This window comes from Streptomyces sp. H27-H1, from assembly GCF_026627445.1.
Classification (GTDB): Bacteria; Actinomycetota; Actinomycetes; order Streptomycetales; family Streptomycetaceae; genus Streptomyces.
Map to the genome: position 1 here is coordinate 1 of NZ_JAPNLJ010000043.1, position 56994 is coordinate 56994.

At 72.1% G+C, this 56994-nt stretch carries 49 protein-coding genes, 1 tRNA gene, 1 rRNA gene and 1 pseudogene; 31 read left to right on the forward strand and 21 right to left on the reverse strand.

Translation table 11 applies throughout. The features are described from left to right. Positions 1-7: 7 nt before the first annotated feature. A 5S ribosomal RNA gene (rrf, locus tag OTB20_RS32930) occupies positions 8-125 on the forward strand. A gap of 5 nt (positions 126-130) precedes the next feature. After that, positions 131-203: transfer RNA gene (locus tag OTB20_RS32935), tRNA-Thr, on the forward strand. A 221-nt stretch (positions 204-424) separates the two neighbouring features. Here the strand turns inward: OTB20_RS32935 and OTB20_RS32940 are convergent. Then, the gene (locus tag OTB20_RS32940) at positions 425-2959 is read right to left on the reverse strand and encodes a SpoIIE family protein phosphatase (RefSeq protein ID WP_267823226.1); all 2535 of its coding nucleotides are present in this window, start codon (positions 2957-2959) and stop codon (positions 425-427) included. A 240-nt stretch (positions 2960-3199) separates the two neighbouring features. Here OTB20_RS32940 and OTB20_RS32945 point away from each other — a divergent pair, with 240 nt between their 5' ends. The 8 genes from OTB20_RS32945 (at position 3200) to OTB20_RS32980 (ending at position 17100) form a co-directional block, all read left to right on the forward strand. Continuing rightward, positions 3200-8710, forward strand: a complete 5511-nt coding sequence (locus OTB20_RS32945) for a HAMP domain-containing protein (protein ID WP_267823228.1) — start codon at positions 3200-3202, stop codon at positions 8708-8710. Positions 8711-8939: 229 nt separating this feature from the next. Then, complete coding sequence (locus tag OTB20_RS32950) at positions 8940-9626, forward strand: response regulator (RefSeq protein WP_267823230.1); 687 nt, start codon at positions 8940-8942, stop codon at positions 9624-9626. Positions 9627-9827: 201 nt separating this feature from the next. Continuing rightward, a complete protein-coding gene (locus tag OTB20_RS32955; RefSeq protein ID WP_267823232.1) occupies positions 9828-12647 on the forward strand; it encodes a DNA translocase FtsK in 2820 nt (939 codons plus the stop codon). A 203-nt stretch (positions 12648-12850) separates the two neighbouring features. Further along, positions 12851-13747, forward strand: coding sequence for a helix-turn-helix domain-containing protein (locus tag OTB20_RS32960; protein ID WP_267823233.1), 897 nt, complete (start codon positions 12851-12853; stop codon positions 13745-13747). Positions 13748-13861: 114 nt separating this feature from the next. Then, on the forward strand, positions 13862-15355 hold the full coding sequence (gene rimO / locus OTB20_RS32965) for a 30S ribosomal protein S12 methylthiotransferase RimO (protein ID WP_267759113.1): 1494 nt from the start codon (positions 13862-13864) through the stop codon (positions 15353-15355). Beyond that, entirely contained in the window at positions 15352-16008 is a 657-nt protein-coding gene (gene pgsA, locus OTB20_RS32970) for a CDP-diacylglycerol--glycerol-3-phosphate 3-phosphatidyltransferase (RefSeq protein ID WP_267823235.1), read from the forward strand. The genes rimO and pgsA overlap by 4 nt, the downstream gene beginning before the upstream one ends. 47 nt (positions 16009-16055) lie before the next feature. Continuing rightward, entirely contained in the window at positions 16056-16610 is a 555-nt protein-coding gene (locus OTB20_RS32975) for a CinA family protein (protein WP_267823237.1), read from the forward strand. 109 nt (positions 16611-16719) lie between these two features. Next, complete coding sequence (locus OTB20_RS32980) at positions 16720-17100, forward strand: helix-turn-helix domain-containing protein (RefSeq protein WP_112451800.1); 381 nt, start codon at positions 16720-16722, stop codon at positions 17098-17100. Between the two features lie 547 nt (positions 17101-17647). Here OTB20_RS32980 and OTB20_RS32990 read toward each other — a convergent pair. The 3 genes from OTB20_RS32990 to OTB20_RS33000 all read right to left on the reverse strand — a co-directional run bounded on the left by OTB20_RS32990 (position 17648) and on the right by OTB20_RS33000 (position 24860). Beyond that, on the reverse strand, positions 17648-18415 hold the full coding sequence (locus OTB20_RS32990; RefSeq protein WP_267823238.1) for an SDR family NAD(P)-dependent oxidoreductase: 768 nt from the start codon (positions 18413-18415) through the stop codon (positions 17648-17650). Between the two features lie 36 nt (positions 18416-18451). Beyond that, positions 18452-19318 (reverse strand): DNA-formamidopyrimidine glycosylase family protein, encoded by an 867-nt coding sequence (locus tag OTB20_RS32995; RefSeq protein ID WP_267823241.1) that lies wholly within the window; start codon positions 19316-19318, stop codon positions 18452-18454. A 946-nt stretch (positions 19319-20264) separates the two neighbouring features. Then, a complete protein-coding gene (locus OTB20_RS33000; RefSeq protein ID WP_267823242.1) occupies positions 20265-24860 on the reverse strand; it encodes an ATP-dependent helicase in 4596 nt (1531 codons plus the stop codon). Between the two features lie 80 nt (positions 24861-24940). On the opposite strand from OTB20_RS33000, the gene OTB20_RS33005 reads away from it, so the two are divergent. Next, entirely contained in the window at positions 24941-25789 is an 849-nt protein-coding gene (locus OTB20_RS33005; protein ID WP_267823244.1) for an AraC family transcriptional regulator, read from the forward strand. Positions 25790-25944: 155 nt separating this feature from the next. Continuing rightward, positions 25945-26448 (forward strand): hypothetical protein, encoded by a 504-nt coding sequence (locus tag OTB20_RS33010; RefSeq protein WP_267823246.1) that lies wholly within the window; start codon positions 25945-25947, stop codon positions 26446-26448. Between the two features lie 45 nt (positions 26449-26493). On the opposite strand, the gene OTB20_RS33015 is transcribed toward OTB20_RS33010, so the two are convergent. After that, a complete protein-coding gene (locus OTB20_RS33015) occupies positions 26494-27300 on the reverse strand; it encodes a nucleotidyltransferase domain-containing protein (RefSeq protein WP_267823248.1) in 807 nt (268 codons plus the stop codon). A 66-nt stretch (positions 27301-27366) separates the two neighbouring features. On the opposite strand from OTB20_RS33015, the gene OTB20_RS33020 reads away from it, so the two are divergent. Both OTB20_RS33020 and OTB20_RS33025 read left to right on the forward strand, forming a co-directional pair. Continuing rightward, on the forward strand, positions 27367-28116 hold the full coding sequence (locus tag OTB20_RS33020; RefSeq protein WP_324290445.1) for an AzlC family ABC transporter permease: 750 nt from the start codon (positions 27367-27369) through the stop codon (positions 28114-28116). After that, positions 28113-28421: an AzlD domain-containing protein gene (locus tag OTB20_RS33025; RefSeq protein ID WP_267823250.1), complete on the forward strand. Its 309-nt coding sequence runs from the start codon at positions 28113-28115 to the stop codon at positions 28419-28421. Before OTB20_RS33020 ends, OTB20_RS33025 begins: the two co-directional genes overlap by 4 nt. Here the strand turns inward: OTB20_RS33025 and OTB20_RS33030 are convergent. Next, the gene (locus tag OTB20_RS33030; protein WP_267823252.1) at positions 28390-29364 is read right to left on the reverse strand and encodes a hypothetical protein; all 975 of its coding nucleotides are present in this window, start codon (positions 29362-29364) and stop codon (positions 28390-28392) included. The genes OTB20_RS33025 and OTB20_RS33030 overlap by 32 nt on opposite strands. An 81-nt stretch (positions 29365-29445) precedes the next feature. Here OTB20_RS33030 and OTB20_RS33035 point away from each other — a divergent pair, with 81 nt between their 5' ends. Both OTB20_RS33035 and OTB20_RS33040 read left to right on the forward strand, forming a co-directional pair. Continuing rightward, complete coding sequence (locus OTB20_RS33035) at positions 29446-29640, forward strand: DUF3046 domain-containing protein (RefSeq protein WP_267823254.1); 195 nt, start codon at positions 29446-29448, stop codon at positions 29638-29640. Positions 29641-29955: 315 nt separating this feature from the next. After that, the gene (locus tag OTB20_RS33040; protein ID WP_267823256.1) at positions 29956-31050 is read left to right on the forward strand and encodes an AI-2E family transporter; all 1095 of its coding nucleotides are present in this window, start codon (positions 29956-29958) and stop codon (positions 31048-31050) included. Here OTB20_RS33040 and OTB20_RS33045 read toward each other — a convergent pair. Continuing rightward, positions 30998-31759 (reverse strand): Clp protease N-terminal domain-containing protein, encoded by a 762-nt coding sequence (locus tag OTB20_RS33045; protein WP_267823258.1) that lies wholly within the window; start codon positions 31757-31759, stop codon positions 30998-31000. The two genes, OTB20_RS33040 and OTB20_RS33045, sit on opposite strands and share 53 nt — an antisense overlap. A 47-nt stretch (positions 31760-31806) precedes the next feature. After that, entirely contained in the window at positions 31807-32355 is a 549-nt protein-coding gene (locus OTB20_RS33050; protein ID WP_267823260.1) for a 2'-5' RNA ligase family protein, read from the reverse strand. Between the two features lie 77 nt (positions 32356-32432). Between OTB20_RS33050 and OTB20_RS33055 the strand changes: the two genes are divergently transcribed. From OTB20_RS33055 to recX, 4 genes are all read left to right on the forward strand, one after another. Beyond that, positions 32433-32759: a GYD domain-containing protein gene (locus tag OTB20_RS33055; RefSeq protein ID WP_267823262.1), complete on the forward strand. Its 327-nt coding sequence runs from the start codon at positions 32433-32435 to the stop codon at positions 32757-32759. 78 nt (positions 32760-32837) lie between these two features. Further along, positions 32838-33110: a hypothetical protein gene (locus tag OTB20_RS33060; RefSeq protein WP_267823264.1), complete on the forward strand. Its 273-nt coding sequence runs from the start codon at positions 32838-32840 to the stop codon at positions 33108-33110. 173 nt (positions 33111-33283) lie between these two features. After that, positions 33284-34402 carry a recombinase RecA gene (gene recA / locus OTB20_RS33065; RefSeq protein WP_267823266.1) on the forward strand — a complete coding sequence of 373 codons (1119 nt, stop codon included), beginning with the start codon at positions 33284-33286 and terminating at the stop codon, positions 34400-34402. A gap of 3 nt (positions 34403-34405) precedes the next feature. Then, positions 34406-35026 (forward strand): recombination regulator RecX, encoded by a 621-nt coding sequence (recX, locus tag OTB20_RS33070; RefSeq protein WP_267823268.1) that lies wholly within the window; start codon positions 34406-34408, stop codon positions 35024-35026. 73 nt (positions 35027-35099) lie between these two features. On the opposite strand, the gene OTB20_RS33075 is transcribed toward recX, so the two are convergent. From OTB20_RS33075 to OTB20_RS33105, 8 genes are all read right to left on the reverse strand, one after another. After that, the gene (locus OTB20_RS33075; RefSeq protein WP_267823303.1) at positions 35100-35495 is read right to left on the reverse strand and encodes a rhodanese-like domain-containing protein; all 396 of its coding nucleotides are present in this window, start codon (positions 35493-35495) and stop codon (positions 35100-35102) included. Then, the gene (locus OTB20_RS33080; protein ID WP_267823270.1) at positions 35486-36034 is read right to left on the reverse strand and encodes a cysteine dioxygenase; all 549 of its coding nucleotides are present in this window, start codon (positions 36032-36034) and stop codon (positions 35486-35488) included. The genes OTB20_RS33075 and OTB20_RS33080 overlap by 10 nt, the downstream gene beginning before the upstream one ends. 75 nt (positions 36035-36109) lie before the next feature. Then, positions 36110-36196 (reverse strand): putative leader peptide, encoded by an 87-nt coding sequence (locus OTB20_RS42925; RefSeq protein ID WP_311318651.1) that lies wholly within the window; start codon positions 36194-36196, stop codon positions 36110-36112. A gap of 32 nt (positions 36197-36228) precedes the next feature. Continuing rightward, positions 36229-37806, reverse strand: a complete 1578-nt coding sequence (locus OTB20_RS33085; protein WP_267823272.1) for an FAD-dependent monooxygenase — start codon at positions 37804-37806, stop codon at positions 36229-36231. 228 nt (positions 37807-38034) lie between these two features. After that, positions 38035-38919, reverse strand: coding sequence for an amino acid ABC transporter permease (locus OTB20_RS33090; RefSeq protein WP_267823273.1), 885 nt, complete (start codon positions 38917-38919; stop codon positions 38035-38037). Further along, positions 38916-39590 (reverse strand): amino acid ABC transporter permease, encoded by a 675-nt coding sequence (locus OTB20_RS33095; protein WP_267761666.1) that lies wholly within the window; start codon positions 39588-39590, stop codon positions 38916-38918. The genes OTB20_RS33090 and OTB20_RS33095 overlap by 4 nt, the downstream gene beginning before the upstream one ends. Positions 39591-39682: 92 nt before the next feature. Beyond that, entirely contained in the window at positions 39683-40537 is an 855-nt protein-coding gene (locus OTB20_RS33100; protein ID WP_267761668.1) for a glutamate ABC transporter substrate-binding protein, read from the reverse strand. A 116-nt stretch (positions 40538-40653) separates the two neighbouring features. Then, positions 40654-41439, reverse strand: a complete 786-nt coding sequence (locus OTB20_RS33105) for an amino acid ABC transporter ATP-binding protein (protein WP_324290446.1) — start codon at positions 41437-41439, stop codon at positions 40654-40656. 266 nt (positions 41440-41705) lie between these two features. Here OTB20_RS33105 and OTB20_RS33110 point away from each other — a divergent pair, with 266 nt between their 5' ends. Both OTB20_RS33110 and OTB20_RS33115 read left to right on the forward strand, forming a co-directional pair. After that, the gene (locus OTB20_RS33110; RefSeq protein WP_267823275.1) at positions 41706-42473 is read left to right on the forward strand and encodes a response regulator transcription factor; all 768 of its coding nucleotides are present in this window, start codon (positions 41706-41708) and stop codon (positions 42471-42473) included. 12 nt (positions 42474-42485) lie between these two features. Continuing rightward, the gene (locus tag OTB20_RS33115) at positions 42486-43904 is read left to right on the forward strand and encodes a sensor histidine kinase (RefSeq protein ID WP_267823277.1); all 1419 of its coding nucleotides are present in this window, start codon (positions 42486-42488) and stop codon (positions 43902-43904) included. Between the two features lie 16 nt (positions 43905-43920). Here OTB20_RS33115 and OTB20_RS42590 read toward each other — a convergent pair. Together OTB20_RS42590 and OTB20_RS33120 are read right to left on the reverse strand one after the other, a co-directional pair. After that, positions 43921-44235, reverse strand: a pseudogene (locus OTB20_RS42590) (glycosyl hydrolase-related protein); the annotation flags it as partial. Positions 44236-44326: 91 nt separating this feature from the next. Then, entirely contained in the window at positions 44327-44557 is a 231-nt protein-coding gene (locus tag OTB20_RS33120; protein WP_324290447.1) for an endo-beta-N-acetylglucosaminidase, read from the reverse strand. Positions 44558-44673: 116 nt separating this feature from the next. On the opposite strand from OTB20_RS33120, the gene OTB20_RS33125 reads away from it, so the two are divergent. Next, positions 44674-45288, forward strand: a complete 615-nt coding sequence (locus OTB20_RS33125; RefSeq protein WP_324290448.1) for a LacI family DNA-binding transcriptional regulator — start codon at positions 44674-44676, stop codon at positions 45286-45288. A 110-nt stretch (positions 45289-45398) separates the two neighbouring features. Next, on the forward strand, positions 45399-46316 hold the full coding sequence (locus OTB20_RS33130; protein WP_267823305.1) for an ROK family protein: 918 nt from the start codon (positions 45399-45401) through the stop codon (positions 46314-46316). 6 nt (positions 46317-46322) lie between these two features. On the opposite strand, the gene OTB20_RS33135 is transcribed toward OTB20_RS33130, so the two are convergent. Beyond that, entirely contained in the window at positions 46323-47318 is a 996-nt protein-coding gene (locus OTB20_RS33135) for a TAXI family TRAP transporter solute-binding subunit (protein ID WP_267823281.1), read from the reverse strand. 113 nt (positions 47319-47431) lie between these two features. Here OTB20_RS33135 and miaB point away from each other — a divergent pair, with 113 nt between their 5' ends. After that, the gene (gene miaB / locus OTB20_RS33140) at positions 47432-48940 is read left to right on the forward strand and encodes a tRNA (N6-isopentenyl adenosine(37)-C2)-methylthiotransferase MiaB (RefSeq protein WP_267823283.1); all 1509 of its coding nucleotides are present in this window, start codon (positions 47432-47434) and stop codon (positions 48938-48940) included. A gap of 33 nt (positions 48941-48973) precedes the next feature. Beyond that, positions 48974-49678: a hypothetical protein gene (locus OTB20_RS33145; protein WP_267823285.1), complete on the forward strand. Its 705-nt coding sequence runs from the start codon at positions 48974-48976 to the stop codon at positions 49676-49678. Positions 49679-49778: 100 nt separating this feature from the next. Here OTB20_RS33145 and OTB20_RS33150 read toward each other — a convergent pair whose 3' ends face one another. Together OTB20_RS33150 and OTB20_RS33155 are read right to left on the reverse strand one after the other, a co-directional pair. Continuing rightward, complete coding sequence (locus tag OTB20_RS33150) at positions 49779-50024, reverse strand: antitoxin (protein ID WP_267823287.1); 246 nt, start codon at positions 50022-50024, stop codon at positions 49779-49781. A 24-nt stretch (positions 50025-50048) separates the two neighbouring features. Beyond that, entirely contained in the window at positions 50049-50264 is a 216-nt protein-coding gene (locus OTB20_RS33155) for a gliding motility protein (RefSeq protein WP_267823289.1), read from the reverse strand. 219 nt (positions 50265-50483) lie between these two features. On the opposite strand from OTB20_RS33155, the gene miaA reads away from it, so the two are divergent. From miaA to OTB20_RS33180, 5 genes are all read left to right on the forward strand, one after another. Next, positions 50484-51422, forward strand: coding sequence for a tRNA (adenosine(37)-N6)-dimethylallyltransferase MiaA (gene miaA, locus OTB20_RS33160; protein WP_267823291.1), 939 nt, complete (start codon positions 50484-50486; stop codon positions 51420-51422). Positions 51423-51548: 126 nt separating this feature from the next. Beyond that, positions 51549-52115: a hypothetical protein gene (locus tag OTB20_RS33165; protein WP_420716537.1), complete on the forward strand. Its 567-nt coding sequence runs from the start codon at positions 51549-51551 to the stop codon at positions 52113-52115. A gap of 46 nt (positions 52116-52161) precedes the next feature. Beyond that, positions 52162-53037, forward strand: a complete 876-nt coding sequence (gene dapF, locus OTB20_RS33170; protein ID WP_267823294.1) for a diaminopimelate epimerase — start codon at positions 52162-52164, stop codon at positions 53035-53037. A gap of 140 nt (positions 53038-53177) precedes the next feature. Beyond that, positions 53178-55259, forward strand: a complete 2082-nt coding sequence (locus OTB20_RS33175; protein ID WP_267823295.1) for a RelA/SpoT family protein — start codon at positions 53178-53180, stop codon at positions 55257-55259. A 76-nt stretch (positions 55260-55335) separates the two neighbouring features. Then, complete coding sequence (locus OTB20_RS33180; protein ID WP_267823296.1) at positions 55336-56784, forward strand: M1 family metallopeptidase; 1449 nt, start codon at positions 55336-55338, stop codon at positions 56782-56784. The last annotated feature ends 210 nt before the right edge of the window (positions 56785-56994 follow it).

Consider the following 56994-nt stretch of genomic DNA (forward strand, 5'->3'; position numbering starts at 1 on the left):
ATAGTGTTTCGGTGGTCATAGCGTTAGGGAAACGCCCGGTTTACATTCCGAACCCGGAAGCTAAGCCTTTCAGCGCCGATGGTACTGCAGGGGGGACCCTGTGGGAGAGTAGGACGCCGCCGAACAACCCGCCCTTTTAGCTCAGTCGGTAGAGCGTCTCCATGGTAAGGAGAAGGTCAACGGTTCGATTCCGTTAAAGGGCTTTAAAATAAGAAGGCCCCCGCCAATGGCGGGGGCCTTTTTTGTTTTCGTGATTGTCTCCGGGTCGATCTTGACGTCATCGCGGCCGTTCCTTGGCTGCCCGAGTTCGTGGAACTGTCCGTCCGGGAGGTGCTCGGGATCGGACTGACGCCTCGGGACGATGTCTGACGGTCGATGACGAAGGCCCCGCCTCTGGCGGGGCCTTTTGTGTTTTCGCCCTGTCTCAGGAAGCCGGCTGGTCGCCGTCGCGCTGCTGGGGGATGCGGAAGGCGAGGATGGCCATGTCGTCGGAGGCCGGTTCGGCGGCGAAGCGTTCCACCGCGCGCAGGACGCGGGAGGCGACGGCGCCGGCGGTGAGGCCCGTACAGGTGGTGAGGACCTCGGCGAGGCCGTCGTCGCCGAGCATGCGGGTGCCCTCGCGGCGTTCGGTCACGCCGTCCGTGACGCAGAGGAGGACGTCACCAGGGTCCAGGGTGAGGGTCTGCTCGTAGAGGTCGAGGTCCTCGAGGACGCCGAGGAGCGGCTGCGGGTCGGCGGCCGAGGTGACCTCGCCGTTCGGGCGCAGGCGCAGCGGCAGCGGGTGACCGGCGCAGACGACCTTCATGTGGGCGCCGCCGTCGGGCTGGGGGTAGAGCTCGCCGTAGAGCAGGGTGAGGAAGCGGCTGCGGTCGCCCTCGTCGAGGATGGCCGCGTTGAGGCGTTCCAGTACGGCCGGGCCGCCGAGCCCCTCGCGGGCCAGGAGGCGCAGGGCGTGGCGGGCCAGGCCGGTGACGGCGGCCGCCTCCGGGCCCGTACCGCAGACGTCGCCGATGGCGAACCCGTAGACGCCGGGGCGGATCGGGAAGACGTCGTAGAAGTCTCCGCCCACCTCGTTGCCCTCGCCGGCGGCGCGGTAGATGACCTCGACCTCGATGCCCGGGATGGTGGGGGAGCTGGGCGGCAGCAGGCTGCGCTGGAGGGAGCGGCTGATGGCGGTGCGCTCGGAGTACAGGCGGGCGTTGTCCAGAGCGAGGGCGGCGCGGCGTGAGAGGTCCTCGGCGAGTTCGAGGATCTCCTGCCGGAAGTGTTCCTCGGAGGGTTTGCCGAGGGTCAGCATGCCGATGACGCGGTTGCGGGCGAGGAGGGGGAGTACCACCGTCTCGCCGCCGACCGCGATCGTGGTTTCCGGCCACGGGCGGGCGCCTGCCTCGCGGACCGGTTCCGGCGGACTCACCTGGGAGAGCAGGGCCTTGAGGCCGTCGATGCGGTCCTCGTCCTCGTGCAGGACGTAGGAGAGGAACGGGTCGGAGGACTGGTCGGCGATGGTGTAGACGGCGCACCAGGTGGCCAGCGTCGGGACGGTCATCTGGGCCATGAGGGCCAGGGTCTGGTCCCGGTCGAGGGTGCCGGCGAGCAGGTCGGAGGCCTCGACGAGGAAGGAGAGGGAGCCGCGGCGCAGTCGTTCGAGCTCGCCGAGGCGGGCCGATTCCACGGCTAGGGCGATGCGGTCCGCGGCGAACTGCAGGCGCAGGGCGTCGTCGTTGGAGTAGCGGCCGGGGATCTCGGCGGCGACGCCGAGGGAGCCGGTGAGGCGGCCTTCGACCTTGAGGGGCACGGTGATGGCGGAGCGCATGCCGGTGGCTTCCAGGAGGGGTACGGCTCCCGGGACGACGACGAGGTCCTCGTGGACGGCGGGCATACGGGCGCTGCCGTACCGGTTGGTGCCTGCTTCGACGGGGATGCGGGCGAAGCGCTGGCGGGTGGAAGGCAGCCCGGTGGTGGCGCGGACCTCGAGTTCCGTCTCGTCGTCGGTGGCGAGGAGGAGGAAGGCGGAGTCGGCGTCGAGGAGGTCGCGGGCGCGTTCCACGGTGCGCTGGAGCAGTCCGTCGAGGTCGTCGGGGGCGGGGGAGCCGATGAAGATCTCGAAGGGGTCCGTGGGACGGGACTCGGTGGGGTGGCCACCGTCGGTGGGGACCCGTACGGGGCTCTGCAGCAGGGCGCGCTCGTCGTCGTGCACGAGGAGGCAGACGATGGAGGGCTCGCCGTGGGCGTCACGGACCCGCAGGTGGGAGGCGTAGACGGGGATGACGCGGCCGTCGGCGCCGCGGATGCCGTAGCTGCCCTCCCAGCGGGACAGGCGCAGGGCCTCGGCGACGCCGGTGCCGGTGCCGGGGGTCTGGGGCCAGGCGGCGAGCTCGGCGAGCGGGCGGCCGACCGCCTTCGAGGCGAGGTGCCCGAAGATGATCTCGGCGTCGTCGTTCCAGGCGGAGACGGCGCCGGCGGAGTCGATCTGGAGGACGGCGACGCGGACCCGGCTGTCGGCCAGGGGAAGCAGCTGATCGGGGACGACGGGACCCGCGGAGCGGGTACCGACCGGCCGGTCCGGCATGTCGAGCCGGAACCACACGTGCTTGTGGGCGGCGGTGTACTCGACGCCCCAGCGGGTGGCGAGGGCGGCGCAGAGCATGAGCCCGCGGCCGTTCTCACGGTCGGGGTCGGCGTACGGGCGCTCGCCGGGAAGGTGGAGCGGGAGCTCGCGCTCCGGGTAGCGGTCGGCGACCTCGACCCGTACGCCGTCCTCGGTGCGCAGGCACAGGACTTCGGCGCGGGTGCCGGCGTGGACGACGGCGTTGGTGACGAGTTCGCTGGTGAGCACCACCGCGTCATCGATGATGTCGGCGAAACCCCAGCCCTGGAGGGTATCGCGGACGAATGCGCGGGCAGCGGCGACCGAACGCCCTTGGGGATCGAAACTGGCAGCCGCCCGTGCCGTGATCACGAGTCTCCTTCGACGCGGTGGACATCGGATGCCAGGTTACTTACCTTCGCGGTCGCCATGGTGCCGTCGTCGGGGAATCCACCCACAGGGTGTGGCCGGTGTGCGATGGTGCCGGAGTGTTATGGCCCGGTTCGGCCGAGGTGAAACACTGGGCAGGCTTGGAGTCGGGTAGTAAGCGGGTGCAGTGTGATGAACAAGATGCCCGGTGGAACAGTGGTCGACCCTTTCGGGAGGGACACGGTGGAGGCTGGCGCAGCGGTGCGGCGGACGGGAACGCGCCCGAAGGGAGGGCGCTCCCGGCGGGACGGGACGACGGAAGTCGACACCGCGGCCCTGAACAGGCTGCTCACGGGCCTGGTGTCCATGCGGGACGGAAACTTCCGCAAGCGGCTGACGGTGTCCGGCGACGGTGTGATGGCGGAGATCGCCGCCGTCTACAACGAGGTCGCCGACCGAAATCTCCACCTGACCGGGGAACTGTCCCGGGTACGGCGGATGGTGGGCCGCGAGGGCAAGCTCAGCGAACGGCTGGAAACAGGCGCCTGCGAGGGCTCCTGGGCGGCCGCGATCGATGCCTCGAACCAGCTGGTGGACGACCTGGCCAGGCCGGTGTCCGAGGTGGGCCGGGTGCTGTCGGCGGTCGCCGAGGGTGATCTCGACCAGCGCATGGACCTGCGGACCCAGGCCGCGGAGGGTGCCGGTCACCCGCTGCGCGGGGAGTTCCTGAAGGTCGGGCGGACGGTCAACAATCTGGTCGACCAGCTCTCCGCGTTCACCGACGAGGTGACGCGGGTGGCGCTGGAGGTGGGTACCGAGGGCAAGCTCGGTGGCCAGGCGCAGGTGCGCGGAATGTCCGGATCCTGGAAGGATCTGACCGACTCCGTCAACACGATGGCGTACCGGCTCACCGCTCAGGTGCGTGATATTGCTCTCGTGACGACGGCGGTGGCCAAGGGCGATCTGTCGCGCAAGGTCACCGTGCACGTGGCCGGCGAGATGCTGCAGCTGAAGAACACCGTCAACACGATGGTGGACCAGCTGTCCTCCTTCTCCTCCGAGGTGACCCGGGTGGCCCGCGAGGTGGGCACGGAGGGTGAGCTCGGCGGCCAGGCGAGGGTGCCCGGGGTCGCGGGCGTCTGGAAGGACCTGACCGACTCCGTCAACACGATGGCGGGCAACCTGACGGCCCAGGTGCGCGGCATCGCGCAGGTGACCACGGCCGTGGCCAATGGCGATCTGTCGCAGAAGGTCCGGGTCAGCGCGCGCGGCGAGGTCGCGCAGCTGGCTGAAACGATCAATCAGATGACCGAGACGCTGCGGACCTTCGCGGACGAGGTCACGCGCGTGGCGAGCGAGGTCGGGGCCAAGGGCCTCCTCGGCGGGCAGGCGCAGGTGCCGGGCGCGGCCGGGACGTGGAAGGACCTCACCGACTCGGTCAACACGGTCTTCCGCAACCTCACCACGCAGGTGCGCGACATCGCCCAGGTGACGACGGCGGTGGCCAACGGCGATCTGTCGCAGAAGGTCACCGTGAACGTGGCCGGCGAGATGCTGGAGCTGAAGAACACCGTCAACACGATGGTGGACCAGCTCCAGTCCTTCGGTGCCGAAGTGACGCGTGTGGCCCGTGAAGTCGGCGTCGAAGGTGAACTGGGCGGGCAGGCGCAGGTGCCGGGCGCGGCCGGGACGTGGAAGGACCTCACCGACTCGGTGAACACCGCCTTCCGCAACCTCACCGGGCAGGTCCGCAACATCGCCCAGGTGACGACGGCGGTGGCCAACGGCGATCTGTCGCAGAAGGTCACGGTCGACGTCTCCGGCGAGATGCTGCAGCTGAAGAACACCGTGAACACGATGGTGGACCAGCTGTCCTCCTTCGCCGACCAGGTCACGCGGATGGCGCGGGACGTGGGCACGGAGGGACGCCTCGGCGGCCAGGCACGGGTCGAGGGGGTGTCCGGCACCTGGAAGGAGCTCACCGACTCCGTCAACTTCATGGCCGGGAACCTGACCTCCCAGGTGCGCCAGATCGCCCAGGTCACCACGGCGGTGGCACGCGGCGACCTGTCCCAGAAGATCGACGTGGACGCGCGCGGCGAGATCCTGGAGCTGAAGAACACCATCAACACGATGGTCGACCAGCTCTCGGCCTTCGCCGAGCAGGTGACCCGGGTGGCGCGGGACGTGGGTACGGAGGGCCGGCTCGGCGGTCAGGCGCAAGTGCCCGGTGTGGCCGGCGTGTGGCGGGACCTGACGGACTCGGTGAACGGCATGGCCGGGAACCTGACCTCCCAGGTGCGCAACATCGCCCAGGTCGCCACCGCGGTGGCGCGCGGCGACCTGTCGCAGAAGATCGAGGTGGACGCCCGGGGCGAGATCCTGGAGCTGAAGAACACCCTCAACACGATGGTGGACCAGCTCTCGAACTTCGCGGAGCAGGTGACCCGGGTGGCCCGGGAGGTGGGTACCGAGGGCATCCTGGGCGGCCAGGCGGAGGTCAAGGGTGTCTCCGGCACCTGGAAGGACCTCACCCAGTCCGTCAACTTCATGGCCAACAACCTGACCTCGCAGGTGCGCAACATCGCCGAAGTGACCACGGCGGTCGCCATGGGCGACCTCTCCAAGAAGATCACGGTCGACGCGAAGGGCGAGATCCTCGAACTGGTCACCACCGTGAACACGATGGTGGACCAGCTGTCGTCCTTCGCCGAGCAGGTGACGAGGGTGGCCCGCGAGGTGGGTACCGAGGGGATCCTCGGCGGCCAGGCCCGGGTGCGCGGGGTCACCGGCATCTGGAAGGACCTCAGCGACAACGTCAACACCATGGCCGGCAACCTGACCGCCCAGGTGCGCGGGATCGCCCAGGTCTCGACCGCGGTGGCCAACGGCGATCTGACGAAGAAGGTCACCGTCGAGGCCCGAGGCGAGGTCGCGCAGCTCGCCGACACCGTCAACACCATGGTCAACACCCTGTCGTCCTTCGCCGACGAGGTCACGCGCGTGGCCCGCGAGGTGGGTACGGAAGGCCGCCTGGGCGGCCAGGCGCACGTACCCGGGGTCTCCGGGACGTGGAAGGACCTCACCGACTCGGTGAACTTCATGGCCTCCAACCTCACCGGCCAGGTGCGGCAGATCGCCATGGTCACGACCGCCATCGCCAAGGGCGATATGACCAAGAAGATCGACATCGACGCGCGCGGGGAGATCCTGGAGCTCAAGACCACGATCAACACGATGGTCGACCAGCTGTCCTCCTTCGCCGACCAGGTCACCCGCGTGGCCCGCGAGGTGGGTACGGAAGGCATCCTCGGCGGCCAGGCCCGGGTCCGGGACGTGGACGGCACCTGGCGGGACCTGACCGAGTCCGTGAACGAGATGGCCGGCAACCTCACCCGGCAGGTGCGCGCCATCGCGGCCGTCGCCACCGCGGTGACGCGCGGCGATCTCAACCTGAAGATCGACGTGGACGCGGCCGGCGAGATCCAGGTCCTGCAGGACAACATCAACACGATGATCGCCAACCTGCGCGACACCACCTTGGCCAACAAGGAGCAGGACTGGCTCAAGGGCAACCTGGCCCGTATCTCCGCCCTGATGCAGGGCCGCCGCGAACTGGACGACGTGGCCTCGCTGATCATGAGCGAGCTGACCCCGGTGGTCTCGGCGCAGCACGGCGCGTTCTTCCTGGCGCTTCCGGCCGGCGGCACCACCGAGATCGGGACGGACGGGGGCGCGGACGGTTCGTACGAGCTGCGGATGCGCGGCAGTTACGCGTACGCGGGCGGTCAGATGCCCATTTCCTTCCGGCCGGGCGAGGGGCTGATCGGGACGGTCGCCGATCAGAAGCGGATGATCCTGATCGAGAACACCCCGCCCGGATACCTGAAGATCTCCTCCGGGCTGGGCGAGGCCCCGCCCGCGCATGTGATCGTGCTGCCGGTGCTCTTCGAGGGGAAGGTGCTCGGCGTCATCGAGCTGGCCTCCTTCCAGCCCTTCACGCAGATCCAGAAGGACTTCCTCAGCCAGATCGCCGAGATGATCGGTACGAGCGTCAACACCATCTCCGTCAACTCCAAGACGGAGATGCTGCTCAAGCAGTCGCAGGAGATGACCGAGCAGCTGCGCGAGCGCTCCGACGAGCTGGAGAACCGGCAGAAGGCCCTCCAGGCCGCCAACGCGGAGCTGGAGGAGAAGGCCGAGCTGCTGGCCCAGCAGAACCGGGACATCGAGGTGAAGAACACCGAGATCGAGGAGGCCCGGCAGGTCCTGGAGGAGCGCGCCGAGCAACTGGCGGTCTCGATGCGGTACAAGAGCGAGTTCCTGGCGAACATGTCCCACGAGCTGCGGACCCCGCTCAACTCCCTGCTGATCCTGGCCAAGCTGCTCGCCGACAACGCGGACGAGAACCTCTCGCCCAAGCAGGTCGAGTTCGCCGAGACCATCCACGGGGCCGGCTCCGACCTGCTCCAGCTGATCAACGACATCCTCGACCTGTCGAAGGTCGAGGCCGGCAAGATGGACGTCTCCCCGACCCGGATCGCGCTGGTCCAGCTCGTCGACTACGTGGAGGCCACCTTCAGGCCGCTGACCGCGGAGAAGGGGCTCGACTTCTCGGTAAGGGTCTCCCCGGAGCTCCCGGCGACCCTGCACACCGACGAGCAGCGCCTCCTCCAGGTGCTGCGCAACCTGCTGTCGAACGCGGTGAAGTTCACCGACACCGGGGCGGTGGAGCTGGTGATCCGGCCCGCCGGGGCCGATGTGCCCATCGCGATCCGCGAGCAGCTGCTGGAAGCCGGCTCGCTGCGGGAGGCCGACGCCGACCTGATCGCCTTCTCGGTGACCGACACCGGGATCGGCATCGCCGCGAGCAAGATGCTGGTGATCTTCGAAGCGTTCAAGCAGGCCGACGGCACCACCAGCCGCAAATACGGAGGCACCGGCCTCGGACTGTCCATCAGCCGGGAGATCGCCCGGCTGCTGGGCGGAGAGATCCACGCGGCGAGCGAGCCCGGCCGCGGGTCGACCTTCACGCTGTACCTGCCGCTGCACCCGAGCGAGCTGCCCCCGCAGGGGTACGCGCCGCCGACGCCCGGCGGAGCGCGCGGCGAGCTGTACCGCCGCCCGGCGGCCGAGGGGGCGCGGCCCGAACTGCCGGCGGCGCCGGTGGAGCAGGGCCCCGTAGGGCCTCCGGCGCCGATGGCACTGCCGCGGGCCGGGGAACAGACCGGGCAGGGGTCGTCGGCGCTGTTCCGGCGGCGCCGCAAGACGATGGCCGAGCCCCAGCTGAGGGCGGAGGTGCCCGGACAGGGCGACGCGGAGGCGTGGGCCGTCGACGAGCCGCTGCCCACGGCGCCGCGGAAGTACGACTTCCACGGCGAGCGGGTGCTGATCGTGGACGACGACGTGCGCAACGTCTTCGCGCTGACCAGCGTGCTGGAACAGCACGGGCTGGCGGTGCTGTACGCGGAGAACGGCCGGGAGGGCATCGAGGTCCTGGAGCAGCACGACGACGTGGCGCTCGTGCTGATGGACATCATGATGCCGGAGATGGACGGGTACGCGACGACCTCGGCGATCCGGCGGATGCCGCAGTTCGAGGGGCTGCCGATCATCGCGCTGACGGCGAAGGCCATGAAGGGGGACCGGGAGAAGGCGATCGAGTCCGGTGCCTCGGACTACGTGACCAAGCCGGTCGAACCCGACTACCTACTGTCGGTCATGGAAGGGCACATGCGCGGGGCCGGGGCGTGACCGGGCGGGCAGAGGGGGGCTCCCGAGGGAACCTTCTGCCCGCCCACCACGTTTCAGGTACGTGCGCTGTGACATCTTGGTGACAGGGTGTGGCGATCTCGGGACTGGGGCTACGATGACCGGCACAAGGACGGACGGCGCAAGGATGCCGTCCTCTGGGGCGGGGCCCGGCGCACAGGCCGGAGCCAGGAGCCGGGGAGGCCCCATGCCGGGGCGAGGAGGACAGGGCATGGTGCAGAAGGCCAAGATCCTCCTGGTCGACGACCGGCCGGAGAATCTGCTGGCGCTGGAGGCCATCCTCTCCGCGCTCGATCAGACACTGGTCCGGGCGTCGTCGGGGGAGGAAGCGCTCAAGGCGCTGCTGACGGACGATTTCGCGGTCATCCTGCTCGACGTGCAGATGCCGGGCATGGACGGGTTCGAGACCGCCGCGCACATCAAGCGGCGGGAGCGGACCAGGGACATCCCGATCATCTTCCTGACCGCGATCAACCACGGTCCGCACCACACCTTCCGCGGGTACGCGGCGGGCGCGGTGGACTACATTTCGAAGCCCTTCGACCCGTGGGTGCTGCGGGCCAAGGTCTCGGTGTTCGTCGAGCTGTATACGAAGAACTGCCAACTGCGCGAGCAGGCGGCTCTGCTCAGGCTCCAGCTGGAGGGCGGCAGCTCCAACGGCGCGGTCGACGGCTCCAAGGAGACGGCCGGCCTGCTGGCCGAGCTCTCCGCGCGGCTCGCCGCCGTCGAGGAGCAGGCGGAAGCGCTGACCAAGCAGCTCGGCGAGGAGGCGGCCGATCCTTCGGTGGTGGCGACCGCCGCCCATCTGGAGCGCAAGCTCACCGGGCTGCGGCGGGCGCTCGACGCGTTGGAGCCGGGGACCGGCGGCGCGAGCGCCGTGCTGCCCGCGCAGGGCTGACGCCGGCGCGGCCTGCCCGTGAGCCCGAGAGGGCCTCGCGCGGGCTTGCCTGGCGGCCCGTCAGGTCTGGCGGGGCGCATGGCGGGCCGCCGGTACGGGGCGAGGCCGCAGGCGTCTGTCACCCGATCCCCGGAGCGACACGAACGGGTGAAGGGGTGGGCACGCGTGTCCACCGGCGTGCGCACCGGTAACCTCGGGCGCATGGCCTCAAGTACGTCCGGTAAGGGTTCCCAGAGCACTGCGGGCAGCGCGAAGGGCCGCACCGGCCGTACGACGGCGCCGGCGAAGAAAGCTGCCCCAGCCCGCAAGCCGCCCGCCAGGAAGGCGGCGCCCGCCACCAAGCGCGGCCCCGTCAAAAAGGTCGCGGCCAAGCCCGTGCCGTCCCCCACCGGGGGCGTTCTGCGGCTGGTGCGCGCCTTCTGGCTCGGCATCGCGCACGCGGTCGGCGCGATCTTCCGCGGTATCGGCCAGGGCGCGAAGAACCTGGACCCGGCCCACCGCAAGGACGGCCTCGCGCTGCTGCTGCTCGCGCTCGCGCTGATCGTCGCCGCCGGGACCTGGTCGAACCTGAACGGGCCGGTCGGGGACCTGGTGAGCATGCTGGTCACCGGCGCCTTCGGGCGGCTCGACCTGCTCGTGCCGGTCCTGCTCGGTGTCATGGCGGTACGTTTCATCCGCCATCCCGAACAGGCCGACGCCAACGGCCGCATCGGCATCGGGCTCTCCGCGCTCGTCATCGGAGCCCTGGGGCTCGTGCACATCGCCTGCGGAGCCCCCGGGCGCGACGAGGGCACCACCGCCATGCAGAACGCCGGCGGGCTGATCGGCTGGGGCGCCTCGAAGCCGCTGATCTTCACGATGGGCGCACCGCTGGCCGTGCCGATGCTGGTGCTGCTCACGCTCTTCGGGCTGCTGGTCGTCACCGCCACCCCCGTCAACGCGATCCCGCAGCGACTGCGGAGCGCCGGGATCCGCCTGGGGATCATCGCGCCGAACGAGTACGACGAGGAGTACGGGGAGAGCGCGGGCGCGGCCTCGGCCTCGGCCGCCGCGGACCGGCACGACGCCGAGCAGTGGCGCGCCCGCTCCGTGAGCGCCGGGCCCGAGGATCCGTCGGAGGCCGCCGAGGAAGAGGCGCTCGCCCGGCGGCGGCGCCCCCGGCGGGCCGCCGGCCGGCCGTCCATGGACCGCGGGATGGACGCCGTCGACGTGGCGGCGGCGGCCGCCGCCGCGCTGGACGGGGTGGTGTACGGCGGGATGCCGCCCTCCCCGCTGGTCGCCGACCTCACCCAGGGCATCTCGGCGGAGCGCGAGGGCGCGGAGCTCACCGCTGCGGTGCCGGCGTCCCGCGAGGAGGGGCCCGCCCGCGAGGAGAAGCCCGTACCCGCGGAGAAGCCCGCTGCGGAGAAGCCCGCCGCGGCCGCGGCCGCGCCGAACGACACCACCGCGGCGGCCTCCGGGACGCTGTCCGTTCCCGACCTGACCAAGACCGCGCCGCAGACCCAGGCGCTGCCGCCGCGCGCCGAGCAGCTCCAGCTGCGCGGGGACATCACGTACTCCCTGCCCTCGCTGGACCTGCTGGAGAAGGGCGGCCCGGGCAAGACCCGTAGCGCCGCGAACGACGCGGTGGTGGCCTCGCTGTCGAACGTGTTCATGGAGTTCAAGGTCGACGCGAAGGTCACCGGCTTCACCCGGGGTCCGACGGTGACCCGCTACGAGGTGGAGCTGGGCCCGGCCGTGAAGGTCGAGCGGATCACGGCGCTGGCGAAGAACATCGCCTACGCCGTGGCCTCGCCCGACGTGCGCATCATCAGTCCGATCCCGGGCAAGTCGGCGGTCGGCATCGAGATCCCGAACACCGACCGCGAGATGGTCAACCTGGGGGACGTGCTCAGGCTGGCGGACGCGGCCGAGGACGACCATCCGATGCTGGTGGCGCTCGGCAAGGACGTCGAGGGCGGCTACGTCATGGCCAACCTGGCGAAGATGCCGCACGTACTGGTCGCCGGAGCCACCGGCTCCGGAAAGTCCTCCTGCATCAACTGCCTGATCACCTCGGTGATGGTGCGGGCCACCCCGGAGGACGTCCGGATGGTGCTCGTGGACCCCAAGCGGGTGGAGCTGACGGCGTACGAGGGCATCCCGCACCTGATCACGCCGATCATCACCAACCCCAAGCGGGCCGCCGAGGCGCTCCAGTGGGTCGTGCGCGAGATGGACCTGCGCTACGACGACCTGGCGGCTTTCGGGTACCGGCACATCGACGACTTCAACAAGGCGATCCGCGACGGCAAGATCAAACTGCCGCCGGGCAGCGAGCGGGAGCTCAGCCCGTACCCGTACCTGCTGGTGATCGTCGACGAGCTCGCCGACCTGATGATGGTGGCCCCGCGCGACGTGGAGGACTCGATCGTCCGCATCACCCAGCTGGCCCGCGCGGCCGGCATCCACCTGGTGCTCGCGACCCAGCGGCCCTCGGTGGACGTGGTCACCGGTCTGATCAAGGCGAACGTGCCCTCGCGCCTCGCCTTCGCCACCTCCTCGCTCGCCGACAGCCGGGTCATCCTGGACCAGCCGGGGGCGGAGAAGCTCATCGGCAAGGGCGACGGACTGTTCCTGCCGATGGGCGCGAACAAGCCGGTACGCCTCCAGGGCGCTTTTGTCACCGAGGACGAGATCGCCGGGATCGTGCAGCACTGCAAGGACCAGATGGCTCCCGTCTTCCGCAACGACGTGACCGTCGGGCAGAAGCAGAAGAAGGAGATCGACGAGGAGATCGGCGACGACCTGGACCTGCTGTGCCAGGCGGCCGAGCTGGTCGTCTCGACACAGTTCGGGTCCACCTCGATGCTCCAGCGCAAGCTGCGGGTCGGGTTCGCGAAGGCCGGGCGGCTGATGGACCTGATGGAGTCACGGGGCATCGTCGGACCGAGCGAGGGATCGAAGGCGCGCGACGTGATGCTGAAGGCCGACGAGCTGGACGGCGTGCTCGCGCTGATCCGGGGGGAGACCCCCGAATAGCGGGTAAAGGACTGAGGCAACCGTTTCCCCCGGGCGTGCGTCCAGTTGAGAGAGGTGGCGGCGTGTTCCGGGTCGCCGCACCGGGCGGGAGCCTCTTGGCCATTCGTATGGCGTAGGGAGCCCCCCCTCCGGTTGCTCCACCCTTTCGTCACCCCCCTAGACTGGACTTTCCGCAGGTGGCTACACGCTCGAAAGGCGCCCTCGTGTCCATCGGCAACGCCAACTCCCCCGAAGAAGAGCGGCCTTCGACCGACGACCGGTCCGAGGACCGCATCGTCGAACCTTCCGTCGAAGAGCCGTCGATCGGGACGGCCCTCAAGAAGGCCCGGATCGCCGCCGGGCTGACCGTCGACGAGGTCAGTTCCACCACCCGCGTGCGCATTCCGATCGTGCACGCCATCGAATCCGACGATTTCACTCGCTGCGGCGGCGATGTCTACGCCCGCGGCCATATCCGTACGCTCGCCCGTGCCGTACGACTCGATCCGGAACCCCTGATCGACAGCTACGACGCGGCCCACGGCGGCCGGCCGGCACCCACCTCCGCCGCGCCCAGGTTCGAAGCCGAGCGAATCCGCCCCGAACGGCAGCGGCCCAACTGGACCGCCGCCATGGTCGCCGCCATCGTCGCCGTGATCGGCTTCGTCGGCTTCACGGCCTTCGGAGGCGCCGACGAGAAGACCAAGCGGCCGGTGGCGGAAGGTTCCGCCGCACCCAAACCCGCCCCCACTCCGAACGCGGGCAAGCCCTCGGTCCAGGCGCCGCCGGCGCCGACGTCACCCAAGCCCGAGCCCTCTGACAGTGCCATCGCCGCCGCGCCCAAGGACCTCGTCACGGTCGTCCTGACGGCCCACGACGGCGAGAGCTGGATCTCGGCCAAGGATCACAGCGGCCGGCTCCTCTTCGACGGCACCCTTCAGTCGGGGCAGTCGAAGACGTTCACGGACAAGGAGTCCATCGACCTGGTGCTCGGCGATGCCGGGGTCGTGAAGCTCTTCGTGAACGGCAAGGAGATCAAGGACGAATTCCAGCCCGGACAGGTGGAACGTCTCACATACACCAAGGACGACCCCCGTCAGGGCCAGGCCCAGGCGGGCTGACCAGCAGGGAATAAATCGTTCCGGATCCCCGGGGTGCCGCGCCGCACTCCGGGGATCTTGTCGTACCGGGACGGGAGGCGGGGGCCGGTGCCGGGACGAAGTAGTCTTGAGCCCATGCCCGAACGCCGTACCGTCGCCCTTGTCACTCTTGGCTGCGCCCGTAACGAGGTGGACTCGGAGGAGCTCGCAGGCCGCTTGGCGGCGGATGGCTGGGAGCTCGTCGAGGACGCCGCCGATGCGGACGTAGCCGTCGTCAACACCTGCGGCTTCGTCGAAGCCGCCAAAAAAGACTCCGTGGACGCCCTGCTGGAGGCCAACGATCTCAAGGATCACGGCCGCACGCAGGCCGTCGTAGCCGTCGGCTGTATGGCCGAGCGCTACGGCAAGGAACTTGCCGAAGCGCTCCCCGAGGCCGACGGAGTACTCGGCTTCGACGACTACGCCGATATCTCCGACCGTCTCCAGACCATCCTCAACGGCGGCGTCCACGCCTCCCACACCCCGCGCGACCGGCGCAAGCTGCTGCCGATCAGCCCGGCCGAGCGCCAGAGCGCCGACGTGGCCCTGCCCGGCCACGCCCAGGAGCCCGAGGCGGCCCCCGCGGACCTTCCCGAGGGCCTCGCACCCGCCTCCGGTCCCCGTGCGCCGCTGCGCCGCCGCCTGGACAAGAGCCCGGTGGCCTCGGTCAAGCTGGCCTCCGGCTGCGACCGGCGCTGCTCCTTCTGTGCCATCCCGTCCTTCCGCGGCTCCTTCATCTCCCGCCGCCCCAGCGACGTGCTGGGCGAGACGCGCTGGCTCGCCGAGCAGGGCGTCAAGGAGATCATGCTGGTCTCCGAGAACAACACCTCGTACGGCAAGGACCTGGGCGACATCCGCCTGCTGGAGACCCTGCTGCCCGAACTGGCCGAGGTGGACGGCATCGAGCGCGTCCGCGTCAGCTACCTCCAGCCCGCCGAGATGCGGCCCGGCCTGATCGACGTACTGACCTCGACCCCCAAGGTCGTCCCGTACTTCGACCTCTCCTTCCAGCACTCGGCCCCCGACGTGCTGCGCGCCATGCGCCGCTTCGGTGACACCGACCGGTTCCTGGAACTGCTGGACACCATCCGCAGCAAGGCCCCGCAGGCCGGTGTCCGGTCCAACTTCATCGTCGGCTTCCCCGGCGAGAAGGAGTCGGACTTCGCCGAGCTGGAGCGCTTCCTCACCCACGCGCGGCTCGACGCCATCGGCGTCTTCGGCTACTCGGACGAGGACGGCACGGAGGCCGTCACCTACGACGGCAAGCTGGACGCGGACACCATCGCCGAGCGCCTCGCCCACATGCAGCGCCTCGCCGAGGAGCTCACCTCGCAGCGCGCGGAGGAGCGGATCGGGGAGACGCTGGAAGTGCTCGTCGAGACCGTCGTGCCGATCGACGAGGCGGAGGACGGCGAGGGAGCCTACGGGCGCGCCGCCCACCAGGCTCCCGAGACCGACGGCCAGGTCGTATTCACGGACGGCGCGGGCCTGGTCCCGGGGCGTATCGTCACGGCGAAGGTGGTCGGCACCCTGGGTGTGGACCTCGTGGCGGAGCCCCTGGGCCTGGATCTTGAGGAGGCGGCCGGATGACCGGAGCCCCGGCATCTGCGGCGGGCGGGACCGGCCGCCGGCCCGCGCCCGGCGCGAAGCTGGGCGCGGCGGCGGTCAACCAGGCCAGCCTGTGGAACATCGCCAACATCCTGACGATGATCCGGCTGGTCCTGGTGCCGGGATTCGTGATGCTGCTGCTCGCCGACGGAGGGTACGACCCCGTCTGGCGGGCGCTGGCGTGGGCGGCGTTCGCCGTCGCCATGATCACCGACATCTTCGACGGGCATCTGGCCCGTACGTACAACCTGGTCACGGACTTCGGGAAGATCGCCGACCCCATCGCCGACAAGGCGATCATGGGGTCGGCGTTGGTGTGTCTGTCGTGGCTCGGCGACCTGCCCTGGTGGGTGACCGGAGTGATCCTCGGCCGGGAACTCGGGATCACCCTCCTGCGTTTCTGGGTCATCAGGTACGGAGTGATTCCGGCGAGCCGGGGCGGGAAGCTGAAGACCCTGGCCCAGGGCACCGCCGTGGGCATGTACGTGCTCGCCCTGACCGGGCCGCTGGCGATGCTGCGGTTCTGGGTGATGGCGGTCGCCGTCGTCCTGACCGTTGTCACCGGTTTGGATTACATCCGGGAGGCGGTCGTACTCCGGCGCAAGGGGCTCGCCGCGGAGCGTGCCGCGCGGTGAGCACGCCGGGGGATGGCGCGGGCCCGCAAGACGCGGGTGATTCTCCTGTGACCGGCGAAGCGGCATGCAAGACCAACGGGGCTGCCGGGGACAGTGGGGCGATTGCGGCTGATGTGCTGCGGCTCCTTGCGGAGAGTGACGCCACGGTCGCTGTGGCGGAGTCGCTGACCGGCGGCATGGTCGCCGCGGAGCTCACGGCCGTCCCGGGTGCCTCCCGGTCCTTCCGCGGCTCCGTCACGGCGTACGCGACCGAGCTGAAGCACCAGGTGCTGGGCGTGGACGCCGGGCTGCTGGAAGCTGAAGGCGCGGTGAACCCGCAGGTCGCGGAAGAGATGGCGGCCGGAGTACGGCGTCTGCTCGGCGCCTCCTGGGGCATAGCCACCACCGGGGTGGCCGGCCCCGACCCGCAGGACGGACAGCCGGTGGGCACCGTTTTCGTCGCCGTGGCGGGTCCTGGGAGCAGGAAAACTGCCGCCCTGAGGTTGAAAGGCTCCCGTGCGGAAATTCGTAGAGAGAGTGCACGGACAGTGCTCGAGCTGCTCGCGAGCGAACTCCGCGACAATCGGCGGGGGCAGGAAACGGAACAGGACGGGGGGATTTGATGTTTGCAGCCCTGAGTGAACACGACATCGCTCCCCGCACGGCCGCCGCGCGAGGCGGTACGGTGGGGCGTGAAGGTTACGGCTACACGGTCAGAGGAGGGAGCCACCGATGATTCTGCTCCGTCGCCTGCTGGGTGACGTGCTGCGTCGGCAGCGCCAGCGCCAGGGCCGTACTCTGCGCGAAGTCTCCTCATCCGCCCGAGTTTCGCTCGGCTATCTCTCCGAGGTGGAGCGGGGGCAGAAGGAGGCATCCTCCGAGCTGCTCTCCGCGATCTGCGACGCGCTTGACGTACGGATGTCAGAGCTGATGCGGGAAGTCAGCGACGAGCTCTCGCTCGCCGAGCTGGCTCAGTCCGCCGCGGCGAGCGAACCGGTGTCCGCACCGGTCCGCCCGATGCTCAATTCGGTATCCGTGGCCTCGGTCACGGGTGGCCCGGAACGGGTGACCATCAAGGCGCCCGTGGAAGCGGTGAACGTCGTAGCCGCGTGAATGTGTGCGTGACGTAGGCCCGTGCGCGTGAGCGCGTGTGCCGAGCGTATGAGTGTGGCCGGAGCCCCGGCCGGTGCCTTCGGGTACCGGCCGGGGCTCCTGGGCGTTCCGGGGGCGGTGGGCCGGTCCGGCTCCGGGGCGGTGCGCGTGCGGGCGCCGAGGGGGTGCGGGTGCGGGCGGGGTACGGGAGGATGGGCCCGTTCGGGTCTCCGGCCCCTGGAGGTGGCCGTGCGGCGGTTGCTGGGTATACCCGTGGGCCTGGCCCTCGCGCTGTCGGTGGGCGTCCTGTGGTGGTGGGCCGTGCTGCGCCTCGTGCTGGCGCCGGCCGAGGCCGGGCCGGTGGAGGGTGCGGTCGCCGTCGGAGGATGGGGGCTGGGCCTGCTGCCGGTGCACTGCGTGCCGGGGCCGGTGGGTGGCCGTCGACGTAGGGCGGGCGTACGCGAGGGCGCGGGGGGCGGCGGGGACGGGTTCCCCGCCGGGCCGGTGGCCGCCGGGGAGTGGGAGGCCGGGGCTTCGGGGGCGTGGGAGCCCGGGGCAGGGGAATCGTCTACCAGGGCATCGAAACTCCACCGTTCGGGCGAAGAATCTGGCCCGTCATGAAGGACGAGGCGTCCGAGGCGAGGTAGAGCACCGCCTGGGCTATGTCCTCGGGCTCGCCCACGCGCCGCAGCGGGGACATCCGCGTCATCATCGCCTCGGTCTGCTCCTGGACCTCGGGGCTGTGCCGGCCGGTCATCGGGGTGCGGATCCAGCCGGGCGCGACCGCATTGACGCGGATGCCGTGCGGGCCGGCCTCGGTGGCGAGGGTCTTGGTCAACTGGACGACGGCGGCCTTGGCGGCGCTGTAGCAGAGCAGGCCGGGCTGGGCGGCGTCCACGGCGCCGGAGGCCATGGTGATGATCGAACCCGGCCGGCCGGCCGCGATCATGGCGCGGGCGGCCTCCTGGCAGGTGCGCAGCACCCCCTTGAAGTTGATGTCCAGGACCCGGTCCAGGTCCTCGTCGGACGTGTCCAGGACGCTGCTGCTGTGCATGATCCCGGCGATCGCGGCGGTGATGTCGAGGGGGCCGGCCTGCGAGATCGCCGCCTTGATCGAGGCGCGGTCGGTCACGTCGAGGACGTGGGCGGTGGCTCGGCCGCCGGCCTTGGCGATCAGCTCGACGGTTTCCTGGAGGCCCTGGGCGTCGCGGTCCGCGCAGTGCACGGCCGCTCCCGCCTCTGCGAGGAGAACGGCGGTGGCCCGGCCTATGCCGCTGGCGGCGCCGGTGATCAGGGCGGTGCGGCCGGTGAGTTCGTACGCGCTGGGTGAGGGCATGCGGGGACGGTACGACCAGATCTGACGGGGCGTCAACTACGGTGTCGGGCCGGATTGGCAGCGGGGACACCAGTACGTGGGGCGGCCGTCCTGGGGGGCCTCCCGGACGAAGGTGCCGCAGCGCAGGCAGGGGCGGTGGCGGCGGCCGTAGACGAACAGGTCCTGCCCGGGGCGGCGGCTGCCGGTGGTGTTGCGGTGGCGGGCCTTGTTCGCTTCGAGGAGCCGGCGTGCGGCGCCGGCCAGCCGGGGGAGGGTGCTCGCCGGCAGATCGCCGACCGGGGTCCAGGGGGTGACCTGGGCGAGGAAGCAGAGCTCGGCCTTGTAGATGTTGCCGATGCCGGCCAGGTTGCGCTGGTCGAGGAGGGCCTCGCCGAGGGGGCGGGCGGGGGCGGCGAGAAGGTTCGCGGCGGCGGTGGCCTCGTCCCAGTCGGGGCCGAGGAGGTCGGGGCCCAGGTGGCCGACGGCGTGGTGCTCATCGGCGGTGCGGAGCAGTTCGACGACGGGGAGGCGGTATCCGACGGCGGTGTGGTCGGCGGTGCCGAGGATCACCCGGATCTCGTGGGCGGGGCCTGGCAGGCGGGGTTGTCCGGTGGGAGTGGTTCGCAGGATGCGCCAGGCTCCGTCCATTCGGAGGTGGGTGTGGAGGGTGAGGAGGTGGCTGGGGGCCGGCCTGGGTCCGGTGGCTGCGGCTTCGCCGGTGCCTGGTTCGGGATCGGCTGCTGCCGGCGGGCCGAAGCGGATGAGGAGGTGCTTGCCCCGGGGGACGACGGCGAGGGTGGTGAGGCCGGTGAGGTCGGCGGTGGCGAAGCGGGGGACGCGGAGGTCGGAGCGGGTGAGTTCCCTGCCCGCGAGGGCTTCGCGGAGCCGGGCCGCGGCGCGGTAGACGCTGTCTCCTTCGGGCATGCGTCCATTCTCCTGCGGAGTGGGGCTGGTGGGGCGGAGGCTGCGGGCGCCGCTGCGCGGGGCTTGCTCCCCGCCCCGCCCTTCCCCCGTTCCCCGGGGCTGCGCCCCGGACCCGGTTCTTGGGCTTCGCCCCGTCCCCGGATGGGCTGAGTCCGCGGGGTGCGGAGCGTCGGGCTGGGCCCGGAGCCCTGGAGCTGTGCTGCGCTGCGCTGCACTGCGCCCTGTCCCGGGTCCGGGGCTGGGGCTGGCGCTGGGGCTGCCTACGCGGGTGCGGGGCGCCGGGGCTGCGTCCCCCGGCCGGGGTGGTGGCTGGGTCCCGGACCTGGTTGCTGGGCTGCGGCCTGTCCTCAGTTGGGCCGCGCCCTGGGGTGCGCTTGGCCGGGCCGGGCGCGGAACCCGTTGGCTGGGCTGCGCCCAGTGACCGGATCCCCGGGGCTGCAATCCGGGCCAGAGCGGTGGGCGATGTCCCGGGCCCGGTTGGTGGGCTGAGCCCCCGGTTCGGTTCCCTTGGGCTGAGCCCCGGGTCCCGCCTCTGAGCTGCGCGCCGGAACCCATCCGGCGGGCTGGCGCACTGGGGCCCGCCCCGGGGGCGGCTCCGGGCATGGCTTGTGGAGCCGTGCTGGGACGGGTCCGGGTCCGGTTCGTGGGCTGGGCCCGGGTTCCGATTCCGGGTGGTTTCGGGCCGGGGTTGGGCTGCGCCCGGGTCCCGAATCCGGCCGGTTCCGGGCCGGGTCGCGCTGGGCCCGAGCTCGTTCCCGGGCTGCTCCCGGCCCGGGCCCTGGGCTGCGCTCCGGGTTCGAAGCGGCGTTCCCGGGTGTCCGGGCTGCTGGGCGCTGGATTCGGGGTTGCCGGGGCGGCCGGGGGTGTCGGAGTGCCCCGGTTGCCGGGCCGGCCGGGCTGGGGGGCCGGTAGGAGGGGATGGGTGGCGGAGGCCGGTCGGCGGGGGTCAGTGGCGGAGGCGGAGGCCTTGGGGGGTGGCGTGGAAGCCGGTGGCTTCGATGGGTGGGGCGTAGGGGGAGGTGAGGGAGGGGGCGGCGTTGACGCGTTCCACGGTGAGGGCGGGGAGGGTGCCCTTGAGGGAGGCCGCCGTCAGGGCGGACAGGGCGGCTGTGAGGCGGGGGTCGTCCGGCGGGGGCCAGGCCAGGAGGGTTTTGCCGCCGCGCTCCAGGTAGAGGGTGAGTTCACCGTCGACCAGGACCACCAGGGAGCCCGCCTTGCGGCCCGGCTTGTGGGTGGCGCCGGACGGGGGCTCCGGCCAGGGCAGGGCGGCGCCGTAGGCGTTCGCCGGGTCGGCGGCGGCGAGGACCACCGCGGCGAGAGGGGGCGGGGTCCGCTCGGCGGCGCGGAGGCGGTCGACCGCGCCGTCCATGGCGAACTGGGCCGCGCCCAGGCCTTCGACCACATAGCCCCTGCGGGCCTGGCCGCTGTCCTCGAAGGCGGACAGGACGCGGTAGACGGCGCTGAAGCCGCCCTGCACCCCTTCCGCGGCCACCGCGCCGCGGGTCACCACCCCGTGGCGGTCCAGCAGGGTGCGGGCCAGGGCGTGCGCGCGGTGGGTCGGATCCGGGGCGTGGGCCGGGAGGAGGGACCAGCGGCCCGACACCGTGGGCGGGCCCGTACGGGAGGTGGGGGTGGTGAGCGTGCCGTAGCGGCCGCGGGGGATCGTGCGGCGTGCGCGGTGGGCGGTGGCGCCCGCCGTGCGGCCAGAGCCGAGGAGGGAGCGCAGGGGGGCGAGGGTGTCATTGGTCAGCCGCCCCGACCACGCCAGGTCCCAGACGGCGGCGGAGAGGTCCCCGTCCGAGGCGTCCGGGTGCAGTGTGCGGACCCGGTCCGCGAGCTGGCGGAAGAACAGCCCGTATCCGGCGGCCAGCACGTCGAGGACCGCCGCGTGCAGCGGGCTGAGCTCCAGGGGATGCGGCGGGGGGAGGAGAAGCGGGGCCGCGTCCGCGAGGTAGAGGGAGACCCAGCCGTCCTTGCCCGCAAGGGCTCCCGCGCCCGCCCAGAGGACCTCGCCCGTGGTGGTGAGCTCGTCCAGGAGCGTGGGGGAGTAGTCCGCCACCCGGGAGGGGAGGATCAGGCGTTCCAGCGCGGAGGCGGGCACGGCCGCGCCCTGGAGCTGTTCGATCGCGCGGGCCAGGCCGTCGACGCCGCGCAGGGCTCCGCCCAGGTGCTGCCACTGGGGGAGGAAGGTGGCGAGGGAGGCCGGCGGGACCGGCTCCAGTTCCTGGCGCAGCGCCGCGAGCGAGCGGCGGCGCAGCCGGCGCAGTACCGTGGCGTCGCACCACTCCTGGCCGATGCCCGCCGGGTGGAACTCGCCCTGGACCACCCGCCCGGCCGCCGCGAGCCGGTGCAGTGCGCCGTCCGTCACGGCCGTGCCCAGCCCGAAGCGGGCGGCGGCGGTGACCGTGGTGAAGGGGCCGTGGGTGCGGGCGTGCCGGGCCAGGAGGTCGCCGAGCGGGTCCTTCACCGGCTCGGTGAACGCCTCCGGAACGCCCACCGGGAGCGCCGTGCCCAGCGCGTCGCGCAGCCGGCCCGCGTCCTCGATGGCCGCCCAGTGGTCCTCGCCGCCGATCCGGACCCGGATCGCCCGGCGGGCGGCGGAGAGCGACTGCGCCCACTGCGGCTGCGCGCCGCGGGCGGCCAGCTCGGCCGGGGTGAGGGGCCCCAGCAGGCGCAGCAGGTCGGCCACCGACTCGGCGTCCTTGGCCCGCCGGTCCTCCGTCAGCCACTGCAGCTCCCGCTCCAGTTCCGTCAGGACCTCCGCGTCGAGCAGCTCGCGCAGCTCCGCCTGGCCCAGCAGCTCGGCCAGCAGCCGCGAGTCCAGCGACAGTGCGGCCGCCCTGCGCTCGGCGAGGGGCGAGTCGCCCTCGTAGAGGAACTGCGCGACGTACCCGAAGAGCAGGGAGCGGGCGAAGGGGGAGGGCTCGACGGTGGTGACCTCGACCAGGCGGACCCGGCGGGCCTCGATGTCCCCCATCAGCTCGGTCAGTCCCGGCACGTCGAAGACGTCCTGCAGGCATTCCCGTACGGCTTCCAGCACGATCGGGAACGAACCGAACTCGGAGGCCACCTGGAGGAGCTGTGAGGCGCGCTGGCGCTGCTGCCACAGGGGGGTGCGCTTGCCGGGATTGCGGCGCGGCAGCAGCAGGGCGCGCGCCGCGCACTCGCGGAAGCGGGAGGCGAACAGCGCGGAGCCGCCCACCTGGTCGGTGACGATCTGCTGGATGTCGCCGTGGTCGAAGGCGATGTCGGCCGCGCCCAGCGGGGGCTTCTCGTCGTCGAAGTCGAAGGACCGGTTCGGCGCCGGGTCGTGGTCCAGCAGGTCCAGGTCCATGCTCAGCAGGTCCGCGTCCGGCAGGCGGAGCACGATGCCGTCGTCGGCGTGCATGACCTGCGCGTCCATCCCGTACCGCTCGGAGAGGCGGGCGCCGAGTGCCAGCGCCCAGGGGGCGTGCACCTGGGCGCCGAAGGGGGAGTGGACGACGACCCGCCAGTCGCCGAGCTCGTCGCGAAACCGCTCGACGACGATGGTCCGGTCGTCCGGTACGTGGCCGCAGGCCTCGCGCTGTTCGGCGAGGTAGGACAGGACGTTCTCGGCGGCCCAGGTGTCCAGCCCCGCCGCCAGCAGGCGCAGGCGGGCGTCCTCGGCGGTGAGGCCGCCGAGCTCGCGCAGGAACGCGCCGACCGCCCGGCCCAGTTCCAGCGGGCGGCCCAGCTGGTCGCCCTTCCAGAACGGGAGGCGGCCCGGGACCCCGGGGGCGGGGGTGACCAGGACGCGGTCGCGGGTGATGTCCACGATCCGCCAGGAGGTGGTGCCGAGGGTGAAGACGTCGCCGACGCGGGACTCGTAGACCATCTCCTCGTCGAGCTCGCCGACCCGGCCGCCGCCCTTCTTCGGGTCCGCCCCGGCCAGGAAGACGCCGAAGAGGCCGCGGTCCGGGATGGTCCCGCCCGAGGTGACCGCGAGCCGCTGTGCGCCGGGCCGGCCGGTGATCGTCCCGGCGACGCGGTCCCACACCACCCGGGGCCGGAGCTCCGCGAAGGCGTCCGACGGGTAGCGGCCGGCCAGCATGTCCAGCACCGCCGTGAACGCCGAGTCCGGCAGCGCCGCGAAGGGGGCCGCCCGCCGCACCAGGGCGAGCAGGTCGTCCAGTTGCCATGTGTCCATCGCGGTCATCGCGACGAGCTGCTGGGCGAGCACGTCCAGTGGGTTCGAGGGGATCCGCAGGGACTCGATCGAGCCCGTGCGCATCCGCTCGGTGACCACGGCGGCCTGCACGAGGTCGCCCCGGTACTTGGGGAAGACGACCCCGGTGGACACCGCGCCCACCTGGTGCCCGGCCCGGCCCACGCGCTGGAGCCCGGAGGCCACCGAGGGCGGGGACTCCACCTGGATGACGAGGTCCACCGCGCCCATGTCGATGCCGAGCTCCAGGCTGGAGGTGGCGACCACGGCGGGCAGCCGGCCCGCCTTCAGGTCCTCCTCCACCAGCGCCCGCTGCTCCTTGGACACCGAGCCGTGGTGGGCGCGGGCCAGCAGCGGCGGAGCGCCCTGGGCGGCGCCCGACTGGGCCATGATCTCGGCCGGCGGCGGACCCTCGGGGAGCGGGCCGCCCGTGGCCCGCTCGTACGCGATCTCGTTGAGCCGGTTGCACAGGCGCTCGGCGAGGCGCCGGGAGTTGGCGAACACGATGGTGGACCGGTGGGCCTGGACCAGATCCGCGATCCGCTCCTCCACATGCGGCCAGATGGAGGGCTTGTCGCCACCCTCCTTGCCCTCGGTGGCGGGGGAGCCGCCCAACTCGCCCATGTCCTCGACCGGAACGACCACCGACAGGTCGAACTCCTTGGTGGAGGGCGGCTGGACGATCTCCACCTTGCCGCGCGGTGCGAGGTACCGGGCCACCTCGTCCACCGGGCGGACCGTCGCCGAGAGCCCGATCCGGCGCGCGGGGCGGGGCAGCAGCTCGTCCAACCGCTCCAGGGACAGTGCGAGATGGGCGCCGCGCTTGGTCCCGGCGACCGCGTGCACCTCGTCCAGGATCACCGTCTCGATCCCCGCCAGGGCGTCGCGGGCCGCCGAGGTCAGCATCAGGAACAGCGACTCGGGCGTGGTGATCAGGATGTCCGGCGGCCGGGTCACCAGTGCGCGCCGCTCGGCCGGCGGGGTGTCACCGGAACGGATCCCGACCCGGATCTCCGGCTCGGGCAGCCCCAGGCGCACCGATTCCTGCCGGATACCGGTCAGCGGGCTGCGGAGATTGCGCTCCACGTCCACCGCCAGTGCCTTCAGGGGCGATACGTACAGCACCCGGCAGCGCTTCTTCGGGTCCGCCGGGGGAGGGGTCGAGGCGAGCTGGTCGAGGGCGGCGAGGAAGGCGGCCAGGGTCTTGCCGGAGCCGGTGGGGGCCACCACCAGCACGTCCGAGCCCGCCCCGATGGCCCGCCAGGCGCCCTCCTGGGCGGGGGTGGGCGCGACGAAGGCCCCCGTGAACCAGGAACGGGTCGCGGGGGAGAACGAGTCGAGCGCGGCTGCGGACATGCCCCCATCGTGCACCCGCCCACTGACAAGCGGGCGGACCTGCGCAAACGCCCCGGCGGGGCGGGGCGCAGAATGGGGGGATGGGCACGGGCACCGGAGCGGACGAGGGCCGCCGGGAGTGGGCGCGGCACTGGCAGTACGCGGAACTGCCCGGGCTGGACCTGCTGCGCGCCCACTACGTACGCCACACCTTCCCGCGCCACGCCCACGACGGGTACGTCATCGCGGCCGTCACCGGCGGCGTCGAGGAGATCGGCCTGCCGGGAGACACCCTGCGCGCCGGGCCCGGCAGCGTGGTCCTGATCAACCCCGAGGTCCCGCACACCGCCCGCGCCGGGGCCCCCGAGGGCTGGGCCTACGCCACCCTCTACCCCTCCCGGGCGCTGATCACCGAGGTCGCCACCGAGATCGGGACCCTGCGCGGAACCCCCGGTTTCACCGCCGCCATGGTCGCCGACCCGCAGGCCTCGCTGGCCATCACCGAGGTCCACCGGGCCGCCGAGGCCGGCAACGCGCTGGCCGCCGACACCCTGCTGCGCGGGGTGGTGGCCCGGATGCTGACCCGGCACGCCGGACCGCTGCCCGCCCGCAGCGCAGGCCGCGCGGGCGCCGCCGACGCGGAGCGGGCCCGGGCCGTACTGGAGGAGCGGATGGGGGAGCCCCCGTCGCTGGAGCAGCTCGCGGCGGAGCTGGGCACGAGCCCCTTCGCCCTGCTGCGGGCCTTCCGGGACCGGTACGGCATGCCTCCGCACACCTGGCTGACCGACGCCCGGGTCCGGCGGGCGCGCCGGCTGCTCGACGCGGGAATCCCGCCGGCGGAGGCGGCCGTCACCGTCGGCTTCACCGACCAGCCACACCTGAACCGGCACTTCACCCGCATCGTGGGGGTCCCGCCGGGGGCTTACCGGCGGGGTCGGGCGGCTGGCTAGCATCTGGATCATGGACGGGCTGGAGCGGGCGGTGTACGGGGCGGACCCCCCGGTCCTGGCCGAGGAGTTGGAGGCGGCCGGGTTCACCGCGGATCCGGAGCGGTCGCTGCTGGCGGGGGAGTTCGCGGTGATCTCGCGGGTGCGGCGGGACCCAGGTGCGCTCCGACCTCTCGGACGCACAGGTACGCGAGCTGGCCGCCGCGAGCGGCCCGCACGCGACGCCGCTGGCCGAGGTGGAGGCCGACGGCTGGGCCGCGTACGGCCGAGGCGGCCGGGGGGACACCGTGGTTCTGCTCGACGGCGGCCGGGTGACCGTGGCGGGGTGGGCCGGACGATTCGCGGACTCGGGCTTCGTCGTCATCGGCGGGGTGACCGGACCGCACACCGAACTCGTGGCGGCCTTCGCCCCGCTTGCGGCGAAGGCCTGTCTCATGGGCCGCGCGGCGCCGTACTGCGTTGCGGAGGCGGAGGGAGAGCTGCGCACCGCACTGTCCACGGCCGGGTTCGCGGAGATCACGACGGTACGCACGTACCGGTGGGCCCCGGACGGCAGCCCCGTCCGGACCCGGCCGGTCCGGGAGCACCGACCCGGCGGGGGTCGAAGACGTAGCCGGCGTGCTGCCAGTCGAGCCAGTGCAGCAGCTCCGCCGGGCGGGTGAGGTCGGGCGGAACTCACCGCCCTGCTCGGTGAGCCGCCGAGACGCCTAGAGCGCCAGCGCCGCCCGGGTCTCCTCGACCAGGGTGCGGGCCTCGGCCACCGTCGCCGTCAGGGAGGACGCCGTCGTGCCCTGCACGCCCAGCAGGGTCCGTACGCGCTCGCCGAAGCCGGCCGGAGCGGACGGCAGGGCCTCGGCGGCGGCCAGGGCACCCTTCTCGTTCAGGCACCAGCGCCGGTCCGCCGCGAAGAGCGCCTGGACGAGGATGCCGAAGGCCTTGGACAGGCACAGCGAGACGTACAGGCCGTCCGCGCGGGCCGCGCCCTTCGCGGCGCCCGCTGCGAGGAACTCCGCCTCCCAGGCCCCCGCGATCAAGGCGTCCCGCAGCGGCTCCGGGTAGGCCGAGACCGAGGTGCGCAGGGCGGCCAGCCCGCCCGTCGGGTCCGCCAGGACCTGGCCGAGGGCCACCTCGCCCGGGTAGCAGGGGGACCAGAAGCCGAGCGGGTGCCCCGGCTGCACGCCCACCTCGTAGCGGCCCTCGCGGCAGTCCTCCCAGACCCGCTCGACCCGGTCCAGGTCCCGCAGGATCCAGTCCACCGCCACGCCGTCGACCTTCAGCCACGCACCGCCGTCGACCCAGGGCCCCCAGCCGCCCGGGCCGGCCACGTCCACGCCCGGTCCGGCCAGCGCGCGCAGCGCGCCGAGGTCGAGTGCGTCGCCGCGGTAGTAGACGCCGAGGTCCCAGTCCGATTCCGGCCGGTGCTCGCCGCGGGCCCGGCTGCCGCCGAGCATGACTCCGCTCACGCCGGGCACCTGGGCCAGCCGGTCCGCCATTTCCTTGATCACCTCACGCATGGTGCAAGAACGTACAAGACCCGGATGCCGCTCCCTGCGTAATTTCGGGGCGTGGGAGAACATCAGATGGTGATACCAGAAGTCCCCGACGAGGCCACCGGGCCTGTGGTTGGGGCCGTGCCCGTGGTCGGGGCGGGGGCCGAGGTCACGGACAAGCCGCGCGCTGCCGTGGTCCGGGACGCGCTCGGCGTCGGAGTGGCGGTCGGGCTGTCCGGGTTCGCCTTCGGGGTGACCGCGGCCGGGGCGGGGGTCAGCACCCTCCAGGCCTGCGTGCTGAGTCTGCTGGTGTTCACCGGGGCCTCGCAGTTCGCGCTGGTCGGGGCACTGGCCGCCGGCGGGAACCCCTTCACGGCCGCTGCCGGGGCCTTCTTCCTCGGCACCCGCAACGCCTTCTACGGGCTGAGGCTGTCCCAGCTGCTCGCGCTGCCCAAGGCCGTGCGGCCGCTCGCCGCGCACTGGGTGATCGACGAGACCACCGCCGTGGCCCTGGCCCAGCCCGACCGCAAATCGGCCCGGCTCGGCTTCACCGTGACCGGGCTGAGCCTCTACGTCCTGTGGAACCTCACCACCCTGCTCGGCGCGCTCGGCGCCGAGGCCATCGGGGACACCAGGACGTGGGGGCTGGACGCCGCCGGGCCCGCCGTGTTCCTCGCACTGCTCGCGCCGATGCTGAAGACCTCCACCGAGCGGGCCGTCGCCGGGCTCGCCCTCGTGCTGGGGCTGGGCCTGCTGCCCGTGCTCCCCGCCGGGGTGCCCGTGCTGATCGCGGCGCTGGCCGCGCCGATCGTGCTGTGGATGAAGGGACGACGCTCGTGAACGTCTGGATCGCCATCGGACTCACCGTGGTCGGCTGCTACGCCGTGAAGCTCGCCGGACTGCTCGTCCCCGCCGGAGCCCTGGAACGGCCCGCGGTGCGCAAGCTCGCCGCGCTCCTGCCGGTCGCACTGCTCGCCGCGCTCACCGCGCAGCAGACCTTCGCCACCGGCCAGGAGCTGGTGCTCGACGCCCGCGCCGCCGGGCTCGCCGCCGCCGCGGTCGCGTTGCTGATGCGGGCTCCCTTCCTCGTCGTGGTCGCGGCCGCCGTCCTCGTCACCGCGGGGCTGCGGGCCCTGGGAGGCTAGCGGCGGCCGGGAGCCGGCCGTACGCGCGCAGGGTCAGCAGCGCCTCCACCGTGGCGATCGGGCGCCGCTCCAGCGAGCTGCCCGGCGCCCACTCCCCTCGGTCCACCGGCCAGCCGCCGTCCGGCTGCTGCCGGCCGGCCAGGAAGTGCAGCGCGCCGCCCAGCTCCGCGTCCGTGAACCAGCCGCGGGCGAGGGACTCCGGGCGGCGGGCGAGGTCGTACGGGTACAGGTGCTCGCCCGGCGCGTGCCCGGGCACCGGCGGGTACGCGTCCTGCCGCGCGGGGTCCAGTACGACGAGCCGGTGCTCGCGCACCAGCCGTCCCAGCCGGTCGGCGGCCGCCGCGGCCCGGGACCGGTCGGGTACCCCGTCCAGGAAGGCCACCGCGCCCTGGATCTCGTACGGGTGCCAGTGGCGCAGGTTCTCCACCCGGTCCCAGCAGAAGTCCGTCGCCCGGAACAGCCATGCGTGCCACACCCGGTTGCGGTGCAGGAGCCCGACGACGGGGCCGGTGGCCAGCAGGTCGCCCGGCGGATCGTCGCGCAGTGGGTGGAAGGGGGCCGCCGGGTAGCCGCCGGGGGCCGGAGCGGTCACCGCGAGCGCCCCGTCCGGGGTGGAGATCCGGGCCAGGTGGGCACAGAGCCGCTCGATGCGCTGTCCGGCGCAGCGGCCCAGGCCGTCCAGGACGCGCAGGGCGTGGGCGGTGTGCAGCGGGTGGCTCAGCGGGCCGCGCAGATCCGGGTCGAGGGCGTGGCCGTAGCCGCCGTCGCCGCCGAGGTAGGCGCCGAGGGCGGCATCCACCGGGTCGGCGTCCCCGCCGAGGAAATGGAACGCGAACCTCCGCTGCTCCAGCACGCGTGCCGTGAGCCAGATGAACTGCTCGGCGCGGGCCAGTGCGCTCATCGCCGCCGGCGCCGCCGGGGCGCGAGTCTCGTCTCCAGGCATGCCGGAAACCGTAGGGGCCCGCGCTGCGCCGAGGTGGCCCGAACGGGGCGGGTGCACTCTCCGGGGCGGGATACTGGAGGCATGCGGTTGACGATTTTCTGGGAGCGGATGGCCGAGCACTTCGGCGCGGGCTACGCGGACTCCTTCGCGCGGGACCACGTCATGACGGAGCTCGGAGGACGCACGGTCCACCAGGCGCTGGACGCGGGCTGGGAGACCAAGGACGTGTGGCGCGCCGTGTGTTCGGCGGTCGACGTGCCCGCCTCGCTGCGGTAGCGCCGGGCGGGAGGGCCGGCGGTCGGGCCGCCGGGCGGCCGGTGTGGGGCGCGGTGCGCGCGACGCCTTCGCGGTACGCGGCGCCGGTGGGCCAGACTGGGCGCCGTGGCAGCCAGCGAAGAGACGACCGACCAGCCCGCAGACCCCCCGGGCACGCCCCCGCCCGGCCCGGCGGGGGCGTCAGACGCCTCGGCGGCAGGGCCCCGTAGGAGCGGGAGCGGGACCGGTGCGGGAGACGCGCAGGTGCCGGGCCCCGGGGCGGGCGGTCCCGCGGGGCCGGGCGGTCCCGGCGCGGGGGCTGCGGCGGAGGCCCGGATGCCACGCTGGCTACCGCGCGCCGTGGTCCTCGTACTGGCCCTCGTGGCCTGTTTCCAACTCGGCAGCTGGGCCTTCCACCAGCTGATCGGGCTGCTCATCAACATCCTGATCGCGTTCTTCCTCGCGCTCGCGATCGAACCGGCCGTGGCCCGGATGGCGGCCCGCGGCATGCGCCGCGGACTCGCCACCTTCCTGGTGTCCCTCGGGGTATTCGTCGCCGGCGCGGGATTCGTCGTCCTGCTCGGCTCGGTACTCGCCGCGCAGATCGTCGACCTGGTGGAAGGCTTTCCGGGTTACCTCGACTCGCTGATCGGCTCGATCAACGACACCTTCCACACGGACCTGTCCCGGCTGGACATCCAGGACAGCCTGCTGCACTCGGACTGGCTCCAGAAGTACGTGCAGAACAGCGCGAGCGGCGTGCTCGACGTGTCCGCCACCGTGCTCGGCGGACTCTTCAAGCTGCTGACGATCGGTCTGTTCTCCTTCTACTTCGCCGCCGACGGGCCGCGGCTGCGCCGCGCCCTGTGCTCCGTACTGCCGCCCGCGAAGCAGGCGGAGGTGCTGCGGGCGTGGGAGATCGCCGTCACCAAGACGGGCGGGTACCTCTACTCGCGCGGGCTGATGGCGCTGATCTCCGGGATCGCGCACTACATCTGCTTCGCGGTGCTGGGCGTGCCGTACGCGCCCGCGCTCGCGGTGTGGGTGGGGCTGGTGTCCCAGTTCATCCCCACCATCGGCACCTACCTGGCGGGCGCGCTGCCGATGCTGCTCGCCTTCACGGTCAGCCCCTGGTACGCGCTGTACGTGCTCGGATTCGTGGTGGTGTACCAGCAGTTCGAGAACTACGTGCTCCAGCCGAAGCTGACCTCGAAGACGGTGGACATCCACCCGGCGGTGGCCTTCGGATCGGTCATCGCGGGTACCGCCCTGCTGGGCGCGGTCGGGGCGCTCATCGCGATCCCGGCCGTGGCCACGATGCAGGCCTTCCTCGGCGCGTACGTGAAGCGGTACGCGCTGACAGCCGAGGCGGACGCCTCTACTTCGCCGCCTCGTCCGAGGAGGCGAGTACGGCTGCCAGGGCGTCGGTGACCCAGTTCTCCACGGCGTCCTTGTCCACGCCGAGGCCGCTGAGCGGACCCGTTCCGTTCTCCAGCTCCAAGAGCGCGAGCAGGATGTGTTCGGTGCCCACGTAGTTGTGGCCGAGGCGCAGGGCCTCGCGGAAGGTGAGTTCCAGGGCCTTCTTCGACGGGGCGTCGAAGGGGATCAGGTCGGGGACGTCCGCCACGGCCGGGGGCAGGGAGGCGGTCACGGCGGCGCGTACGTCGCCTGCGGCGATCCCCTGGGCGGCGACGGCGTGGGCCGCGAGGCCGTCGGGCTCGGCCAGTAGCCCGAGGACGAGGTGCTCGGTGCGGATCTCGGTGTTGCCGGCGGCGCGGGCCTCGTTCTGCGCGGTCACCACCACGTTGCGGGCGCGCGGGGTGAAGCGGCCGAAGCCCTGGCTGGGATCGAGCCCCGCGTCGCCCTCCTTGTCCGGCTTGGGGACGAAGCGCTTCTGCGCGGCCTGACGGGTGACGCCCATGCTGCGGCCGATGTCGGTCCAGGAGGCGCCGGAGCGGCGGGCCTGGTCGACGAAGTGGCCGATGAGGTGGTCGGCGACGTCCCCGAGGGCCTCGGCGGCGACGACGGCGCCGCTGAGCTGCTCCAGGGTGTCGGTGTGGACCTTCTTGATGGCCTCGATGAGGTCGTCGAGGCGTACCGGATTGGTCATGCGAACGGGTTCCACCGAAGGGTTCGTCATGAGTGCAACCCTAGGTTGACAGTCGGAAGGGTGTCAACCCGCGGTTGTCACTTTCCGGGTTCCCGGAGGGGGAACCTCGCGCGCTCGCGCCAGGCCGTGCCGTCGTGGGCCACCAGGTCCACCGAGGAGACGCGGGCGGCGAGCGGGAGCCGGCCGGCGAGGTCCGCCTCTGCGGCGTCCAGCTCCGCCTCCCCGGCGCCCTGGGCCACGGTGAGGTGCGGGACCGTGTCGGGGTGGCGGCCACCGTACGGCGGGGCCTCCGGCCAGCGCTCGGCGACCGAACGGGTCAGCCGGCGCAGCGGGGCGTCCGGCTCGGGGGCGAGGTAGAGCATCCCCGGGAACCGGCCGGTCCGCTCGAAGCGCAGGTCGAAGGCATGGTGGGGGTGCAGGACCGCGGCGATCGAGGCGTGGACCGAGGCGTCGATCAAGCCCTCCTCCAGGAACGGATAGAGCACGCTCACATGTGCCGGGACCCCGGCCCGGGCCGCGGGGTCGAGCCGGCCGCGCCAGTCGCCCACGACGGGTTCCGCTTCGGGCATCCGCACGATGAGCGCGGTGCGGCCGGCAGGGAACATGCTGGAGGTGTCGTCCGTCATGGCGGTCGATCATGCCACCCGCGGGTGCGTGTGACCGAGCGCCGTGCGATCCATCGACGAAGCGAAGGAGGCGCGCGATGCCGCTCTATCTGTCGAGGTTCAGCTACACCCCGGAGACCTGGGCGCGGCTGATGGGCCACCCCGAGGACCGCGCGGAGGCCGCCCGGTCGTACATCGAATCCGCCGGCGGAAAACTCCACGGCTTCTGGTACGCCTTCGGCACGCACGACGGCTACAACCTCTGGGAAGCCCCGGACAACGTGTCCATGGCCTCCGTGGCCCTGGCGATCAGCGGCGGTGGCGCGCTGAGCTCGTTCGAGACGACCGTTCTCCTGAGCGTCGACGAAACACTGGAGGCCCTGCGCAAAGCCCAGCAGATCCGCTACCGGGCTCCTGGCAAGTAGCGCGGTACGCCGGCGATCCCGGAGGACGCACGTCGGGGGCCCGGCCGGATTCGACCGGCAAGTGGGTGACGAGCGGCAATGGGCGAGCACGCCCTGATGGCCCTCGAAGCCGGAACGGTCCGCGACCTGGCGTCGCCGGCCGCACTGCCCGACCGCAGCGGCGGCGTACTGACCAGCGGCGGCTCCATGGCCAGCCTGCCGGCACTGGCCTGCGCCCGCACCTGGTTCCTCACCGGCCGGGACGCCGCGTCTGCCTCACCGCCGACGACCACACCCCCTAGCCGCGGCTCTCCCGCGCCACCGTGGAATTCACCCGCCCCGGCACCCGCGCCGCGTTCGTGTCCCCACTGACGGGCATCGGCGGCATCGGCGGGCGGGTCCGGCGTGGTGCGCTTGACACGGAAATCGAACACGCATTCTTATTGGTTATCCACAGCCAAACCGGACGCGGGACCGCGTTGTCAGTGGCAGGCGTTAGCGTCAATGGCGTGAAGCGATCGACTCAAGCAAATCGGGTGGAACCCATGGCAGGCAACGACCGTGAGAAGGCTCTCGACGCCGCTCTCGCACAGATTGAACGGCAGTTCGGCAAGGGCGCCGTGATGCGTCTCGGCGACAAGCCGAACGACCCCATCGAGGTCATCCCGACCGGATCGACCGCACTGGACATCGCGCTCGGCGTCGGTGGACTGCCGCGCGGCCGCGTTGTCGAGGTGTACGGACCGGAATCCTCCGGTAAGACGACCCTGACCCTGCACGCCGTGGCCAACGCGCAGAAGGCCGGCGGCACCGTCGCCTTCGTGGACGCCGAGCACGCGCTCGACCCCGAGTACGCCAAGGCCCTCGGTGTCGACACCGACAACCTCATCCTGTCCCAGCCGGACACCGGCGAGCAGGCGCTGGAGATCGTGGACATGCTGGTCCGCTCCGGCGCGATCGACCTGATCGTCATCGACTCCGTCGCGGCGCTCGTGCCGCGCGCGGAGATCGAGGGTGAGATGGGCGACTCGCACGTGGGTCTCCAGGCCCGTCTGATGAGTCAGGCCCTCCGGAAGATCACCGGTGCGCTCAGCCAGACCAAGACCACCGCGATCTTCATCAACCAGCTCCGCGAGAAGATCGGTGTGATGTTCGGCTCGCCGGAGACCACCACCGGTGGCCGCGCGCTGAAGTTCTACGCCTCCGTGCGCCTCGACATCCGGCGTATCGAGACCCTCAAGGACGGCACCGACGCGGTCGGCAACCGCACCCGGGTCAAGGTCGTCAAGAACAAGGTCGCGCCGCCGTTCAAGCAGGCCGAGTTCGACATCCTCTACGGCCACGGCATCAGCCGCGAGGGCGGCCTGATCGACATGGGCGTGGAGCACGGCTTCGTCCGCAAGGCCGGTGCCTGGTACACGTACGAGGGCGACCAGCTCGGCCAGGGCAAGGAGAACGCGCGGAAGTTCCTCTGCGACAACCCCGCCCTGTCCGACGAGATCGAGCGGAAGATCAAGGAAAAGCTGGGCGTCGGTATCCGCAAGGACACCTCGGCCGCCGCCACGGCCGAGGCCGGCGCGGACGCGTCCGCCGACACGGCGGCCGTGCCCGCCCCCGCGTCGAAGGCCAAGACCGCGGTCAAGGCCGCCGTCGCCAAGAGCTGACCCGTGTGGGAGCAGGAAGGGGACGGCGCCGCCGGCCGCCGGGAAAGCCGTCGCAACGGCCGTCGTGCGCAGGGCCCCCGTGAAGAAGGCCGTCGTACGGAAGGCCGCGACGGCGGCCAGGAGCTGCCGCCCCAGAGTCCCGAGGAGCAGGCGCGGGCCATCTGCCTGCGCCTGCTCACCGGGATGCCGCGCACCCGGCGGCAGCTCGCGGAGGCCCTGGCCAAGCGGGAGATCCCCGAGGAGGTGTCGGAGCAGGTCCTCTCCCGGTTCGAGGAGGTGGGCCTGATCGACGACGCCGCGTTCGCCGGGGCCTGGGTCGAGTCCCGCCACCGGAGCCGGGGGCTGGCCCGCCGGGCGCTCGCGCAGGAGCTCCGTACCAAGGGGGTGGCCCCCACCCTCGTGCAAGAGGCCCTGGAACAGCTGGACTCCGACCAGGAGGAGGAGACCGCCCGGGAGCTGGTGGAGCGCAAGCTCCGCTCGACCCGGGGCCTGGAGCGGGACAAGCGGATCCGGCGCCTCGCGGGAATGCTCGCCCGCAAGGGATACCCCGAGGGCATGGCCCTGCGGGTGGTCCGCCGAGCGCTGGAGGCGGAAGGCGAAGACGCCGACGATCTGATGGCGTGACCCGGGGCCGAGGCGTGCGTCGAGGCCGGGCGGAGTGGGGCCGGCCCAGGCCCGGCCCCCGGGCCCCCGCGCCTCAGACCCCGGCCGAGGGGGCGGTGGGGAGCCCTGCCGCTTTCCAGGACTGGAAGCCGCCCGTGAGGTCCGTCGCGTTCGGCAGGGACAGCGCGTGGAGCGAGGCCGCCGCGAGGGTGGACGCGTAGCCCTCGTTGCAGATGACGATGACGCGGATGCCGTGGTCCACCGCCTCCGGGAGGCGGTGGGAGCCTTCGGGGTCGAGGCGCCATTCCAGTTCGTTGCGCTCGATGACCAGCGCGCCCGGAATCAGCCCGTCCCGCTCGCGCAGGGCCTGGTACCTGATGTCGACCAGGAGCGCCCCGGTCAGGGACTCCGCGTGTGCCTGGGCCGCGTCCACCCGCGTGTACGTGGTCCGCAGCCGCTCCACGAGGGCGTCGATGCCGCTCACTGCCAGTCCGCCGGACGCTCGACCTGCTCCAGCGTGAGCACCGGGCCGGTGCGGCTGTAGCGGCGGATCAGGGGCAGCGGCGGGTAGTACGCGTGGACGGAGATCGCGTGCTCGGTCGTGGATTCGTTGAGCACCTCGTGCACGTGGTGCTCTGCGAAGGCCCGCCCGGATCCCGCCTCCAGTCCGCGCGTCCGGTCCACGTCGGGGGCCAGCGAGAGCGACTGCCAGCCCTCCGAGGGGAGGCGGACCGCCAGGGAGTGTTCCGTGAGCCGTCCGCTCGCGGTGGTGAAGGCGCCCCGAGACTCGGCGTGGTCGTGCCAGCCGGTGCCGGTGCCGGGCGGCCAGCCGATCAGCCAGGCCTCACTGCCGCCCGGGCCGTCGAGCCGGATCCACGTCCGGCCCTCGGGGTCGAGGGGCAGGGAGGCGATCAGCTCGGGGTCGGAGGCGGTGCGCAGGGTGAAGGCGAGGAGATCCGCAGCCGAGATGGCCGGAGCGGCGCCGGCGGAGGCCGGAGCAGGGGCCGGGGCGTGCGTGGTCACAGACATGGAGGATGACCGTCCTGGGGGTTCGCGAGGGTGCGCGGCACACGAAGGGCGCGCGAAGAAGGGCGAATCGGCGAATCAGCAGGAAGGGCGACATACGCAGCCCGCGTAGCGGAGCAGGTCCATATGGACCCTCCGCCACAGGCGTACGTCGTTGCCGGTCATGTCCGCGAGTGAAGCACGACTCGGCCGGAGGGTCAATCGATCACGGGAGCGATGGCGGGCAAGCCGGTGGCGGCCGGGGCCGGGGCCGGCGCGTCGTGGCGTACCGCGTCCGCGGCCTCGTACAGCTCGGCGGGGTGGACCCCGGCGAACGTCGCCGCGAGATGCCCGTCCGGCCGTACGAGGAGCACGGTGTGCGCCGCTGCCCCGGGGTAGCCGTCCGCGACGAGCAGCGCCGCCCGGACCGGCAGCGCGGCGACCGCCGCCGCGAGGCGGGGCATCAGGCCGGCGCCCAGCCAGTGGCGCCGGTCCCAGACGCCGGTGCCCGGGGCGACGAGGACGACGAGCAGCCGGCCCCGCCCCACCTGGTCGCGCAGCGGCACCGTCGAGCCGTCGGGTGCGGTCACCGGGACGTTCTCGACGGGCCCGCCCGGCTCGGTGGCGGTGGGGACCTCGTGGACGGCCACGGGCGGGGCGTACACCGGCTCGGCGCCCAGCGGGCCGCGCCCCAAGTGGCCGTCGGCGAGGAGGGATTCGGCGGTCCGTGAGGCTCCGGGGAGGTAGGCGCGCAGCCCGCCCCCGGAGCGCAGTGCGGGCATGGCCTGGTCGGCGGCGCGCAGCCGGGCGGCCACGGCCCTGCGGCGCTCGGCCTCGTAACTGTCGAGGAGCGCTTCGGAAGCCCCCTGGTGCCAGTCGAGGGAGAGCTTCCAGGCGAGGTTCTCGGCGTCCCGCAGCCCTTCTTCGACGCCCTGGGTGCCGAGTGCGCCGAGCAGGTGCGCCGCGTCCCCGGCGAGGAAGGCGCGGCCGTCGCGCCAGCGCCGGGCGAGCCGGTGGTGCAGTGTGTGGACCCCGGTGTCGAGAAGCTCGTACGGGGGCGTCGTGCCCCCGCACCACAGCGCGAGGCTGTCGCGGATGAGGGTGACCAGGGCGTCGGGGGTGACGAGGTCCCCGCGCGCCGGGAGCAGCCAGTCCAGCCGGTACACCCCGTCGGCCAGCGGCCGGGCGGTGACCTCGTCGGGCGGGCTGCGGTGCAGCAAGGCTTCGCCCGGCCAGGGGAGTTCGGTGCGCAGGGCGGCAACGGCGTGCCGTTCGACGGCGGTTCGGCCGGGGAATCGGATGCCGAGGAGTTTGCGCACGGTGGAGCGGGCCCCGTCGCAGCCGACCAGATGGCTACCGCGCCACCACGTGGTCTCCGCGCCCCGGGTGTGGGCGGTGACCCCGCGGCCGTCCTGCTCCAGGGCGTCGAGCCTGCTCTCGGTGACCAGCTGGACCAGGGGGTGCGCGGTGGCGGCGTCGCGCAGTCCGCGGGTCAGGGCGTGCTGGGGCAGGTGGATCGGGGCCGGGCCGTCCTCGAAGGTGATCCGCTGGGAGTCGCGGCCGCGCCGCATGGTGCGCCAGGCGGTGAAGTGGGCGCCCTCGTCGCGCAGGGTCGTACAGCCCAGCCGGTGCACCATGGCGGCGGTGTCGGCGTGCAGGACGACGGTGCGGGCGGGGCGGGGCGCGTCCTTGCCGGATCCCTCGTCGAGCACGACGCAGGGCACGCCCTGGCCGGCCAGGGCGAGGGACAGGGACAGTCCGACGGGCCCCGCGCCGACGACGATCACCGGGTCCATGATGTGGCTCCCGGTGTCCGGTATGTGATCACAGAACGTATGCAACTCACTGGAGATGCCTGCGTCAAGTGACGCCGGTCCGGACAATGCCGAGTGGTGCGGCGGATGAGTTCCGCCGCACCACACGTGTCCCGCCAGTGTACTGACCGGCTGTCAGCCCGGAGGCCGGACAGCGGTCCGACGCTCCGTCAGGTCTCTGTCAGCGGTTCCGTGTCACCGGGTTCCCTGTCACGCCCCGGGGGCCGTACCGCCGTCGCCGGCGTCGAACTGGGTGATCGGAACCATCGCGTCCGTGGTCTTCGTCGACTTCCGAAGCCGGCCCTCCAGCCAGGAGGCGAAGGTGGTGAGGGCGAAGTTCACCGCGACGTAGATCACCGCGATGATCAGGAGGGTCGGGATGGTGTTGCTGAAGTTAGCCGAGATCTGCCGGTACGTAGACATGAGTTCGGCGAGGCCCAGCACCGCACCGCCGATCGCGGTGTCCTTCAGGATCACCACGAGCTGGCTGACCAGCGCCGGCAGCATGGCGGTGACCGCCTGCGGGAGCAGGACGTAGGTCATGGCCTGGCCCTTGCGCATGCCGATCGCCTTCGCGGCGTCGGTCTGGCCGTTCGGGAGGGACTGGACGCCGGCCCGGACGATCTCGGCGATGACCGCGGAGTTGTACAGGACCAGGCCCGTGATCACGGCGTAGAGCGGCCGGATCGCGGAGTCGATGCCCGTGTACTTCACGTAGAAGGCGGACCCGAACAGCATCAGCATCAGGACCGGTACGGCCCGGAAGAACTCGACCCAGGTACCGACGGCGGCACGTACCCACGCGTGGTCGGAGAGCCGGCCGATGCCGAGCAGCGCGCCCATCGGCAGTGCGATCACCATGGCGATGGCGCCGGCCTGCAGGGTTTCGCCGAGGCCGGGCAGGAGGAAGGTCGTCCAGACCTGGCCGTCGGTGAAGAACGGGCTCCATTTGTCGGCGTCGAGCTGGCCGTTGTCCGACAGGATGGACAGCACGTACCACAGGGCCGCGACGGCCACGACGAGGAAGATGACGGTGTAGATCCAGTTGCGCACCTTGGCCTTGGGGCCCGGGGTGTCGTACAGCACCGAGGTCATCGCTTCACCGCCACTCGCTTGGCCACCCAGCCCAGGAGCAGGCCGGTGGGCAGGGTCAGAAGGACGAAGCCCAGGGCGAAGATGCCGAAGACGAGGAAGAGCGCCTGCGCCTCGTTCTCGGTCATCTCCTTCATCAGCAGGGCCGCTTCGGCCACGCCGATGGCCGCTGCCACCGTGGTGTTCTTGGTAAGGGCGATCAGTACGTTGGCGAGCGGCGCGACGACCGCCCTGAAGGCCTGGGGGAGCACGATCAGGGTGAGCGTCTGGACGAAGCTCAGGCCCAGTGCGCGGGAGGCCTCGGCCTGCCCGACCGGGACCGTGTTGATGCCCGAGCGCAGCGCCTCGCAGACGAAGGTACCGGTGTAGGCGGTGAGTCCGAGGACCGCGAGCCGGAAGCCGATGTCCTTGAAGGTGCCGCCGCCGAGCGTGACGCCGAGCGTCTGGTTGAGCCCCAGCGAGCAGGCGATCAGCAGCACGGTCAGCGGGATGTTGCGCACCACGTTGACGTACGTGGTGCCGAAGGCCCGCATCAGCGGAACGGGGCTGACCCGCATCCCGGCCAGGACGGTGCCCCAGACCAGGGACCCGAGGGCCGAGTAGAGGGTGAGCTGAACCGTCACCCAGAAGGCTCCGAGCAGGTCGTACTGCCCGGAATCAAGAAAATCGAACACGATGGCCTGCGCTCTCCCCAGGATGGCCAGGTTGGCCGGCGAGGCACGCCGCCGCCCGTGACGGACGGGCGGCGGCGCCCCTCACCGGTGAATCAGCTGCCTTCGGTGATCTGCGGAGCCGGCTCGTTCTTGTAGCCGGACGGACCGAAGTTCGCCTTCACGGCCGCTTCCCAGGCGCCGTCCGCCTGCATCTTCTTGATGGCGGCGTTGACCTTGGTCTGAAGGTCCTTGTCGCCCTTCTTCAGACCGATGCCGTAGTTCTCGTTGCTCAGGCTCAGCCCGACCAGCTTGAACTTGCCCTTGTTCTTGTCCTGCGCGGCGTAACCGGCGAGGATCGAGTTGTCCGTGGTGAGGGCGTCGACCTTCTTGTTCTCCAGGCCGGTCAGGCACTCGGAGTAGCCGCCCAGCTCCAGGAGGTCGGCCTCGGGGGCCAGCTTGGTCTTGACGTTCTGCGCCGACGTGGAGCCGGTGACCGAGCAGAGCTTCTTCTTGTTGAGGTCCTCGGCCTTGGTGATCGAGGTGTCGTCGGCACGGACCAGCAGGTCCTGGTGCGCGAGGAAGTACGGGCCGGCGAAGTCGACTTTCGCCTTGCGCTTGTCGTTGATCGAGTAGCTCGCGACGACCAGCTTCACGTCGCCGTTGGAGATCAGGTTCTCGCGCTCGGCGCTGACGGCCTGCTTGAACTCGATCTGGTTCGGCTCGTAGCCGAGCTCCTTGGCCACGTACGTCGCCACGTCCACGTCGAAGCCCGTGAACTTGCCGTCGGGGGTCTTCAGGCCCACACCCGGCTGGTCGAACTTGATGCCGATGACGATCTTGTCCTTCTTGGCGCCGGCGGTCGAACCGCCGTCACCGGACGCCTTGTCGCTGCTGCCGCCACAGGCGGTCGCGGTCAGGGCGAGAGCTACGGCGACAGCGGCGGCCGCGCCGACCTTGGAGAGCTTCATGGTGGACTTCCCTCGAAGTGAGACGTGTGACGTGAGTCGTGTGACGTGGAACGTGCGACAGACGTGAAGCTTTGCTGGGCGACGATCCGTCACCGGATCACTACCAGATGCGAAGGTCAGTGGTGCAGGATCTTCGAGAGGAAGTCCTTGGCGCGGTCACTCCGCGGATTGCTGAAGAACTGCTCGGGCGTCGCCTCTTCGACGATCTTCCCGTCGGCCATGAAGACAACCCGGTTGGCGGCAGAGCGGGCGAAGCCCATCTCGTGCGTGACGACCACCATGGTCATCCCTTCCCGGGCGAGCTGCTGCATGACTTCCAGCACCTCGTTGATCATCTCCGGGTCGAGGGCCGAGGTCGGCTCGTCGAACAACATCACCTTCGGATCCATCGCCAGGGCACGAGCGATCGCGACACGCTGCTGCTGGCCGCCCGAGAGCTGCGCCGGGTACTTGTCGGCCTGCGAGCCGACGCCCACCCGGTCGAGGAGGGACTTCGCCTTCTCCAGGGCCGCCGTCTGGTCCGTCTTGCGGACCTTGAGCTGGCCCAGCATCACGTTCTGCAGCACCGTCTTGTGCGCGAAGAGGTTGAACGACTGGAAGACCATGCCCACGTCGGCGCGCAGCCGGGCCAGTTCCCGCCCCTCGGAGGGAAGTACCTTCCCGTCGACCGTGATGCTGCCCGAATCGATCGTCTCCAGGCGGTTGATGGTCCGGCACAGCGTGGACTTGCCCGACCCCGAAGGGCCGATCACCACGACGACCTCACCGCGGGCAATGCTCAGATCGATGTCCTGAAGCACGTGCAGCGCGCCGAAGTGCTTGTTTACGTTGTTCAGCACGACCAGGTCGTCCGCGGCACCGGCCGCGTCCCGCACGTCCTTGGTCACTGATACTCCGCTCATCGGCTTGTGGCTCCGTCCACCTCGGTTGGGAGGACAGTAGTGATGTGGCGCGCACAGCGTCAGTACATCTGAGGGAGAATTGAGCATAACGATCCGGCCTCGCACCGATACGCTCCGTACTCGAGGCCGTCAGGCACCGGCCGTGGCCGTACCGGGTGCGTAACGGAAGGCCCGTCGGACCGGAACCGCCTTGACGTGGGAGTCCGCATCGGCGTGGATGCTTGGTGGCCGCCAAACGAACGCGAAGAGATGGAGAGGGGGACGACATGAGACTGCTGCTCGTCGAGGACGACGACCACGTCGCCGCCGCCCTGTCCGCGATCCTCGCCCGGCACGGCTTCAAGGTCACCCATGCCCGCAGCGGCGAGGAGGCCCTGCAGGCCCTGCTGACGGCGGGCACCCCGTCCCAGGCCTCCGCCTACGGGGTGATCCTGCTCGACCTCGGCCTGCCCGACCAGGACGGGTACGAGGTGTGCGGCAAGATCCGCAAGCGCACCACCACGCCCGTCATCATGGTCACCGCGCGGGCCGACGTGCGCTCCCGCATCCACGGACTCAACATGGGCGCCGACGACTACGTCACCAAGCCCTACGACACCGGCGAACTCCTCGCCCGGATCCACGCGGTGGCCCGCCGTACCGGCGTCTCCGAGGAGACCGCCGCCGGCCCCGCGAGCACGTCCGGCCTGGTCCGCCTCGGGACCGTGGGCCTCGAGGCGTCCACTCGCCGGGTCAGCGTGGACGGGGTCGACGTACCGCTCACCCGCAAGGAGTTCGACCTGCTGGCCCTGCTCGCGCAGCGCCCCGGAGTCGTCTTCCGCCGCGAGCAGATCATCAGCGAGGTGTGGCGCACCAGCTGGGAAGGGACCGGCCGGACCCTCGAAGTGCACGTGGCCTCGCTGCGTTCCAAGCTGCGCATGCCGGCGCTCATCGAGACCGTCCGCGGCGTGGGATACCGGCTCGTCGTGCCGCCCGCCCCGCCGGTCCCGCCCGCCCCCGCCCCGCCCGCGGCCTCCGCCCCGCCCGCCGTCTAGCGGCGACCCGTCGTGCGCGCCCGTCTGCTCCCGCTGCTCGTCGTCCTGATGGCGGGCGTCCTGCTCGCCCTCGGCTTCCCGCTCGCGGTGGCCCTCGCGGCCGGGCAGCAGCAGCGGGTGGTCGTCGACCGGATCGACGACAGCGCCCGCTTCGCCGCACTCGCCCAGTTCGTCATCGACGCCGAGGGCTCCAACGCCAGCGGAGCCGACGAGCGCCGCGCGACCCTCCAGCAGGAACTGGCCCGCTACCAGGAGCTGTACGGGATCCGCGTCGGCATCTTCCGGCGGGACGACAACGCCATGGCCCGGTCCCCCGGCTGGTGGGAAATCCCGAAATCGGGAGACGGCACCAAGGCGGTCGAAGACGCGGTCGCCGGGCGGCGCAGCCACGACCCCGGCCAGGTGTGGCCCTGGCAGACCCGCGGCAGACTCCTCGTCATCTCCCCGGTCATCCTCGACGGTGACGTGGTCGCCGTCGTCGCCACCGATTCACCCACCGACCAGATGCGAGCCCGGATCCTGCGGGGCTGGCTGCTCATCGCCGCCGGGCTCGGCGCGGCCATGCTGCTGGCCTTCGGCGCCGCCCTGCGGCTGACCAGCTGGGTACTCAAGCCCGTGCAGACCCTGGACGCGGCCGCTCACGGCATCGCCACGGGGCGGATGAACTCCCGGGTCGCGGCGAGCGGCGGCCCCCCGGAACTCAGGCGCCTGTCCCGCTCGTTCAACGAGATGGCCGACAACGTCGAAGAGGTGCTGGAGCAGCAGCGGGCCTTTGTCGCGGACGCCTCCCACCAGCTGCGCAATCCGCTGGCCGCACTGCTCCTGCGGATCGAGCTGCTCGCCCTCGAACTGCCCGAGGGCAATGCGGAGATCGCCTCCGTACGGACCGAGGGAAAGCGGCTGACCCAGGTCCTGGACGACCTGCTGGACCTTGCCCTGGCCGAGCACGCCACCGCCGAGATCAGGCTCATCGACATCGCGGGGCTTGCCGCCGAGCGGGTGACCGCCTGGCGCCCGTTCGCCGAGGAGAAGGGCGTCCGGCTCACCGCGACGGGGCGCAGCGCCGCCACCGGCTGGGCCGACCCGATCGCGCTCTCCAGCGCGCTCGACGCCGTCATCGACAACGCCCTCAAGTTCACTCCCGAGGGTGAGGCCGTCGAAGTCGCGCTCTCCGTGGAGGGCGACCGGGTGCGGATCGTGGTCGCCGACCGGGGCCCCGGACTCACCGCGGAGGAGATGCTCCGGATCGGGGACCGGTTCTGGCGCAGCGGCCGCCACCAGAACGTCAAGGGCTCCGGGCTCGGCCTCTCCATCTCCCGCACCCTGCTCGCCGCGGGCGGCGGGTCCCTCTCCTACGAGAAGAACCCGCCGCACGGGCTGCGCGTGACGGTGGCCGTCCCGCGCGCCGACCCCACCGCCTGCCCCGAGTGAACCGCAGGGTCACCAGCTCGAACGGACCGAGCCGTACGTGGGCCGGCGCGCCCGAGGACGCCACCAGCGCGGGGGCTTCGGCCGGCGGGCGCGCCAGCAGGTCCGTGGCGCGCACGCCGGCGTGGTCGAAGTCCAGGGTCAGCCGGGCGTCGGCCCGGCCGCCCGTGGTCTCGTACAGCCGGACCGCTGTGCGTATGGCACGGCCGCTTCGGCGGCGACTGCGCGCGCCTGCAACCGGGCCGCCGATCACACCTCGCGTGTCGCTTTCGACACGAAGACGTTCCGTCGGAACGAGTCGCAGGAGGCCGTGGACGCCTATGCGGCCCTGCACGCGAAAGGCAGGGAGCCTCGGTGCGTGGAGGCGTCGGCGGGCGGCGACAGCACCTCCTTGAGTTCGGCGCCGGCGGCGGCCGCCGTCTCGTTCACCGCCTGGAGGTCGAGCGCGTCCAGGCAGCGTTCGACCGCGCGCAGCAGCTCCCAGTGCCGGGCCCCGTCCACGCGTCGTACCAGGTGATGGAGAGGCCGTGCGGTTCACCGGCGGCGCGCAGGGCGCGCAGGAACTGCCGCATCCGGGCGGCGAGTTCGCTGTCGCCGCCGTCGGTCTCGGCGTTGACGATCCAGCCGTCGAACCCGTACGCCTGCGCCACCTGCACCAGCTTCTCGGCGACGGGGAACCGGCCGAGGGCGTCCTGCCGGATCAGGTCGCGACGCCGAATGCGCCGTCTACCGCCGCTGGTGGGCGGAGCGGCGCGTCGACGGGGTCGTCGTCGTGGACCCGAGGCCCGAGGACCCGCGCCCGGCCCTGCTCGAACAGCTCGTCCTCCCGGCCGTCACGGTGGGGGAGACGGGACCGGGCTCCGGTTCCCCCACCGCCCTGTTCGCGTCCGGGCGGACCGACGCCGGTGCCATGGCGCAGGTGCTCGAGCACCTGTACGGACTCGGCCACCGCCGGATCAGCTCGCTGCGCGCGGAGGCGCAGCGTCTGGGCCTCGGCCCCGGACAGGTGCGCTCGGTCGCCACCGACTACTCCGACGCCGAGGGGGCGCAGGCCACCCGGCGGATCCTTGCCGAGGCCGAGGCCGAGCCGCCGACCGCGATCGTCTACGACAACGACGTGATGGCGGTGGCCGGCGTGGGTGCCGCCTCCGAGCTGGGCATCCCCGTACAGGGCGGACTCTCCGTCGTCGCCTGGGACGACTCCGCGCTCTGCCGGGCCACCCGCCCCCGGCTCACGGCCCTGGTCCGCGATACCGCCGGGTTCGGCCGGCTCGCCGCCGAGGAACTCCTCGCCGTCCTCGCCGGGGGGCCGCCGAGGTCCCGTGAGAGCGAGCGGCCGAGGCTGGAGCCCCGAGAGAGTACGGCCCCGCCGTCGGCCGCATACTGATTCCGACCCCTTCCTGGAGCGCCACCGTGACCACTCCCACCCCCATTCCCGCCCCCGCCCTCCCCGCCCCCCGGGCCGGAGCGGGCAGCGACCGCGGCCCGACGGTCGCGATCGACATCGGCGGTACGAAGATCGCCGGCGCGCTCGTGGACTCCGACGGCACCATGACGGCCACCACCCGCCGCCCCACCCCGCGCGGCGCCGACGGGGACACCGTGTTCGCCGCCGTCGCCGAGGTCGTCGCGGAGCTGGCGAAGTCCCCGCTGTGGGCCTCGGCCGTCCGGTGCGGGATCGGCAGCGCGGGCCCGGTGGACACCGCGCTCGGCACGGTGAGCCCGGTCAACATCGGCGCCTGGCGGGGCTTCCCCGTCCAGGCCCGGGTGGAGGCGGAGCTCGCGGAGCACAGGATGCGGATCCCGACGGTGCTGGCCGGCGACGGGGTGGCGATGACCGCCGCGGAGCACTGGCTGGGCGCCGCCCGCGGGCACGCCAACGCGCTCTGCATGGTGGTCTCCACCGGCGTCGGCGGCGGACTCGTCCTGAACAACCAGCTACACCCCGGCCCCACCGGGAACGCGGGTCACATCGGCCACATCAGCGTCGCCTTCGACGGGGAGCCGTGCGCGTGCGGCGGCCGCGGCTGCGTGGAGTCCATCGCCTCCGGCACCGCCATCGCGGCCTGGGCACTGGCCCAGGGCTGGGTTCCGGCCGGGGACGCCACCGCGGCCGGGGTGGCGGCCGCCGCCGCTGCGGGCGATCCCGTCGCCGTGGCCGCCTTCGACCGCGCGGGCCGGGCACTGGCGGCCGCCATCGCGGCCACCGCCACCCTCGTCGAGACCGACATCGCCGTCATCGGAGGCGGCGTCGCCGCCTCCGGGGACACCCTCTTCGGGCCGGTCCGGACGCACCTGGCCTCGTACGCGACCCTGTCGTTCGTCAAGGACCTCCAGGTCGTCCCGGCGACGCTGGGCACCCACGCGGGCCTGATCGGGGCCGCGGCCGCGGCGACGATGCTGCTGTCCTCGTGAACGCGGCTACGGCTTGACGGAGCGGTAGTAGCGGCCCGCGCCCTCGTGCAGTTGCAGGGGGTCCGTGTAGATCGCCGTCCGCAGGTCCACGAGCTGGGCCGCGTGCACCTCGCGCCCGATCTCGTCCCGGCTGAGGATCACCGTCCGCGTGAACTGCTCCGTCAGCTCGGCGCCCGTGTCCTCCCGGGTCACCAGCAGGTTCGGCACCGCCACGGTGGACACCGCTGAGGTGTTGCGGGCGCGGGCGTAGGCGTCCTGGGGCATCACCGCCGCCCGGTAGTAGCGCGCGGGACTGCCACCTGCCTGGAGCGCCTCCACCAGGTCGCCGAGCTGCACGAGCCGGATCTCGAACCGCTCCGAGAGCTCGCGCACGGCATTGGTGGGCAGGCCGCCCGACCAGAAGAAGGCGTCGATCCGGCCGGCCTCCAGCTCCGCCGGCATGGTGTCGATGCCGATGGCCACCGGGGTGATGTCGCGGTCGGGGTCCAGCGAAGCCGCCGTGAGCAGCCGCTCCGAGATCAGCCGCACGCCCGAGCCGTCCTGGCCGACGGCGACCCGCTTGCCGCGCAGGTCCCGGGCGGACTGGACGGGTGACCCGGCGGGCACCACGAGCTGGACGTAGTCGTCGTAGAGGCGGGCCAGACCCCGCAGCCGCTCCGCTCCGGGCTTGCGGTCGACTCGGTACTTGGCCACCGCGTCGGCCGTCGCCACCGTGAAGTCGGCCTCGCCCGCGGCCACCCGCTGCAGGTTCTGCTGCGAGCCCTCGCTGGGCTTCAGCCGGACGCGCACCCCGGGCACGTCCTCGGCGAGCGCCTGCTCCAGCAGCTGGCCGTAGCGGTGGTAGACGCCGGTCTGGACGCCGGTGCTGATGGTGATCCCACCCGTGACCTCCGGCCGGCCGAAGGGCCGCAGCCACCAGACGAGGGCGCAGAGCACGGCCAGTACGGCCACCAGGGCCCGCAGGGCACGGCGCCTGCTGATCCGGGGCGATACGAGAGGCATGGCCGCGATCCTGCCACCGACCCGCCGTCCTGTCACGGCCCGCCCGGGCCGCCCGGGCCACTCCGGCCCGCGGCCCGGCCCTGGCCGCCACGCCCGACCCTTACCCTTGCTAGGTGAGAACCGAGGGCGAGGCGACTGTTGTGAAAACGTACGAGGTCCGGACGTACGGCTGTCAGATGAACGTGCACGACTCCGAGCGGCTGTCCGGCCTGCTGGAGGACGCCGGGTACGTCCGCGCCCCCCAGGGCTCCGACGGTGACGCCGACGTCGTCGTGTTCAACACCTGCGCCGTCCGCGAGAACGCCGACAACAAGCTCTACGGCAACCTCGGGCGGCTCGCCCCGATGAAGACCAAGCGCCCCGGCATGCAGATCGCCGTCGGCGGCTGCCTCGCCCAGAAGGACCGCGACACCATCGTGGACCGCGCCCCCTGGGTCGACGTGGTCTTCGGCACGCACAACATCGGCAAACTGCCCGTCCTGCTGGAGCGTGCGCGCATCCAGGAAGAGGCGCAGATCGAGATCGCCGAGTCGCTGGAGGCCTTCCCCTCCACGCTCCCGACCCGGCGCGAGTCCGCGTACGCCGCCTGGGTCTCGATCTCCGTGGGCTGCAACAACACCTGCACCTTCTGCATCGTCCCGGCGCTGCGCGGCAAGGAGGAGGACCGCCGTCCCGGCGACATCCTCGCCGAGGTCGAGGCCCTGGTCGCCGAGGGCGTATCCGAGATCACCCTGCTCGGCCAGAACGTCAACGCCTACGGCTCCGACCTGGGCGACCGCGAGGCCTTCTCCAAGCTGCTGCGCGCCTGCGGCGCCATCGAAGGCCTGGAGCGGGTCCGCTTCACCTCCCCGCACCCGCGCGACTTCACCGACGACGTGATCGCGGCGATGGCCGAGACCCCCAACGTCATGCCGCAGCTGCACATGCCGATGCAGTCCGGATCGGACACGATCCTGAAGGCGATGCGCCGCTCGTACCGCCAGGAGCGCTTCCTCGGCATCATCGAGAAGGTCCGCGCCGCCATCCCGCACGCGGCGATCTCCACCGACATCATCGTGGGCTTCCCCGGTGAGACGGAGGAGGACTTCCAGCAGACCATGCACGCGGTGCGCGAGGCGCGCTTCGCGAACGCCTTCACCTTCCAGTACTCCAAGCGCCCCGGAACCCCGGCCGCCGACATGGAGGGGCAGATCCCCAAGGCAGTCGTCCAGGAGCGGTACATGCGCCTGGTCGCCCTCCAGGAGGAGATCTCCTGGGAGGAGAACAAGACGCAGGTCGGCCGCACCCTGGAGGTCATGGTCGCGGAGGGCGAAGGCCGCAAGGACGGCGCCACGCACCGGCTGTCCGGGCGCGCCCCCGACAACCGCCTGGTGCACTTCACGAAGCCGGACGAAGAGGTCCGCCCGGGCGACGTCGTCACCGTGGAGATCACCTACGCCGCCCCGCACCACCTGCTGGCCGAGGGGCCGGCCCAGGCGGTACGCCGCACCCGTGCCGGCGACGCCTGGGAGAAGCGCAACGCGGCTCCGGCGCAGCCCAAGGGCGTCCTCCTCGGCATCCCGACCCTGGGCGTCCCGGCCCCCCTGCCGGTCACCACGGCGGGCTGCGCCGTTCCGTCCTGACGCGGCCCCCCGGCTCCGGCTACGCTGCGGATCATGCTCGTAGCCGCCGCCGTCTGCCCCGCCCCGCCGATGCTCCTGCCGGAGCTCGCCACGGGAGCCGCCGCCGAACTGGGTGACGCCCGGACCGCGTGTTCCGACGCGCTGTCCGTGCTCACCGCCTCCCGGCCCGATCTGCTCGTCGTGGTCGGAGCCGCCGACCCGGACCACCACGGTCCCTACCCGCAAGGCGCCCGCGGCACCTTCCGCGGATTCGGCGCCGGGGCCGACGTACGGCTGGGCGAGGGGGAAGAGGGCCCGCGCCTGCTGCCCACCGCGCTCGCCGTCGGCGCCTGGCTGCTCGGCCGGGCGGGCTGGGGCGCAGCGCCCGTAGAGGGCTTCGGGGCCGGCCCGCTGGACACCGGGCGGTGCCTCGAGGCCGGCCGGGAGCTCGCCGCGCGCGAGGCCCGGGTCGCCCTGCTCGTCATGGGTGACGGCAGTGCCTGCCGGTCCCTCAAGGCCCCCGGCTACCTGGACGAACGCGCCGCCGCCTTCGACGCCGAGGCCGCCCGCGCACTCGGCGCCGCCGACCTGCCCGCACTCGCCGCCCTCGACGCGGGACTCGCCGCCGAGCTCCAGGCGGCGGGACGGGCCCCCTGGCAGGTGCTCGCGGGCGCCGCCGAGGGCGCGGGCCTGGAAGGCCGGCTGCTGTACGAGGACGCCCCGTACGGGGTCGGGTACTTCGTCGCCGCCTGGTCGTAGCCTTCGCCCGTGGCGGCGGCGGGCCGCAGGGACTCGTACACGGAGAAGGGGCGCGGCACCGAGTGGTGCCGCGCCCCTTCCCGGGATGCCCGGGACCGCGTCAGGAAGCGGCCGGCGGTGTCGGCCCGCCGGGAGTGTCCTTGTGCGCGATCTTGCCCAGGGCGTCCTTCGCCTTGTCCGCGCCGCTAGAGATCTGGCCGCTGTACTTGCCCTTGGTCTTGGAGTCGACGGCCTTGGCCACCTTCTCCAGATTCTGGCTGATCTTGCCCTCGTGCTGCGCAGCGAGGTCGCCGACCTTGTCCTTGGCGGGCGCGAGCTTGGCCTTCAGATTGTCCAGCAGGCCCATGGGTCACCTTCCGATAGCGGTTGGCTACGTACGGGCACCCTCTGCGGCCTCGCTGTCCGCGCTGACCTCCGCCGACTGCTGCTTCGGGATCTCGACGGCTTCCACCGCGCTCTCCTCCGCCACAGCCTGCTCGGTCCCGGCCTCGTCGGCCGTCGCGGACTCCGCCGTCGGATCCGCGGAAACGGCCTCTTCGGTCGTCACCGGGGTCTTACGGCCGAGAAGCCGGTCCAAAATGCCCATGTCTACTCCTATAACGTTACTCGTGTGAGTGAAGTTCCGCCGTGGACGGGCCGCAGGCCGGGCCGTGGCCGGACCGGCTCACGCCGGTCACGGGCCGGGCGTACGACAGGCGCGCGCCGGGCCGGAACCCCGCCAAGGCAACGACCCCGATCCGGTGCCGTCACGTAGCCCGATCGGGTACATGGCAGTGCCTTGACGGGGGGCTGCGAGACTGGTGCGGTGAGGAAAGCAGCCACCGCCCCGCGCGTCATCGCCGTCGTAGGACCCACCGCGGCCGGAAAGTCCGATCTGGGCGTAGCCCTGGCCCGTCATTTCGACGGCGAAGTCGTCAACGCCGACTCGATGCAGCTGTACCGGGGGATGGACATCGGTACGGCCAAACTGACGACGCAGGAGCGCGGAGGGGTCCCGCACCGCCTCCTCGACATCTGGGACGTCACCGAGACGGCGAGCGTCGCCGAGTACCAGCGCCTCGCCCGCGCCGAGATCGACGAGCTGCTCGCCCAGGGCCGTACGCCGGTCCTCGTCGGCGGTTCCGGCCTCTACGTACGGGGCGCGCTCGACGCCATGGACTTCCCCGGCACCGACCCCGAGGTCCGGGCCCGGCTGGAGGCCGAGGCCACCCTGCGCGGCCCCGGCGCCCTGCACGCCCGCCTCGCGGCCGCCGACCCGGCCGCCGCGCAGGCGATCCTGCCCAGCAACGGTCGCCGCATTGTGCGGGCACTGGAGGTCATCGAGATCACCGGACGGCCGTTCACCGCCAACCTGCCCGGCCACGAGTCCGTCTACGACACGGTCCAGATCGGTGTGGACGTGGCCCGGCCCGAGCTCGACGAGCGGATCGCCCTGCGCGTGGACCGGATGTGGGAAGCCGGGCTGGTGGACGAGGTCCGCGCGCTGGAGGCCGCGGGCCTGCGCCACGGAATCACCGCTTCCAGGGCGCTCGGCTACCAGCAGGTGCTGGCGGTCCTCGCCGGGGAGTGCACGGAGGAGGAAGCGCGCGCCGAAACGGTCCGGGCCACCAAGCGATTCGCCCGCCGGCAGGATTCGTGGTTCCGCCGTGATCCGAGGGTGCACTGGCTCAGCGGGGGCGTCGCGGACCGGGGGGAACTCGCCGGACTCGCGCAGTCGTTGGTCGAACGAGCGGTCACAGCCTGATCACGTGATGGCATCGGGACGCCCCGCACGCCCGTCCGGGGCCTGACGGCGTGCCATCATCAAACTTCCGCCGGTGCCGTCACCGGCGGTGAACGGCGGCGTACGGAGTCCAAGTAGGGAGGGCGCGTGGCGATGGAGGCCGGCCCTCGTGACACCGGACGGGACGACGCCCGACGGGAAACGGACCCGATGCTTCACAGTGCCCTCGCCGACGGCGACGGCCTGGGACTTCCCGCCGACGTGCTCGGACTGCTCGCGGACGCCGACGGCCTCGGACTGCCCGCGGAACCCGCGCGGCTGACCACCGACGGCCCGGACGCGCCGGACTCCGCCGAGGCGGAAGCCGCCGGCGCCCCCGAGATCGAGGTGGAACTGCGCCCGCAGCGGCGCCTGAGGCTGTGGCAGATCGCCCCCATCGTCATCCTGGCCGCGGCCGGATCCCTGATGTTCGCCTTCCCGCTCGCCTTCGAGTTCGGCGACGGCGGAGCGGTCGTGGCCATGCTCGGATTCCTCATCAGCTGCTGCGCCGGCGGCTGGGGCATGATGGCCGCCCGCCGCGTGGGCTACGCCCTGCCGGGGCTCCCGGCCCGCGGTTCGGGACTGCGGCCCGACTGGCGCCTCGCCCTGCTGTACGCACTGGTCGCGCTGGGTGTCGTCGTGCTCGCGGTGTACCGGGTGGCCCGGCTCCGGTAGCGGGGCGCCCCGGCCCGGTCGGCCGCGGGCTCGGTACCATGGGCGGGTGACGCAGACCAGCCTCTCCTTCCTCAAGGGCCACGGCACCGAGAACGACTTCGTGATCGTCCCGGATCCGGACAACACCGTCGAGCTGTCGGCCTCCGCCGTCGCGCGGCTGTGCGACCGCAGGGCCGGGATCGGCGCGGACGGCGTGCTGCACGTCGTGCGCTCCGCCGCGCACCCCGAGGCGGCGCACCTGGCCGACGAGGCCGAATGGTTCATGGACTACCGCAACAGTGACGGCTCCATCGCCGAGATGTGCGGCAACGGCGTCCGCGTCTTCGCCCGCTACCTCCAGCACGCCGGGCACGTGGAGGCGGGCGACCTGGCCGTCGCCACCCGCGGCGGAGTCAAGCGCGTCCACCTCGACAAGACCGGCGACGTGACCGTCTCCATGGGCCGCGCCGAACTGCCCGAGGGCGAGGTCACCGTCTCCGTAGGGGCCCGTTCCTGGCCCGCGCGCAACGTCAACATGGGGAACCCGCACGCGGTGGCCTTCGTCGACAGCCTGGACGACGCCGGGAAGCTGCTGGACCCGCCCCCGTACAGCCCGGCGTCCGCCTACCCGACGGGTGTCAACGTCGAGTTCGTCGTCGACCGCGGCCCCCGGCACGTCGCCATGCGCGTCCACGAGCGGGGTTCCGGCGAGACCCGCTCCTGCGGCACCGGCGCCTGCGCGGTCGCCGTGGCCGCCATCCGCCGCGACGGCGCGGACCCGGCCGTCACCGGCGAGCCCGCCACGTACACCGTCGATCTGCCCGGGGGCACGCTGGTCATCACCGAGCACCCCGACGGGCGGATCGAGATGACCGGACCCGCCGTGATCGTGGCCGAGGGCGAGTTCGATCCCGCCTGGCTCGCCGAAACGGCTTTCGCTTAAAGCTTCCCTCTAATGGGTGATCCGTTTCACGCTGAGCGAGAGAGGGACTGCGCCACGTGGTGGGGTCGGTAGCATCAGGCACCGGCCCTGAGGGCTCACCCCAAGCCCACCACCGCCGGCCGGAGCCGTCGGAGGTGCCCATGAGTGCAGAGGCCACGAACCCCGAAGCACGTCCCGAAGCGCTCCCTGAACTTCGCAGACGCGGCCGCACTAGGCTTGACCTGCGACGACTCGGACGCGCCGCACTGCTCGGACCCACGCCCAGGGACCGGCTGCCCGATGCCATCGGCCATGTCGCCGAGGCGCACCGGGCACATCACCCGGCCGCGGATCTGTCCCTCCTGCGCCGCGCGTACCTGCTCGCGGAGACCTCGCACCGCGGTCAGATGCGAAAGAGCGGTGAGCCGTACATCACACATCCGCTCGCCGTGACGCTCATCCTGGCCGAACTCGGCGCCGAGACAACCACTCTGACGGCCTCGCTCCTCCACGACACCGTCGAGGACACCGACGTGACCCTCGATCAGGTCCGCGAGGAGTTCGGCGACGAGGTCTGCTTCATCGTCGACGGCGTCACCAAGGTCGAGAAGATCGACTACGGCGCCGCCGCCGAGCCCGAGACCTTCCGCAAGATGCTCGTCGCCACCGGCAACGACGTCCGCGTCATGTCCATCAAACTCGCCGACCGGCTGCACAACATGCGCACCCTCGGGGTGATGCGGCCCGAGAAACAAGCCCGCATCGCCAAGGTCACCCGCGACGTCCTGATCCCGCTCGCCGAACGGCTCGGCGTACAGGCCCTGAAGACCGAGCTGGAAGACCTCGTCTTCGCGATCCTGCACCCCGAGGAGTACGAGCACACCCGCGCCCTCATCGCGGCCCACGCGGGCGACCGCGACCCGCTGCCCGCCATCGCCGAGTCGGTACGGGCCGTCCTGCGCGACGCGGGCATCGCCGCCGAGGTGGTGGTGCGGCCCCGGCACTTCGTCTCCGTGCACCGGATCTCGCTCAAGCGCGGGGAGCTGCGCGGCTCCGACTTCGGCCGCCTGCTGGTGCTCGTCGGCGAGAACGCGGACTGCTACGCGGTACTGGGGGAGCTGCACACCTGCTTCACCCCGGTCATCTCCGAGTTCAAGGACTTCATCGCCTCCCCGAAGTTCAACCTGTACCAGTCCCTGCACACCGCCTTCGCCACGCCCGAGGGGTACGTAGCCGAGGTCATCGTGCGGACCCGGCAGATGCACCGGGTCGCCGAGGCGGGCGTGGTGGCCCTCGGTAATCCGTACACGGCTCCGCCGGCCGCCGAGGCGGCCGACTGCGAAGAGGAGCGAGTGGACCCGACGCGGCCCGGCTGGCTGTCGCGGCTGCTCGACTGGCAGCAGTCGGCGCCCGACCCCGACACCTTCTGGGACGTCCTGCGCTCGGAGCTCGCCCAGGACCGGGAGATCACCGTGTTCCGGGCCGACGGGGGCACGCTGGGCCTGCCGGCCGGCGCCAGCTGTATCGACGCCGCCTACGCGCAGCACGGCGAGGCGGCCCACAGCTGTATCGGCGCCCGGGTCAACGGGCGCCTGACCTCCCTGTCCTCCCGGCTCTCCGACGGGGACACCGTCCAGCTGCTGCTGGCGCACGACGCCTCCTCGGGGCCCGCCGCCGACTGGCTGGACCACGCCAAGACCCCGGCCGCCCGGATCGCCGTCGGCAGCTGGCTGGCTTCCCACCCCGACGGGGCCGGGCCCGCCGCCGCCGCGCCCAGGCCGCCGCTGTCGGTGATCGGCATCCGCGGTGGCGGGGGCAACGCCGTCGCCGACCTGCCGGACGCCACCGTGCGGCTCGCGGGCTGCTGCACCCCGGTGCCGCCGGACGCCGTCGAAGGGTTCGTCGTACGCGGCGGCGCCGTCACCGTGCACCGGGTCCACTGCGCGACGGTGGCCCAGATGCGTGCGGTGGGGCGGGCCCCCATCGCCGTGCACTGGCGGGCGACCGCGGACTGCCGGGTCACCCTGCTCGCCGAATCGTTCGGCCGCCCGCACCTGCTGGCCGATCTGACCGAGGCCATCGCCCGCGAGGGGGTCGAGGTGGTCTCCGCGACCGTGGAGCCGCCGGTCGAACAGCGGGTCCGGCACAGCTACACACTCCAGCTGCCCGACGCCACGGGTCTGCCGGCCCTGATGCGGGCCATGCGGGACGTGCCGGGCGTCTACGACGTCAGCCGGGCGTAGCCCGGCCGACCCCTTTCGGGTGGAGCCGTCGCGCGCCGTTCGCGGGCGCGCGGCGGGCGCTGGTAAGCGGTGGGGGATGCAGCTCACCTCTCCGCGCCTGCGCGCCGCCCTGCTGGCCGCGGCCTCCCTCACCCTCGTCGCCGCCGTCGTGCCCCCGCCCAAGGCGCTCGGCATCGGAGACCCGCTCTTCCCCGAGCTCGGGAACCCCGGTTACGACGTGCTCTCGTACGACCTGTCCTTCGCGTACAAGGACAACAAGACCCCGCTCGACGCGGTCACCGTCATCGACGCGCGCAGCCTCACGCACCTCGAAACCGTCAACCTGGACTTCACCCACGGAAAGGTGGCCTCCGCCGAGGTCAACGGGGAACCCGCCTCGTTCGCGAGCGTCGGCGAGGACCTCGTACTGACCCCCGCCCGGCCGGTCGAGCCGAACCTGCCCCTGCACATCACCGTCCGGCACACGAGCGACCCGCGCGGCCGCGGAGACGGCGGCTGGGTGGTCACCGATGACGGGCTCGCCATGGCGAACCAGGCCGACGCCGCGCACCGGGTCTTCCCGTGCAACGACCACCCCGCCGACAAGGCGTACTTCACCTTCCGGGTGAGCGCGCCGGCCGGAATGACGGCCGTGGCCAACGGGGTGCCGGGCGCACTGCCGGCCCGCAGTGCCACCGCCGCGACCACGTGGACGTACCGGACCCTGCACCCGATGGCCACCGAGCTCGCCCAGGTCTCGATCGGCGACTCGGCCGTGATCCACGGCACCGGTCCGCACGGTCTGCCGCTGCGCGACGTGGTCCCCGCGGCGGACCGGAAACGGCTGGAGCCGTGGCTGAAGAAGACCGCCGGGCACATCGAGTGGATGGAGGCACGGGTCGGCCGCTACCCCTTCGAGAACTACGGGGTGCTCATCGCGAAGGCCCGTACCGGCTTCGAGCTGGAGACGCAGACCCTGTCGCTGTTCGAGAGCGCACTGTTCGCGGGCAGCGGCGGATACCCCGAGTGGTACGTCGAGTCCGTGATGGTCCACGAGCTGGCCCACCAGTGGTTCGGCGACAGCGTGACCCCGCGCACCTGGTCGGACCTGTGGCTCAACGAGGGCCACGCCACCTGGTACGAAGCCCTGTACGCGGACGGCCTCGGCAAGTACTCCCTGGAGCGGCGGATGCGCGAGGCGTACCAGCGCTCCGACCAGTGGCGGTCGGCCGGCGGACCCCCCGCCGCGCCCAAGCCGGCCGCCCCGGGCGAGAAGATCGGGCTGTTCCGGCCGGTGGTCTACGACGGCGCCGCGCTGATCCTGTACGCGCTGCGGCAGGAGATCGGGGCCGAGGCCTTCGACCGGGTGGAGCGCCGCTGGGTGGGGGAGCACCGGGACGCGATCGCGGGTACGGCGGACTTTGTACGGCTGGCCTCGCAGGAGGCGGGACGGGACCTGGAGGCGTTCCTGGAGCCGTGGCTGTACGGGAAGAAGACGCCGGCCATGCCGGGGCACCCGGAGTGGAGCCCCGCGAAAAGCGTGTGACGCGTGCGGAACGGGCATGCCACCATCGACGAGGCCGCTGCGCGACCGCCTGACGGGACTGCTTGCCGGGACCTGCCGGGACTGCCCGGGGAATCTCCGGGGGGTGTCACACGTTGGACGTGACAGTGTTATGTCACGCGCGGGAGTAGCTTTGGCCTTGGCTCCGCTTCACCTGACGCGGACGCCTTCCAAAAACGACGTAAGGATCCA

Coding starts and splice junctions, on each gene's coding strand:
- OTB20_RS33030 (WP_267823252.1), bottom strand. CDS start 29,364: ATGCCTGGAGACGAGACTCGCGCCCCGGCGGCGCCGGCGGCGATGAGC.
- pgsA (WP_267823235.1), top strand. CDS start 15,352: ATGACCGGAGCCCCGGCATCTGCGGCGGGCGGGACCGGCCGCCGGCCC.
- OTB20_RS33135 (WP_267823281.1), bottom strand. CDS start 47,318: ATGCCTCTCGTATCGCCCCGGATCAGCAGGCGCCGTGCCCTGCGGGCC.
- OTB20_RS33110 (WP_267823275.1), top strand. CDS start 41,706: ATGAGACTGCTGCTCGTCGAGGACGACGACCACGTCGCCGCCGCCCTG.
- OTB20_RS33060 (WP_267823264.1), top strand. CDS start 32,838: ATGGGCGAGCACGCCCTGATGGCCCTCGAAGCCGGAACGGTCCGCGAC.
- OTB20_RS33100 (WP_267761668.1), bottom strand. CDS start 40,537: ATGAAGCTCTCCAAGGTCGGCGCGGCCGCCGCTGTCGCCGTAGCTCTC.
- OTB20_RS33050 (WP_267823260.1), bottom strand. CDS start 32,355: ATGACGGACGACACCTCCAGCATGTTCCCTGCCGGCCGCACCGCGCTC.
- OTB20_RS33045 (WP_267823258.1), bottom strand. CDS start 31,759: ATGACGAACCCTTCGGTGGAACCCGTTCGCATGACCAATCCGGTACGC.
- OTB20_RS32950 (WP_267823230.1), top strand. CDS start 8,940: ATGGTGCAGAAGGCCAAGATCCTCCTGGTCGACGACCGGCCGGAGAAT.
- OTB20_RS32990 (WP_267823238.1), bottom strand. CDS start 18,415: ATGCCCTCACCCAGCGCGTACGAACTCACCGGCCGCACCGCCCTGATC.
- rimO (WP_267759113.1), top strand. CDS start 13,862: ATGCCCGAACGCCGTACCGTCGCCCTTGTCACTCTTGGCTGCGCCCGT.
- OTB20_RS33180 (WP_267823296.1), top strand. CDS start 55,336: ATGCAGCTCACCTCTCCGCGCCTGCGCGCCGCCCTGCTGGCCGCGGCC.
- OTB20_RS33080 (WP_267823270.1), bottom strand. CDS start 36,034: ATGTCTGTGACCACGCACGCCCCGGCCCCTGCTCCGGCCTCCGCCGGC.
- OTB20_RS32980 (WP_112451800.1), top strand. CDS start 16,720: ATGATTCTGCTCCGTCGCCTGCTGGGTGACGTGCTGCGTCGGCAGCGC.
- recA (WP_267823266.1), top strand. CDS start 33,284: ATGGCAGGCAACGACCGTGAGAAGGCTCTCGACGCCGCTCTCGCACAG.
- OTB20_RS33000 (WP_267823242.1), bottom strand. CDS start 24,860: ATGTCCGCAGCCGCGCTCGACTCGTTCTCCCCCGCGACCCGTTCCTGG.
- OTB20_RS33005 (WP_267823244.1), top strand. CDS start 24,941: ATGGGCACGGGCACCGGAGCGGACGAGGGCCGCCGGGAGTGGGCGCGG.
- OTB20_RS33175 (WP_267823295.1), top strand. CDS start 53,178: ATGAGTGCAGAGGCCACGAACCCCGAAGCACGTCCCGAAGCGCTCCCT.
- OTB20_RS33020 (WP_324290445.1), top strand. CDS start 27,367: ATGGTGATACCAGAAGTCCCCGACGAGGCCACCGGGCCTGTGGTTGGG.
- OTB20_RS33105 (WP_324290446.1), bottom strand. CDS start 41,439: ATGAGCGGAGTATCAGTGACCAAGGACGTGCGGGACGCGGCCGGTGCC.
- OTB20_RS33085 (WP_267823272.1), bottom strand. CDS start 37,806: ATGGACCCGGTGATCGTCGTCGGCGCGGGGCCCGTCGGACTGTCCCTG.
- OTB20_RS33150 (WP_267823287.1), bottom strand. CDS start 50,024: ATGGGCCTGCTGGACAATCTGAAGGCCAAGCTCGCGCCCGCCAAGGAC.
- OTB20_RS32955 (WP_267823232.1), top strand. CDS start 9,828: ATGGCCTCAAGTACGTCCGGTAAGGGTTCCCAGAGCACTGCGGGCAGC.
- OTB20_RS33155 (WP_267823289.1), bottom strand. CDS start 50,264: ATGGGCATTTTGGACCGGCTTCTCGGCCGTAAGACCCCGGTGACGACC.
- OTB20_RS32995 (WP_267823241.1), bottom strand. CDS start 19,318: ATGCCCGAAGGAGACAGCGTCTACCGCGCCGCGGCCCGGCTCCGCGAA.
- OTB20_RS33145 (WP_267823285.1), top strand. CDS start 48,974: ATGCTCGTAGCCGCCGCCGTCTGCCCCGCCCCGCCGATGCTCCTGCCG.
- OTB20_RS33035 (WP_267823254.1), top strand. CDS start 29,446: ATGCGGTTGACGATTTTCTGGGAGCGGATGGCCGAGCACTTCGGCGCG.
- OTB20_RS33015 (WP_267823248.1), bottom strand. CDS start 27,300: ATGCGTGAGGTGATCAAGGAAATGGCGGACCGGCTGGCCCAGGTGCCC.
- OTB20_RS33090 (WP_267823273.1), bottom strand. CDS start 38,919: ATGACCTCGGTGCTGTACGACACCCCGGGCCCCAAGGCCAAGGTGCGC.
- OTB20_RS33040 (WP_267823256.1), top strand. CDS start 29,956: ATGCCACGCTGGCTACCGCGCGCCGTGGTCCTCGTACTGGCCCTCGTG.
- OTB20_RS42925 (WP_311318651.1), bottom strand. CDS start 36,196: ATGACCGGCAACGACGTACGCCTGTGGCGGAGGGTCCATATGGACCTG.
- OTB20_RS33055 (WP_267823262.1), top strand. CDS start 32,433: ATGCCGCTCTATCTGTCGAGGTTCAGCTACACCCCGGAGACCTGGGCG.